General features: G+C 55.3%; 44 protein-coding genes, 1 tRNA gene and 5 pseudogenes (2 of these 50 cut by a window edge). 18 read left to right on the forward strand and 32 right to left on the reverse strand.

Annotated features, from left to right (window positions below; all coding sequences use genetic code 11):
• Positions 1-671, reverse strand: partial view of a glycoside hydrolase family 172 protein gene (locus tag BBCT_RS07935; RefSeq protein WP_047750775.1) — the 5' portion only. Its footprint begins 460 nt before the window's first position; the window shows 671 of its 1,131 coding nt (coding positions 1-671); its start codon is at positions 669-671; the stop codon falls past the left edge of the window.
• 470 nt (positions 672-1,141) lie between these two features.
• On the opposite strand from BBCT_RS07935, the gene BBCT_RS07940 reads away from it, so the two are divergent.
• Positions 1,142-1,360 carry a hypothetical protein gene (locus BBCT_RS07940; protein WP_003833906.1) on the forward strand — a complete coding sequence of 73 codons (219 nt, stop codon included), beginning with the start codon at positions 1,142-1,144 and terminating at the stop codon, positions 1,358-1,360.
• Positions 1,361-1,492: 132 nt separating this feature from the next.
• Positions 1,493-2,509 carry a LacI family DNA-binding transcriptional regulator gene (locus tag BBCT_RS07945; protein WP_033513192.1) on the forward strand — a complete coding sequence of 339 codons (1,017 nt, stop codon included), beginning with the start codon at positions 1,493-1,495 and terminating at the stop codon, positions 2,507-2,509.
• A 79-nt stretch (positions 2,510-2,588) separates the two neighbouring features.
• On the opposite strand, the gene BBCT_RS07950 is transcribed toward BBCT_RS07945, so the two are convergent.
• The 5 genes and pseudogenes from BBCT_RS07950 to BBCT_RS07970 all read right to left on the reverse strand — a co-directional run bounded on the left by BBCT_RS07950 (position 2,589) and on the right by BBCT_RS07970 (position 8,870).
• Positions 2,589-3,896, reverse strand: coding sequence for an N-acetylglucosamine-6-phosphate deacetylase (locus tag BBCT_RS07950; protein WP_033513200.1), 1,308 nt, complete (start codon positions 3,894-3,896; stop codon positions 2,589-2,591).
• A 158-nt stretch (positions 3,897-4,054) separates the two neighbouring features.
• Positions 4,055-4,375, reverse strand: a pseudogene (locus BBCT_RS07955) (carbohydrate ABC transporter permease); the annotation flags it as partial.
• A 277-nt stretch (positions 4,376-4,652) separates the two neighbouring features.
• Complete coding sequence (locus BBCT_RS07960; RefSeq protein WP_047750690.1) at positions 4,653-6,476, reverse strand: glycoside hydrolase family 13 protein; 1,824 nt, start codon at positions 6,474-6,476, stop codon at positions 4,653-4,655.
• Between the two features lie 31 nt (positions 6,477-6,507).
• Complete coding sequence (locus tag BBCT_RS07965; protein ID WP_003836651.1) at positions 6,508-7,521, reverse strand: LacI family DNA-binding transcriptional regulator; 1,014 nt, start codon at positions 7,519-7,521, stop codon at positions 6,508-6,510.
• An 8-nt stretch (positions 7,522-7,529) separates the two neighbouring features.
• On the reverse strand, positions 7,530-8,870 hold the full coding sequence (locus tag BBCT_RS07970) for an ABC transporter substrate-binding protein (protein WP_003836650.1): 1,341 nt from the start codon (positions 8,868-8,870) through the stop codon (positions 7,530-7,532).
• Positions 8,871-9,755: 885 nt separating this feature from the next.
• On the opposite strand from BBCT_RS07970, the gene BBCT_RS07975 reads away from it, so the two are divergent.
• From BBCT_RS07975 to BBCT_RS07985, 3 genes are all read left to right on the forward strand, one after another.
• Positions 9,756-10,685: a carbohydrate ABC transporter permease gene (locus tag BBCT_RS07975; protein WP_404841917.1), complete on the forward strand. Its 930-nt coding sequence runs from the start codon at positions 9,756-9,758 to the stop codon at positions 10,683-10,685.
• A gap of 58 nt (positions 10,686-10,743) precedes the next feature.
• Positions 10,744-11,748, forward strand: a complete 1,005-nt coding sequence (locus tag BBCT_RS07980) for a carbohydrate ABC transporter permease (RefSeq protein WP_047750692.1) — start codon at positions 10,744-10,746, stop codon at positions 11,746-11,748.
• A 461-nt stretch (positions 11,749-12,209) separates the two neighbouring features.
• The gene (locus tag BBCT_RS07985; RefSeq protein WP_003835853.1) at positions 12,210-13,334 is read left to right on the forward strand and encodes an ROK family protein; all 1,125 of its coding nucleotides are present in this window, start codon (positions 12,210-12,212) and stop codon (positions 13,332-13,334) included.
• 13 nt (positions 13,335-13,347) lie between these two features.
• On the opposite strand, the gene BBCT_RS09025 is transcribed toward BBCT_RS07985, so the two are convergent.
• The 3 genes from BBCT_RS09025 to metG all read right to left on the reverse strand — a co-directional run bounded on the left by BBCT_RS09025 (position 13,348) and on the right by metG (position 17,824).
• Complete coding sequence (locus tag BBCT_RS09025) at positions 13,348-13,500, reverse strand: hypothetical protein (protein WP_003835855.1); 153 nt, start codon at positions 13,498-13,500, stop codon at positions 13,348-13,350.
• A gap of 159 nt (positions 13,501-13,659) precedes the next feature.
• Positions 13,660-15,765: a glycoside hydrolase family 2 protein gene (locus BBCT_RS07990; RefSeq protein WP_003835858.1), complete on the reverse strand. Its 2,106-nt coding sequence runs from the start codon at positions 15,763-15,765 to the stop codon at positions 13,660-13,662.
• A gap of 196 nt (positions 15,766-15,961) precedes the next feature.
• Complete coding sequence (gene metG, locus BBCT_RS07995) at positions 15,962-17,824, reverse strand: methionine--tRNA ligase (RefSeq protein ID WP_003835859.1); 1,863 nt, start codon at positions 17,822-17,824, stop codon at positions 15,962-15,964.
• A gap of 215 nt (positions 17,825-18,039) precedes the next feature.
• On the opposite strand from metG, the gene BBCT_RS08000 reads away from it, so the two are divergent.
• Positions 18,040-18,666 (forward strand): hypothetical protein, encoded by a 627-nt coding sequence (locus BBCT_RS08000; protein ID WP_003835862.1) that lies wholly within the window; start codon positions 18,040-18,042, stop codon positions 18,664-18,666.
• Positions 18,650-18,988 carry a variant leucine-rich repeat-containing protein gene (locus BBCT_RS08005; RefSeq protein ID WP_003835864.1) on the forward strand — a complete coding sequence of 113 codons (339 nt, stop codon included), beginning with the start codon at positions 18,650-18,652 and terminating at the stop codon, positions 18,986-18,988. The genes BBCT_RS08000 and BBCT_RS08005 overlap by 17 nt, the downstream gene beginning before the upstream one ends.
• A gap of 89 nt (positions 18,989-19,077) precedes the next feature.
• Here the strand turns inward: BBCT_RS08005 and rsmI are convergent, their stop codons facing one another.
• Entirely contained in the window at positions 19,078-20,052 is a 975-nt protein-coding gene (gene rsmI, locus BBCT_RS08010) for a 16S rRNA (cytidine(1402)-2'-O)-methyltransferase (RefSeq protein WP_128805910.1), read from the reverse strand.
• Between the two features lie 379 nt (positions 20,053-20,431).
• On the opposite strand from rsmI, the gene BBCT_RS08015 reads away from it, so the two are divergent.
• Positions 20,432-21,118 carry a DedA family protein gene (locus BBCT_RS08015; protein ID WP_003835868.1) on the forward strand — a complete coding sequence of 229 codons (687 nt, stop codon included), beginning with the start codon at positions 20,432-20,434 and terminating at the stop codon, positions 21,116-21,118.
• A gap of 161 nt (positions 21,119-21,279) precedes the next feature.
• Positions 21,280-21,352: transfer RNA gene (locus BBCT_RS08020), tRNA-Ala, on the forward strand.
• A 133-nt stretch (positions 21,353-21,485) separates the two neighbouring features.
• Here BBCT_RS08020 and BBCT_RS08025 read toward each other — a convergent pair.
• The 10 genes and pseudogenes from BBCT_RS08025 to BBCT_RS08070 form a co-directional block, all read right to left on the reverse strand.
• Positions 21,486-22,178, reverse strand: coding sequence for an HAD family hydrolase (locus BBCT_RS08025; protein ID WP_003835870.1), 693 nt, complete (start codon positions 22,176-22,178; stop codon positions 21,486-21,488).
• A gap of 341 nt (positions 22,179-22,519) precedes the next feature.
• On the reverse strand, positions 22,520-22,807 hold the full coding sequence (locus BBCT_RS08030) for a hypothetical protein (RefSeq protein WP_033512934.1): 288 nt from the start codon (positions 22,805-22,807) through the stop codon (positions 22,520-22,522).
• 258 nt (positions 22,808-23,065) lie between these two features.
• Positions 23,066-23,731, reverse strand: a complete 666-nt coding sequence (locus BBCT_RS08035; RefSeq protein ID WP_003835878.1) for a heat shock protein transcriptional repressor HspR — start codon at positions 23,729-23,731, stop codon at positions 23,066-23,068.
• Between the two features lie 5 nt (positions 23,732-23,736).
• On the reverse strand, positions 23,737-24,753 hold the full coding sequence (locus BBCT_RS08040) for a DnaJ C-terminal domain-containing protein (protein ID WP_003835880.1): 1,017 nt from the start codon (positions 24,751-24,753) through the stop codon (positions 23,737-23,739).
• A gap of 40 nt (positions 24,754-24,793) precedes the next feature.
• A complete protein-coding gene (grpE, locus tag BBCT_RS08045; RefSeq protein WP_003835881.1) occupies positions 24,794-25,474 on the reverse strand; it encodes a nucleotide exchange factor GrpE in 681 nt (226 codons plus the stop codon).
• Positions 25,475-25,476: 2 nt separating this feature from the next.
• Positions 25,477-27,348: a molecular chaperone DnaK gene (gene dnaK / locus BBCT_RS08050; protein WP_003835884.1), complete on the reverse strand. Its 1,872-nt coding sequence runs from the start codon at positions 27,346-27,348 to the stop codon at positions 25,477-25,479.
• A 358-nt stretch (positions 27,349-27,706) separates the two neighbouring features.
• Complete coding sequence (gene phoA / locus BBCT_RS08055) at positions 27,707-29,779, reverse strand: alkaline phosphatase (protein ID WP_033512936.1); 2,073 nt, start codon at positions 29,777-29,779, stop codon at positions 27,707-27,709.
• A 275-nt stretch (positions 29,780-30,054) separates the two neighbouring features.
• Positions 30,055-31,480: pseudogene (locus tag BBCT_RS08060) on the reverse strand (hypothetical protein).
• 13 nt (positions 31,481-31,493) lie between these two features.
• Positions 31,494-32,314: pseudogene (locus BBCT_RS08065) on the reverse strand (carbohydrate ABC transporter permease).
• A pseudogene (locus BBCT_RS08070) lies at positions 32,311-32,577 on the reverse strand (carbohydrate ABC transporter permease); the annotation flags it as partial. The pseudogenes BBCT_RS08065 and BBCT_RS08070, both read right to left, overlap by 4 nt.
• 32 nt (positions 32,578-32,609) lie before the next feature.
• Between BBCT_RS08070 and BBCT_RS08075 the strand changes: the two are divergent.
• Positions 32,610-33,626, forward strand: coding sequence for a LacI family DNA-binding transcriptional regulator (locus BBCT_RS08075; RefSeq protein ID WP_003835897.1), 1,017 nt, complete (start codon positions 32,610-32,612; stop codon positions 33,624-33,626).
• Positions 33,627-33,704: 78 nt separating this feature from the next.
• Here the strand turns inward: BBCT_RS08075 and BBCT_RS08080 are convergent.
• Positions 33,705-34,474: pseudogene (locus BBCT_RS08080) on the reverse strand (sulfite exporter TauE/SafE family protein).
• 455 nt (positions 34,475-34,929) lie between these two features.
• On the opposite strand from BBCT_RS08080, the gene BBCT_RS08085 reads away from it, so the two are divergent.
• The 3 genes from BBCT_RS08085 (at position 34,930) to BBCT_RS08095 (ending at position 39,224) form a co-directional block, all read left to right on the forward strand.
• Positions 34,930-36,279: an ABC transporter substrate-binding protein gene (locus BBCT_RS08085; protein ID WP_033512938.1), complete on the forward strand. Its 1,350-nt coding sequence runs from the start codon at positions 34,930-34,932 to the stop codon at positions 36,277-36,279.
• Positions 36,280-36,484: 205 nt separating this feature from the next.
• On the forward strand, positions 36,485-37,579 hold the full coding sequence (locus BBCT_RS08090) for a glycoside hydrolase family 172 protein (RefSeq protein ID WP_033500148.1): 1,095 nt from the start codon (positions 36,485-36,487) through the stop codon (positions 37,577-37,579).
• A gap of 316 nt (positions 37,580-37,895) precedes the next feature.
• Positions 37,896-39,224 (forward strand): ABC transporter substrate-binding protein, encoded by a 1,329-nt coding sequence (locus BBCT_RS08095; protein ID WP_033512940.1) that lies wholly within the window; start codon positions 37,896-37,898, stop codon positions 39,222-39,224.
• A gap of 87 nt (positions 39,225-39,311) precedes the next feature.
• Here BBCT_RS08095 and BBCT_RS08100 read toward each other — a convergent pair whose 3' ends face one another.
• Positions 39,312-40,331, reverse strand: a complete 1,020-nt coding sequence (locus BBCT_RS08100) for a LacI family DNA-binding transcriptional regulator (protein WP_033512942.1) — start codon at positions 40,329-40,331, stop codon at positions 39,312-39,314.
• Positions 40,332-40,645: 314 nt separating this feature from the next.
• Between BBCT_RS08100 and BBCT_RS08105 the strand changes: the two genes are divergently transcribed.
• The 3 genes from BBCT_RS08105 (at position 40,646) to BBCT_RS08115 (ending at position 43,501) form a co-directional block, all read left to right on the forward strand.
• Positions 40,646-41,500, forward strand: coding sequence for a carbohydrate ABC transporter permease (locus tag BBCT_RS08105; protein WP_003835909.1), 855 nt, complete (start codon positions 40,646-40,648; stop codon positions 41,498-41,500).
• A complete protein-coding gene (locus BBCT_RS08110) occupies positions 41,497-42,333 on the forward strand; it encodes a carbohydrate ABC transporter permease (protein ID WP_003835910.1) in 837 nt (278 codons plus the stop codon). The genes BBCT_RS08105 and BBCT_RS08110 overlap by 4 nt, the downstream gene beginning before the upstream one ends.
• Before the next feature lie 157 nt (positions 42,334-42,490).
• Positions 42,491-43,501, forward strand: coding sequence for a LacI family DNA-binding transcriptional regulator (locus BBCT_RS08115; RefSeq protein ID WP_033512944.1), 1,011 nt, complete (start codon positions 42,491-42,493; stop codon positions 43,499-43,501).
• 500 nt (positions 43,502-44,001) lie between these two features.
• Here BBCT_RS08115 and BBCT_RS08120 read toward each other — a convergent pair whose 3' ends face one another.
• The 4 genes from BBCT_RS08120 to BBCT_RS08135 form a co-directional block, all read right to left on the reverse strand.
• Positions 44,002-45,315, reverse strand: coding sequence for an ABC transporter substrate-binding protein (locus BBCT_RS08120; RefSeq protein WP_033512946.1), 1,314 nt, complete (start codon positions 45,313-45,315; stop codon positions 44,002-44,004).
• 202 nt (positions 45,316-45,517) lie between these two features.
• The gene (locus tag BBCT_RS08125; protein WP_003835915.1) at positions 45,518-46,909 is read right to left on the reverse strand and encodes a GH32 C-terminal domain-containing protein; all 1,392 of its coding nucleotides are present in this window, start codon (positions 46,907-46,909) and stop codon (positions 45,518-45,520) included.
• Positions 46,910-47,150: 241 nt separating this feature from the next.
• Entirely contained in the window at positions 47,151-48,185 is a 1,035-nt protein-coding gene (locus BBCT_RS08130; RefSeq protein ID WP_003835916.1) for a LacI family DNA-binding transcriptional regulator, read from the reverse strand.
• The gene (locus BBCT_RS08135; protein ID WP_003835918.1) at positions 48,173-48,811 is read right to left on the reverse strand and encodes a YesL family protein; all 639 of its coding nucleotides are present in this window, start codon (positions 48,809-48,811) and stop codon (positions 48,173-48,175) included. Before BBCT_RS08135 ends, BBCT_RS08130 begins: the two co-directional genes overlap by 13 nt.
• Before the next feature lie 196 nt (positions 48,812-49,007).
• On the opposite strand from BBCT_RS08135, the gene BBCT_RS08140 reads away from it, so the two are divergent.
• The gene (locus tag BBCT_RS08140; protein ID WP_003835919.1) at positions 49,008-50,759 is read left to right on the forward strand and encodes a glycoside hydrolase family 13 protein; all 1,752 of its coding nucleotides are present in this window, start codon (positions 49,008-49,010) and stop codon (positions 50,757-50,759) included.
• Positions 50,760-51,525: 766 nt separating this feature from the next.
• Here the strand turns inward: BBCT_RS08140 and malQ are convergent.
• The 5 genes from malQ to BBCT_RS08160 form a co-directional block, all read right to left on the reverse strand.
• Positions 51,526-53,697: a 4-alpha-glucanotransferase gene (gene malQ / locus BBCT_RS08145; protein WP_033512949.1), complete on the reverse strand. Its 2,172-nt coding sequence runs from the start codon at positions 53,695-53,697 to the stop codon at positions 51,526-51,528.
• 493 nt (positions 53,698-54,190) lie between these two features.
• Positions 54,191-55,246, reverse strand: coding sequence for a LacI family DNA-binding transcriptional regulator (locus BBCT_RS08150; protein ID WP_003835928.1), 1,056 nt, complete (start codon positions 55,244-55,246; stop codon positions 54,191-54,193).
• 76 nt (positions 55,247-55,322) lie between these two features.
• Positions 55,323-55,739: a type 1 periplasmic-binding domain-containing protein gene (locus BBCT_RS08665; RefSeq protein WP_003835930.1), complete on the reverse strand. Its 417-nt coding sequence runs from the start codon at positions 55,737-55,739 to the stop codon at positions 55,323-55,325.
• Positions 55,740-55,772: 33 nt separating this feature from the next.
• The gene (locus BBCT_RS08670; RefSeq protein ID WP_050776548.1) at positions 55,773-55,994 is read right to left on the reverse strand and encodes a LacI family DNA-binding transcriptional regulator; all 222 of its coding nucleotides are present in this window, start codon (positions 55,992-55,994) and stop codon (positions 55,773-55,775) included.
• Between the two features lie 155 nt (positions 55,995-56,149).
• Positions 56,150-56,854: a histidine phosphatase family protein gene (locus tag BBCT_RS08160; RefSeq protein WP_003835933.1), complete on the reverse strand. Its 705-nt coding sequence runs from the start codon at positions 56,852-56,854 to the stop codon at positions 56,150-56,152.
• A gap of 140 nt (positions 56,855-56,994) precedes the next feature.
• Between BBCT_RS08160 and BBCT_RS08165 the strand changes: the two genes are divergently transcribed.
• A complete protein-coding gene (locus BBCT_RS08165; RefSeq protein WP_003835937.1) occupies positions 56,995-57,363 on the forward strand; it encodes a DUF4235 domain-containing protein in 369 nt (122 codons plus the stop codon).
• An 8-nt stretch (positions 57,364-57,371) separates the two neighbouring features.
• Here the strand turns inward: BBCT_RS08165 and BBCT_RS08170 are convergent, their stop codons facing one another.
• On the reverse strand, positions 57,372-57,671 hold the 3' portion of the coding sequence (locus BBCT_RS08170; RefSeq protein ID WP_003835939.1) for a hypothetical protein. It continues 291 nt past the right edge of the window; the window shows 300 of its 591 coding nt (coding positions 292-591); its start codon lies beyond the right edge, outside the window; it ends in the stop codon at positions 57,372-57,374.

Below are 57,671 nucleotides of genomic sequence, written 5' to 3' on the forward strand. Positions count from 1 at the left end.
GCCAGATACGTGCCAATATACGCGCCACGCCCCTGCACGCCATCAAGCACCACATAATCGCGAGCCAGTTCGGTGACACGTTCGCGACGCCACTGTGCATGGAAACGCATGGTGCCGGCCGGAAGCGAGTCATATTCGGTGTAGTCAATCTGGTAGAAGAACGCAGGAACGTCTTCATTGTGATCGTTGCGGAGCACGATGCGCGCATGTTCGAACGGCATGGAGAAATAGCAGTTGAAACCGCGATTGGGTACGACCACCACCGGCATCGAATTGACTCGGCAGGCCTGCGCATGGCCGCAGCAAAAGAAGTCGCCGATCGGGCATTGCACGGACGGGGTTTCCTCGCCATCCCAATAGAATTCTAGGATCAGGTTACGAAGCACGTTCGGGCCGGTAGGCGACGTGCGATCGGTGACGGTCATCCAAATATGGCGGATCACGCCCGGACCGTCCACATTCATCAAAGTGACGCTCTCCCCCGCTTTCACGGTTTGGATGCAGGGGCTGCCTTTGCGCGACGGGCCAAGTGCACTGGCCGCAGTGGCCGCAGTGCCTTTGCCGCCTGTGGGATTCTCGGCGTTCACACAACGCGTGCGTCCCGGCGCTGTAACCGCAAGCGAGTCCAGCGGATTGCGCGCGGAGAACGCACCCAATGAATCGACCTGCATATCATGATACGAACTTTGCTGCATAGCGCTCCAATCGTTATGTTGAGTCATCAGCGCCCCTTTTCCTGCTATTTTACGGCACCCACAACAGTGCCTCACAGAGATTCGATCCAAAGCGGTCAACGCCCAGAACGTCACGACCGCATTGAATCCGGCGAACACCGCGTTACCCCAATTATGCGAAAACGTATCGGCATAGAACACCATGCACGAATAAATAATGATCGCCCACGGCATCGTCACATACAATGCCGGAGAAGCGGTACGATTATTGACCTTCGGCGTACGCGCGAACGGAATCTTCGTGTTCGTCATGCCCTGCTGAATCGACTTGAGCGTACCGGAAAGATTCACCGTCAACGAACATTATGGACGCAAAATGGTTCAGACGATTACGTCAACGCGTCCGATGTTCTTCGCCATGTGATTGAAGACAATACGATTCCCGTACGCCTCGCGCGAAGCAGATCATGCAGCGCACGCTCGATATTTCGCGCGATAATGATGCGTTCCATGTGGTGTTCGATGGCGTGGAGACTTTGGATCAGGTTGAGTTCATCCGTTCCATTGGAGGCACGATTGCGGAGGGCACGCTGTTGAGCAACGCCATGAGTGCCAACGAGTTCCTCATGCGTCTCGAAACCATGGGCACTTCATTGCCCGAAGCCGCCCCGAGGCAAGCTGAGTAAAGAGGATTCTCGTTTGCCGCACAACTGCTTTATCTCGTGAAATGCTTGAAGGAAATATAGCAGGATGGAATCATATGTGCTAAATTAATTAGTAAACCTGTTTAGCCAATGATGGCTTTGAGGAGGATTCGAATGGCCACTATCAGAGAGATAGCAAAACGGGTAGGTTTCTCCCAAGCCACTGTTTCGAGGGTTTTGAAGGACGATCCCACCTTTTCGGTGAAGGATTCCACCCGCGAGAAAATCCTAAACGCCAGTCTGGAAATGGGGTACAAGAACGTACCGCAATACCAACGCATCACCATTCCGCAAGATGTTGCGATTCTCGACAATGTCGTTCCCGACGAGGGTTTGCAGGACGCGTATTTCGACGAGTTGCGCGAAGTGCTCGTCAAGCATGCCGAAGAGCAGCTCATGAACGTGACCATGCAGAAGGACGTGGATTCGCTGATCGCCAACGCCGACAAATACGCAGGCTTCATTTCGATTGGTCCGTCGCCGTTGGATCGTAAGACGTTGCACCGTCTGCATAAGAAACTTCCCCACGGCGTCTTCATCGACATCAATCCTGCGCCGGCATTGTTCGATTCGGTGCAACCCGATTTGGAACAGACGATCTTGGATGCGATTGACGCGCTTATGGCGTCCGGCTGTTCACGAATCGGCTTTATTGGCGGCTTGGGCAACATTATGGGCGAGCATGAATATCCGGAAGACGTTCGTACGTTCGCATTTCGCAATTGGGCGCTGCGTTTGGGTTTGGATGTGAAGGGATTGGTGTATGCGGATGGCCCGTTCACTGTGGAAAACGGCCGTTTGCAGGGGTGTCAGTTAGTACAGGATCATGCTGATGATTTGCCCGATGCAGTGATCGTCGCCGCCGATCCGTTGGCGGTCGGCGTGCTACAGGCGTTTGCCACCGAAAATGTGATGGTACCGCGAGATATCAAAGTAATCAGCATCAACAATCAGGAGATCGCGAAATACACGTCTCCCGCATTATCGTCGTACGACATCAGCCAGGACGAACTTGCGAAAGCCGCAGTACTCATGCTTGCCGAAGCACTGACCGCCAACCGCAAAATCAGCCAGCATATGCGAATCTCCACCAGTCTCGTCGCCCGCGACAGCTTCACCCCGCAAGACTAAAAACAAAAACTCGAGATACAGCAAGGACCGGCATCCTGTTACGAAGCCGGTCCTGCAATTACGTTTCAGCAATCGCGCCTTAACGAAGAAAGTGGGCGTCGCACCAGACGTGTTCGACGGCCCAGGTGGCGGGGTTGAGCAGAAGCACGTCGGCAGCATAGCCGGAGGCAAGCAGACCGAGCGGCTGCTTGGTGACCGGGTTCGCACGATCGAAACCGAATGCTTTAGCCGGAATCAACGTGGCGGCTTCCACCGCGTCGGTAGGCGTGAATCCTAATTCGAGCACCGCACGCTGAACAGCCTTTTCCAACGTCAACGTGGAACCGGCTATCGCACCATTCGATGCAAGACGAGCATGACCGTCAATCACATTCACATCCAACGCACCCAGCAAATAATGACCATCCGGGCAATCGGTGGCAGCCATAGCATCGGTCACAAACGCAATGCGATGCGGGGCGAAGCCGAATCCCAAACGCACCATCGGATCCTGCACATGAAAACCATCATTAATCAACTCAACAGTGACGCGCGGATCCTCAACAGCAGCCGGAATCGGACCAGGCTCACGATGATGCAAACCATTCATCGCATTGAACATGTGCGTCATAATGCCAGCACCCGCATCAAAACCTCTGCAGGCGGTTGCATAATCGGCATCGCAATGTCCCACCGCAGGAACCACTCCAGCCGCAGCAAAACGACGAATCGCATCAATGCCATGCGGTAGTTCGGGGGCGATGGTAATCTGTCGCAAACAGCCGTTCGCAGCATGCAAAAGCCGATCAACATATTCAGGAACCGGATCTTTCAAGCATTCCGGATCATGCGCACCTTTGCGAGACAACGCAAGGAACGGACCTTCCAAATGCGCTCCAAGAATGTCAGGGCGAGCACCCATCATGCCACGCACGGTTTGAAGATTGGCGCACATCACGTCAAGCGGGTTGGTAATCAAACTGAGCACCTGACGGGTGGTGCCGTGCATCATATGACCTGCGCGGGCCATGCGTATGCCTTGCACACCATCATCGAAGGAACTCCCCCACGAACCGTGCGCATGAATGTCGACGTAACCGGGCGTCATCATGCGGCCTGCAGCGTTGGTCACGAAACCGGCCGAACCGGTCATGGAATCGCCGGGACCAACCGAACTGACCGAATCGGAATCAGCATCGGCATCCAAACCGACGCTTGCGCATGCCGCAGCAAAATCATCGTCCCGATTCCCAGTCGCCATAATCGCACTACCATCGGAAACCAGCCAATAATGTTCCGCAACACCTCGCGCATCGACTTTGCGCGCATTGTGAATCGCAAACGGACGGGCCGACTGCGCTAACGCAACGTCCACCTCATTCGCAAACCGCTCCCGAGACTGTTCCATATTCAAACCTTCCGACTCACTCACAGCCATATTCCTCAATTAGCATCCAATTCTTCCAGTCAGTGGAGAAATTCTCCCGCTAACAGCCGCCTCAGAGTCCCAATTCCGCCAGTCAGTGGAGGAATCCTCCCGCTGACAGGCCAAAAACGTCCAGAATGTTCCAGTAGTTCGTTCGGCACGGAGGTTTGCGCGTATACGCGACCTAGGAAGAACCCGAATGGCGAAACGCAACACGGGATGATGATCGCCAGCATGGTGTTGGTCAGGTGCAGTGCATGGAAAATCGAGTACTGCGGAATGGTGAGTATGCATCCCATGACCACGCCGATGGCGATGGCGTCGGGAATCTGGTCAAGTCCGACGGCAAACCACAATCCGTTGCTGCTAGTCAGCTGCGATGGGGTTTTGGTGGATGCGATGATAGCCCAGTAGATCAGGAACAGGAAGTAAATCAACGCTACGACGAGCACGATTACGGTAAACAACAACATGACGCTTATCCGCAGCACGGAACAACGAAAAACCTCTCACCAGAATCATGCGAGGCTGCGCCTTTTAAGATTTGCCGTTAGGTTAGTAGCTAAGTAAATTAGATGGCCCTGCACCAGCCAGTGTTCTCCAATTCACATTTGACGGACATCGACTTCTCCATTAAGAGACGCCACTCTGGGAGATAGACACGCCCCTGACATTGACTTCATGTTCACACTCAACCAGGGTAAGGTCGAGCGTGAACATGAAGTCAGCTTGAGTCGATTAGAGCTGAATCACGACTCCCTCCCAACGAGCAAGCTCGCCACGAGCGATCGATTTCACGCCATGCGCAACATCATAAGTGCTGAGCAGTATCTGCGATTCCGCGACGCCATCGCCGAGCAGCTCCGCCACTTCCCCCGGCAGACCGGCGGATCTATCGGTGAGATTGACGACAACAAGAATCGTATCGTCGCCGCTGGTACGGGTGAAGGCATACACCTGCTCGCTGTCCGCCGCGACCAGATTCCACTCGCCCGTCGCGACGGTCGCATTGTCGTGGCGCATGGCGATGAGCTTCTTGTAGAAGCCGTACACGGAATCCGGATCGTCGAACTCCTCGGCCGCGTTGATCTCCACGTGATTCGGATTCACGCCGATCCACGGCTCCGTCGCCGCGTCCGCCGGGGTGAAGCCGGCATACCTGGAAGCGTCCCACTGCATGGGAGTGCGCGAATTGTCCCGCCCGATAAGCGCGAGGGCCGCCATCATCGATTCCGGCGACTGGCACCTGGCCTCCTCCACGCGCTGGCGGTAGGCGTTGATGGCCTCCAAGTCGCGGTACTGGCCGAGCTCGGTGAAATGGGCGTTGGTCATGCCCAGCTCCTCGCCCTCGTAAATGTACGGGGTGCCGCGGTGCATGTGCAGCAGCATGCCGAACGCCTTGGCGCTCAACTCGCGCGACTCGCGGTCAGAGTCGTTACCCCAACGGGACACGACGCGCGGCTGGTCGTGGTTGCAGAAGAACAGGCTGGCCCAGCCAGCGTTCCTCACGGCCTCCTGCTGTCTGCTCATTCTATCTTGAAGTTTTTTAGGAACAAAAGCGTGTGTATCCCATTTTGATTCGGGGGATTGATCGATACTGACGTGGTCGAACAGGAACAGCATGTCGAGTTCTTTGTGGGCTGGATTGGTAATAAACTCGTTGCGTTCCGGAGTGATGCCCGGCGCCTCGCCGACGTTCATGTAGCCCTCACGGCCCTCGAACACCTCACGGCGCATTTCGGCGAGGAACTCGTCGAGCCGCGGACCATCGGAACAGAACGGGCTCGCGTTCGTGTATCCCTCTTCGCCTATCTCTCCTTCGGACAGTTCCGAGTCGACCTCTCCAGGCAGCCGTCCGTGGCTATCGAGATGTTTCGAGATCAAGGTGATCACGTCCATGCGGAAGCCGTCGATGCCGCGGTCCATCCACCAGTTCATCATCCTGTACACGGCCTTGCGCACCTCCGGATTCTCCCAATTCAGATCCGGCTGCTTCCTGGAGAACTGGTGGAGGTAGTACTCGCCGCGCTTCGGATCGTACTGCCAAGCGGAACCGCCGAAATACGAACCCCACCGGTTCGGCTCGGCGCCCGGAGTGCCCGGCTCATGGCCCGGCCTGGCCGGACGCCACCAATACCAGTCGGCATGCGGGTCGTCCCTGTCTCGGGAGGCCTGGAACCAGGCATGCTCGTCGGACGTGTGGTTGACCACCAGATCCATCACGATCTTCAGACCGCGCCTGTGCGCCTCGGCGAGCAGCTCGTCCATGTCCTCCAACGTGCCGAACAGCGGGTCGATGTCCTGGTAGTCGGAGATGTCGTAGCCGTTGTCGTCCTGCGGCGACCTGTAGACCGGGGACAGCCACAGCACGTCCACGCCAAGATCAGCCAAATAATCGAGACGGCTGGTGATGCCCTTCAGGTCGCCGATGCCGTCGCCGTTCGTGTCCTGGAAGGAACGCGGGTAGATCTGGTAGACCACCGCGTTGGCCCACCACGGGTTCGGGGTCGCGCCGTTGGAACGCACGGCGTCGGGAAGGACGGAACGATTGAAATCAGTCATATCTTGTTTCCTTATTAAATCAAGTTCTTCATCAACGCGATGCTATGGATCCACGTTGCCTATATACGGGATGAATCAATGTTGCTTTTTCTTTTCCTTTTAGAGTTCCATCCATGAGTCGAACAAGCATGCTCATGCCCAGTTGACACAACTCTGCTGGCATTAAGGGAAATTCATCTATCCTCAGACGCTTGCCTATGGAATCTGTATATGTTCCCGCTGAAATCAGCGAAAGATCTTGAGGAATCTTCATTCCACGCTGCCGCGTCGCAGCAACAAGATTATTAAGGAACAATGGGCCGCCTTGAGTCACAATTGCTGTGTTCTCACTCGAGATGAACCTCTCAAGTAGGTTTTCGGCAGCATCGAAATCATCCTCGTCGGTAAACTCTTCATCTATATGAATCTTGTATCGCGCAGCAGCATCATGCATTGATGTCCTGAGTCGAATGAGGTAATTTGCACCTCCATTTCGTTCGTAATCAATCTCCTTCCCCCCTGCAAACAGAATTCTGCTGTGCCCATTACGACAAAGCGTTTGCATGATCATTTCACCCATTTCAATAAAATCGGTATCAATGCATGGCACATTTATTTCATTCATAGGATGTCCAATAGAAATGAGCGGAATACTTGAAAGCTGAGCTAATTCAATTCGGGGATCATTCATAGTCACATCCATAAGAGCGACACCATCCACCATCCCAGTATCGATGATAGAGCGAAGCTGCTCATCTCCTGTTTCCTCAGTCAACAGCAACGTTTCATAGCCAAGTTGCCTGGCCGCTTTGAGAAAATTTAGAAAATAAGCACAATAGTTGGTGTAGCTGGTGGAATCATGGACGGGCGAACTCAGCGCGACGAAATGAGTCTCACCACTCAACGGAGCTGGACCACCGTTTTTCGCCAAGTAACCAAGTTCCCGCGCAGCTTGCAATACTCTCCGACGGGTATTTGCCCCTATGGGACGTTTCCCTGTCATCACATAGGAAACCGTGCTTATGGAAACTCCTGCGAGAGCCGCCACGTCCTTGATTCCAGCCATTGTTATCCTTATTCGTTCACAGTAAAGCCTTGGCTCTTTCCTTGCTCAACGAGCTTGTCCTGCCAAGCCTTCACACCTTCCTTCATTGTGGTCTGTCCCGTGTAAGCCGCCCCGACAGTGTCGGTGAAAACGCTTCGCGCATAAACGTCATAGGGCAGAAATTCGAACTTAGATGTGACACGCTTCGCAGCCTCGGCGAATTCAGCATTGAACTTCTCACCGCCAAAATAATCCACCGTGTCTCCATCGGAGTTCACCATAGTAGTCTGGCTAAGGAATTTATCGTTAGACATGGTCTTCAAATCAGCAGGAAAACCACCTTGGTCCACACGGGACATGATGGCATCAGAATTAGTGCTGGCAAATTCCATAAACTTGTACGCAGCATCCGCATTCTTGGATGACGACATCAGGGCAAGGGAGGAGCCGCCGTACTCAGAACTTACCTTCTCGCCGGCGTTCCACGTTGGCATTTGAGCAATTCGCCACTTTCCAGCACCCTCCGAAGCATTGTTTAAAAACATGCCGGGAGCCCATGCAGCAGATATCACGCTCGCAAATTCTCCGGAACCAACTGAACGATACCAATCATCAGAACTATCTTTTGTCTTCGTTTCGATTAGTCCTTCATCAATCATCTTTTGCCAGAAGTCACAGAATTTCTGCACTCCTTTATCAGTAGTGAGTTTGACGGTAACCTTGGTGCCGTCTTTAGATGTGGAATATGGGTGTCCACCTGCTTGCCAGACCATTGCATTGAAGAATCCGGCGTTCCCTGGATCATTAGTAATATATGAACCAATCTGCTTAATCTTCTTTGCATCTTGATAGAACTCATCCCAAGTACTTGGCGGCTCAGAAATGCCAGCTTTGTCAAATACCTCTTTGTCATAGTAAAAAGCCATTGGTCCAGAGTCGACTGGCATACCATACATACCGCCATTGAAATTCACTGCATTCCAAGTACCTGGGGTGTAGAAATCCTTATATTTGGCAGTCCCATAGTCATTCAGATTTTTAAGAGAGCCCTTAATTACATACTCAGGAATCGCATAATATTCAATCATGGCTATATCCGGAATTCCACTGCCAGCTTCCAAAGCATTATTCAGAGCTTTGTATTCATCTTTACCACTACCGGCATTGGTAAATTTGATGACAATGTTAGGGTTTTTCTTCATGAAAACCTTAGCATTAGCTTTAAGATTGTTATCCCAAGCCCAAACATTAACAACCGTCTTACCGCTCCCATCGGAAGTTTCCGACTGAGTTGTTCCACACGCTGCCAATGGAACAACCATCGCCGCAGCACCGCAGAGAGCAATTATTTTTCCTAACGAGAACCTCATTGTTTCCCTTTCTTTCTATTGAGCAGCAGTGGCATGATCCTTGCTTTTGGCGCCCTTGCTTGTAGTCTGCATCTTAAAACCGAAGGATTATGACTGACAAATAATTTCGATGATTTCGACGATTTCAATAATCAAGGCACTCACCATAACAGACATGCGCGGCTGCATCACGCAACGGCCAACACAATTGATGATCCATTGTCTAAAGAACGAGAAAGTCACATTAGCGAATACTCCACTGAGACCAACGGTAGCAGCCGCACCGCCACCGACAATGGCCCCTCAAGCGGCGCATACAAAACCCATGGAGGGGCACAGGTTACGGAGATATGCAATGACTCCCGGCCCATTAAACCTATAACGTAAATCAACAGCGATGTCGCCAATAACAGCTCTGCTATATATTTCCATCAACAAATTGCCTGGAATATGTGCCAAATTGCAACCCCGGCGGTTCAGCTATCATGCGCTGAACCATCAACTTCGTAGGCCCTCACACGATACAGTCGCGCGTACCTGTTCTGGTGAGTGCCTTGATTATTGAAATCGTCGAAATCATCGAAATTATTTGTCAGTCATAATCCTTCGGTTTTAAGATGCAGACTACAAGCAAGGGCGCCAAAAGCAAGGATCATGCCACTGCCGTTCAATAGAAAGAAAGGAAAAAGAATACCATCGGGTGTCCTCGAAGGCATGAACCGTACCGCCCGATCATCGAAATCTGAATTTCTTCAGTCCAACGATCGGGGTGCGGTTCATCAAGGCTCCACCGTGGAGTGAAAGTACAGGCGCGAAAGGGATGCTTTCCCATCCACACCTGTTTCACACTCGGAAATCTTTGCGCGGCAATCAAAAACAATCAAAAATGTCTCGAAGGAGAGAATGATGTCAGCAACGGAAGTTGTTGCCAATATGCCACTGCATTCGGCAACCGTGCGTGTCAATAAACACAAGGCGGATTGGCGTGGTTGGAAGTTTATGTGGCCGTTCGCGTTGGTGTTCGTGTTCGTGTTCGTGATCCCGATCCTGTACGCGGTCTACATCAGCTTCTTCCAGAAGCAGATGATCGGCGGCACGAGGTTCGTGGGGATCAGCAATTACATTCGTCTGTTCCATGATCCGCAGTTCTGGGGTTCGGTATGGCGCGTGGCCCTGTTCACCATGGTGCAGGTTCCCATCATGCTGTTCCTGTCGGCGGCGATGGCTTTGGCCTTGGATTCCATGAAGCTGCACGGCGCGAAGTTCTTCCGCATCACCACGTTCCTGCCGTACGCGGTGCCGGCCGTGGTGTCGACCTTGGTGTGGGGCTTCATGTACGGCGCGAAATACGGTCTGGTCGGCTCCCTGAACGACTGGCTGGGCACGAACCTCGACGTGCTGAGCCCGAACGTGCTGCTCGCCGCGATCGGCAACATCGTGACCTGGGAGTTCACCGGCTACAACATGTTGATCTTCTACAGCTCGCTGTCCACGATCCCGCACTCGCTGTACGAGGCCGCCAGCATTGACGGCGCGAGCGAATGGCAGATCATCAAGTCCATCAAGCTGCCCGAATTGAAGGGATCGCTCGCGATCACGGTGATCTTCTCGATCATCGGCTCGTTCCAGCTGTTCAACGAGCCGAGCATCCTGCAGAACATGGTGCCGGGCAACTCGATCACCACGTATTACACGCCGAACATGTACGCGTACAACCTGTCCTTCGCGGGCAGCCAGTCGAACTACGCCGCTGCCTTGGCGATCACGATGGCCGTGATCACGATGGCGATCGCGTACGCGGTGCAGCTCAACAGCATGAAGGAGCAGATGAAGTAACGCCTTGGGGCGTACGTCATCCGCATGGGACATGGATTTTTCAAGGAGCATAACAATCATGAGCGATGCTGCGATGTCGACGGGGTATATGACTCCCCAAGGGCTTAAAGAGCAGGAACGGGCCGCGAAGAAGGCCGAGAGGGCGCGCTTGAAGCGCGTGGAAATGGATGAGAAGGCGGAACGCAAACGCGCGGCGAAGTCCGGTTTCGCGAACGTGTCGAACCCGAGGCGCAGCAAGCTGCTGACCTTGGTATGCGCGATCTTCGCGGTGTACTGCCTGTTCCCGTTCGTGTACCTGCTGGTCAACGCCACGAAGACGCAGGCCGACTTCACTTCGACGTTCGGGCTGGGTTTCGGCCACACGTTCGCCCTGTGGGACAACATCGTGACCGTGTTCACCTACCAGGACGGCATCTTCGGGCGCTGGCTGCTCAACACGCTCCTGTACGTGGTCGTGGGCGCCGGCGGCGCGACGCTGCTGGCCATCATGGGCGGCTACGCGCTGGCGAAGTTTCGTTTCCCGGGCCGCAAGGCCGTGTTCGCGGTCATCATCGGCGCGATCAGCGTGCCGGGCATCGCGTTGGCGGTCCCGCAGTTCCTGCTGTTCGCCAAGCTCAGCCTGACGAACACGCCGTGGGCCATGATCATTCCATCGTTGATCAGCCCGTTCGGTTTGTATCTGATGTGGATCTTCTCCGAGCAGGCGGTTCCGACGGAATTGCTCGAGGCCGCACGAGTCGATGGGGCTTCGGAGTTCCGCACGTTCTTCCAGGTGTCCCTGCCGCTGTTGGCTCCGGGCATCGTTACGACGGCCCTGTTCACGATCGTGGCGACGTGGAACAACTATTTCCTGCCGTTGATCATGCTGAAGGATTCGAACTGGTATCCGTTGACGATCGGTCTGAACCAGTGGAAGGACCAGGCGAGCACCGCTGGCGGCCAGGCGATCCAGAACCTGGTGATCACGGGCTCGTTGATCACGATCATCCCGCTGGTCATCGCGTTCCTGTGCCTGCAGAAGTACTGGCAGTCCGGCCTCTCCGCGGGCGCGGTCAAGGAATAATCAATTTCTACACCACAGCCGTGGAACGAAAAATATGGCCCATACAACAAGTATGGGCCATACGCATATACATGATCTGGCGGACCTTCCTCACAAATCACGATAGTTGTTCCCCATTGTGAGACACACTTCGGCTGCAAAGCTGAAGTAATTCAGATCCATATGGCCGAAGGTGCGGTCTCGATATGCGTAAAAACAGGAAGCTTTATGGCGGCACAGTTTAAAGTGCTGGCACGGGCACTCAGACAGAAACGGCGGTGAGACTGTATATGTTCGACGACATCCCAAGAAGGTGAACTAATCTTTCACTGAGAACTGTCGAAATCCAGAGCGCGCAAGATTTCGAAAACTACCACGCACTCCTGTTTAGTAATCTTTATTAACAATAAAAATTACATGACACGCTTGCATCGCGGCAAACTACAATATGTACCAGCCCCACACAGGAAAGCGAGGACACCGTGAGCGGCACTCAGACAAAGGCATCACCTTCCGATATTCGAATCAGCAATATCACCGCCGCATTCAAGCAACTATTCCCCGCAACGCAAATATCACGAGCCAACATCGGCAAACTCATCGGACTTTCACGCTTCACCACCAGCGAAGTGACCGGCGAAATGGTCGATAATCGCATTCTGCGCGAACTCGGACCAGACAATCGCGAGGGGCGTGGCAAACGTTCGCAAGTACTCGCCATCGACACTGATTTCTGGCGAATCGTTTCCATCGACCTGTCGAATCCGAAACTCGCCAAAGGAGCGCTGGCGGATCTTTCCGGCAGAATCGTGGACCGCACCGAACTTCCTGCAGACAACGGTTGCAGCGTCGATGATGTAATCAGCCTGTGCAAACAGCTCATCGCCTCAACGCCACTGCCGATTCTCGGCATCGGCATCGCCGTGACTGGCATTGTGGAACCCGACGGCGTAGTGCGCAAATCCGTGCACTTAGAGTGGAACGAACTGCCGCTGAAAGCCGAGGTGGAAAACGCCACCGGAGTGCCCACACTGGTAGGCAACGACACCAACGCCGCGCTTGTGGCGGAACGATTCTTCGGCGACTGCTCCCCCAATTCCATGCTCATCTCCATCGGCCGAGGCGTCGGTGCCGCACTATGCCTCAACGACGTCATCATCGAAGGAAGCTCCTCCACGGCCGGCGAAATCGCGCATGTGGTGGTCGACCCAAATGGACCGACCTGCGAATGCGGCAAACGAGGCTGCCTTGAATCGTTGGTTTCCGACGACAGATTGCAAGAACGCATCGCGCAGGATCCCGCCTCACGTACGCGTATTCTCGCCGAAGCGGGCGCTCTGCTCGGTCGCGTCATGGCCATACCGGCCGGACTGCTGGATCTGCGTGACATTTCGATATACGGGGCGCCGGAAATCGTCAATGCTCAATTCATCGACGCAATGGAAGATGAAATCAGGCGCACCATGACCACGGATTATCAGAAAGCGCCGCAAATTCACCGTTGCAGGCAAGGCGAGGATCTCACATTGCGAGGCCAGGCCACCATCGTAATCCGCACACTAGTTCCGACAATCCACGAACGCGGCTCCCTCATCGGCGATGCCTAGCCCCGGCCACCGCTCACTGCTGCGGGTAGGAATCCTCAAAGAAGCGACGCTCGAGATGCACGATGGTGCGGAACACGTCGGCTTCTGAGCCATCCACCGACGCATACTCGTTGACGAGCGCGATCAGGCGGCCCGTCCAAGCGCGGAAATGATCACCTTCATGCAAATCAACCCAGCCTTACCACGCCCCGCTCTGGATCGCTTTGCATAGCGCAGTCATAACGACCGCCGTTCCCAACGTACCGAACGCGCCGCCGAAACGCAAGAAGCAGAACACTTCCATGACCGCCATGGCCTCCATGACCGCACGCTCAATCTTGGCGAATCATTGCACGAATTTGTTGAGACGGCGATCGTAGGTCAGGAGGCCGTTGAGCTCTTCTTCGACGTCGGAAACCTGCGTGTACACATAGCCCGCCAATCCGCGTGATTCCAGCGATTCCGCCGAAGCAAGCACGGAACGGACGGCAGCGCGCCAATCCTCAATCGAATCGTATTCGCCATAACCGTAGGCTCGCGAGACCGCGGCATGATCAGCAACCAACTGCGCCAATCCCCCGAATTCCGAAATCATGAACGCACGAACGCCATGCTGCATCACCGGCAACACCGCATAATGCGCGGCACGACAACGCCTCTTGTGCTTCTTCTCATATTCGGCCACATACCCGCGCAACGGCCCCTTATCAGGGTAGATTTCCAGCGGACGGAAGTAGTTGTGCACACTATGGAAGTCGCCGCAACGCTGGTCGTACCAACCGCTTGTAGCGTCAATCGGGCGCGTCGGGTCAAGCGCGTGAATGCGTTCCGCCGCATCACATGCGTTAAACTGTCCCCAACCCTCGTTGAAAAGCACCCACGCAACAATCGACGGGTGGCCGGCAAGCATGTGCACCATGGCATCGCAGGTGCGTGACCAATCACGGCGGTACGTCGAATCGTCTGCACCAAGCGCCGCGAAATGCTTCGCCGTGTCGTCGCGGTACTTGTTCCACGTGGCGCGCACGAGTGTCGGCTTGCGATTCGTGGTCCACGCGTTATATTCGCCGCCGCCCGACACCGCGTCCTGCCATACAAGCATGCCGAGGCGGTCGCAATGGTAGTACCAGCGTGCAGTCTCAATTTTGATATGCTTGCGCAGCATATTGAAACCGGATTCCTTCATGGCGATTATGTCGTGAATCAGTGCTTTGTCGCTCGGCGCAGTCATCAAGCCGTCCGGCCAATACCCCTGGTCGAGCACACCCTTGAGGAACAACGGTTTGCCATTGAGATGGAATCGCGCAACACCCTTCAAATCAGGCTTGATTTCAACCGTGCGGAATGCGCAATACGAGCGCACAATATCCTGCTTTTCTTGCGATTTCGCAGCGCCAAATTCCAGCGTCGCCGTCACGTCATACAAATACGGATCTTCAGGCGACCATAAGTGCTCGGCCCGCGTTGCGATTTCCGTACGCACCTTGCGCATGCCGGCCGCAAACCGCTCGTCCGCAACAATCGCGCCATCCGCAGGATCCGTTACAACGATACGCAGTTTGGCGTTCGGCTTGTCTCCGCCGATTTCCGCGCGAATGAACAGTCTGCCGTCCGCAGCGCCCTTCAGCGTGAGCGTCTGCATGTACGCCTCCGGCACGATCTCCATCCACACGCTCTGCCAAATGCCGCTTTGTGCGGTGTACCAAATACCCTCGCGCTCGATCTTCTGCTTGCCGCGCATCTGCGTGCCCGAATCGTTCGGATCATACACGCACAACGCAATCTCGAAATCATCATCGGGATCGACGAATGCCGAAATATCAACATCGAACGGCAGATAGCCCCCGACATGCACCCCTGCAAACTGCCCGTTGATAAAGCAGGCACACACGTAATCAACCGCTTCGAAATGCAGAATCAAACGATTTGCATCCCCGATCTGCCGAACCGCTTCCTCTCCCCCAAGCGTGACAGGGTGCACAATCGTGCGATACCAGATCATATTGTCGGGATAAATCGTTTGATGCACGCCGGAAAGCGCGGATTCCGGTGAAAAGGGCACGAGGATTTTTCCATCGAAGGTTTCAGGAATGGCCGCTTCCTTTACTGCCTGCACCGCTTCGTCACGGGTGAGTACAGTCGTGGATTTGCGCCATTTCGAGCCGTTGTCGCTTTCAGGAATGGATACGATCGCGTAATCCCAGAATCCGTTGAGCATAGTGTGATTGCTGCGCATCATGGTTGGGCGCGGATGTTCGTCCAGGATTGGCGTGCGGCCGTTTTCCAGTTTGCGTTCGCCATCTTTCGTAGGACAGAACGCTTTGTGTGCCGCGTTGGAAGACAGCCATTCGCTGGCGATCTGCTCACCCCACGGCGTCCACAACTGCTGCAGCGGCTCCTGAGAACGCATTTTCGTAGGCGCGGCTTTCAGCACTCGCTTGACGTCCAACATAAGAGTCCTCCCTGCAGCATCGCATTTCCCTCAACTTCCTCATTGTAACGAGAGGAATGGCAAAGAGAAATAACGATTCACGGATTCAAAATCGATGCAATCTGGATTGCACCGTCAGATATAAAAAGCCGGTGCAAGAACTTCGTAAGTTCCCGCACCGGCAATCAAGCAAATCATCTGAAATATATCAGCTGAATCAGCCTTCCAGCTTGGCCTTTTCAGCGGCAAGACGAGCCGCTTCAGCCTCACGACGAGCCTTCAGTTCGGAATCGAAGCGGGCAAGCTCCTCTTCAACGGCCTCCGGTGGGATCTTCGCGAAAATCGGATGCGGCTTCGGCACCGGAGCGCCAGCCACGATCGGCTCGGAAGCCCACGGATGCACGGTTTCGCCCAGCTTGTAGTCGCCGGTGATGATCGGGTACATGAAGCCCGGCTTGTCGAGATCCTCAACCTCTTCCAAACGCGGCAGCGGTGAGAACGTGCCCGTGCCACCAAGAGCCTCCCACACCTTCTGTGCGGAATGTGGCAGGAACGGGGCCAGCAGGTGGTTCGCATCAGACACGGCCTGAGCGGCAACGTGCAGCACGGTGCCGAGGCGAGCCGGATTGTCCTTGATCTTCCACGGTTCAGTGGCGGAAATGTACTTGTTGATGTCGCCGACCACGCGCATGGCTTCGCTCAACGCGTTCTTCTGACGATGGTTCTCGATCAGCGAACCGACCGTGTTGAACGCGGCCTTGGTTTCGCTCAGCAGAGCGCGATCCTCATCGGTCATTTCATTCTCGTCGAGCGCCGGAATCTCACCGAAGTTCTTGTTCATCAGGTTGGCCACACGGTTGACGAGGTTGCCCCAGGAAGCGGCAAGCTCCTCGTTGTTGTGGCGCACGAACTCAGCCCATGTGAAGTCGGAATCGGAGCTTTCCGGACCGGCCACGGAAATGTAGTAGCGCACGGCGTCCACAGGGTAACGGGCGAGAATATCCTTCACATAAATGACAATGCCGCGGGAAGACGAGAACTTCTTGCCTTCCATGGTCATGAACTCAGAAGCCACAACCTGCTCCGGCATGTTCAACGGGCCAAGCTTACCTGTTTCGCCGCCCTTGGATCCCTGACCGTTATAGCCGAGCATTTCGGACGGCCAGATCTGGGAGTGGAACGTGATGTTGTCTTTGCCCATGAAGTAGTAGCCCGGAGTTTCCGGATCGTTCCACCATGCGCGCCACGCTTCCGGATCGCCCTTGCGGCGAGCCCATTCGATGGATGCCGACAGGTAGCCGATCACAGCGTCGAACCACACGTACAGCTTCTTGTTCGGATTGTCGATCCAGCCGGCAACCGGAACGGGAATGCCCCAGTCGATGTCACGCGTGATGGCACGCGGCTTGACTTCCTTGAACAAACCGATAGAGAAGTTAATGACGTTGGTACGCCAACCTTCGCGAGTCTTCAGCCATGCGAGATTGGCTTCGGCGAGCGCCGGCAGGTCGAGGAAGAAGTGTTCGGTTTCCTCAAAACGCGGGGTTTCGCCGTTGATCTTGGAAACGGGGTTGAGAAGCTCGTCTGGGTCGAGTTCGTTGCCGCAGGCGTCGCACTGGTCGCCGCGGGCGCCGTCTGCACCGCAGATCGGGCAGGTGCCTTCGATGTAACGATCAGGCAGGGTGCGGCCAGTGGACGGCGAGATGGCGACCTTCTGGGTGCCCTTGTAGATGTAGCCGTTGGCAAGACACTGCTTGAACAGTTCCTGCACCACCTGCTCGTGGTTGCCGGTGGTAGTGCGCGTGAACAGGTCATAGCTCAAGCCAAGATCGCACAGATCCTTGGCGATCACACGGTTGTAACGGTTGGCGAGCTCCTGTGCGCTGACACCTTCCTTGTCGGCTTCCACCAGAATCGGGGTGCCGTGCTCGTCGGTGCCAGACACCATCAGCACGTCATTGCCCTTCATGCGCTCGTAGCGCGCGTACACGTCGGAGGGCACGCCGAAGCCGGCGACGTGACCGATATGACGGGGGCCGTTAGCATACGGCCAAGCAACATTCACCAAAATATGACTCATGGTGCCTGATTATACAAACCGCCATATCCCGCATTTTCAATGTATTTCGGTAGTCGGATTTTTGTTGGAGGACTGACGTGCGATCGTTGATTTCGATTGTTTGAATATCTGCCGATTTATTCACATTGTTGCATTGCGCGACAATCATTTTCCACATATCCACAGATTTTCGGGGAAAGTGGCAAGGAAGGAATCGAATCCGCTACTGTACCGCCATGGACACTTCACCACCCCTTCTGGGCAACGACGACCTTCCGGGACCGATGTGCCTGAACCTGTTGGCCTCATCCGGCGCGCTATGCAAGCTCGACAGCGCGAACGCCTACTCAAGCCATGATTCGGCCACGTTATACGGGCGGGCATGCATCATCGCGACACTATTGCCAAGCCGTTCCGTGGCATGTGCGCGCACCGCCGCATGGGTCTGGCTGGGAGGCACGTTCCCCGACTCCATAGACATCATCGCGAAAGCCCACTATAGAACACTGCGATACGGTCGAAAAATCAACGTTTTCAACCGCGTCGCACCATCCGAGCACACCATTAAGGTCGGCCCAATCACCGTGACCACACCCGTTCGCACCGCATGTGATCTGGCGCTGAACTGCGTCCCCGAAACGGAATCGAAGGTTTCTGAAATCATCTGCATGCTTATGCAGGAATTTCATTTTCGTTCCAACGATTGCATGCAAATCATGGAAGATGCGAAGCATATTCGCAACGCTCCGCAGGCACGGAATTACATTCTTGCGATTGACGGCAGAGGTTACGAACACGGGAACCGTAAGGATTGCGAAGACCGTAAGAACCGTAAGGATGCCGAATATGTGCGCGGCGCATAGCAGGCATAAGGCGCACGGCAGGCGCAAAGCACCGCCATACCAGCCCAAGCCACGACCGAAACCGCTGATCGAGCCGCCATCTCCCCCGATTCTGTTGACGCCGCTGGTGGCATGCAGTCCCGGCACTGCGCAGGACGTGCTCTGGCATATCGCGGAATACGCGCCTCGACTGCGCAAATGGCTGATTGCTAATCCTTCCGCAACACCTGCGATGCTGGAATATCTTGCGCAAGTCGGCGGACCGGATGTGGCACGTTCCCTGCAAATACTGCTGGAATCGTTGGAATCGCGCGCATTAGATGCGATTGCGCATGATGGCTAAAGTAGCACAATCGCAAGTATGCAGCGGGCAATCGCGCGGTAAGCGATCGTATGGCAAGCGATCGCCAAACGGCAGACAATGCGAAAAGCTTACTCTTTCATGGCAAGAACCGTATTGTAGACCTGCTTGCGATTGGCGAGCGAGCCGTCCGCAAGGGGGTGCTCGGCAATGACTTGCGAAATCGCGTCTTTGATGCGCAGATCGTCTTCCCGCGCACGGTCGATCGACAGTACCGCCAAGTCTTCTATGCTCAGCGACGCGGGGACCGCGGCATCAGCCTCTTCTTCGGAAGCGCCGGCGACGACCAACACCATTTCACCGCGCGGAGGCTCGTCGATCACGCTTTGGCGAATCTGCGCGATGGTTCCGCGGCGAATCTGCTCGAAATCCTTGGTAAGTTCGCGGCAAAGCGCCATCTTGCGATTCGGACCGAACACGTCAAGCAGGTCGGCCATGGCATCGTCGATGCGATGCAAAGTCTCGTAAAACACAATAGTGCGGCGCTCCGAACGCAACGTGCGCAAGTATTGCACGCGTTCGGAATGCTTGCGCGGCAGGAATCCTTCATAACAGAAACGGTCGGTCGGCAGGCCTGACAGGCACAGCGCGTCCAGTACGGCGGACGGGCCGGGGGCGCAGGTGACGGGCAGGCCGCGTTCGATGGCGCGACGCACGATCGCCAAGCCCGGATCGTTGATGGTCGGCATACCCGCGTCGGACACGACCAGCACGGTTGCACCGGTTTCCACCTGGTCAAGCAGGCCATCGGACTTGTCTCGCTCGTTATGATCGTGGTAAGCCACCACGCGGCCGTTCACATGCACACCGAGACGGTTGGCGAGCGCATAGAGACGGCGGGTGTCTTCGGCTGCGACGATGTCAGCGCGCTCCAGCAGCGCAATGAGGCGTGCGGAAGCGTCGGCAGTATTGCCGATCGGCGTGGCCGCCAGCACGACCGTGCCTTGCGGAACGTTGGTTCCGCTCACGAGAGCGTCAAGTCCCGCATCGCCGTTTGCGTTTTCATCTTCACGTTCGCGCTTGTCTTCGCATTCGCGCTCATTCATGCGTTCCATGCCTTCAGCCTATCCAACGCAAAGGAAAATGAACGGCCTCCCACTTTCTGTTGCCCCAAAAATGGGAGGCAGTCATTTGAAAATCTGCTCTTTTTCAATCGCGCGGCCATCAGGGCAAAATCTCCCAGTCGCGCAACACAGCCACCCAAAACCAGCCGTCAAAAGAAACAAACGCCGACCGCAGTTGACACTTTGCGCCTGTTTGTGCAGATTTGCCACCCGTCGGACGTTACTAGGCGCTGCATTAGAGGGGCGCTGGTAGGCTGACATTGGTTCCGCAGGAGTGCGGAAGTTCAGGCCAACCGCCAAAGGCAGCCTGAACCATGTAATTTTAAACGTTTAGATGTAAGGTACTCACAGAGAGCATTCCATGGGAATTATCAACTTCTTCATTAACCTGCTCAAGGATCCACGCACCGCAATCGCCGGCTGGATTTCCATGGGCGTCGCCCCGACACTTGGTTTCATCTTCCTGATCGTGTTCGTCGAAACTGGCGTCGTGTTCTTCCCGTTCCTACCGGGCGACTCCCTACTGTTCGCCGCCGGCTTCTTCGCCGCGCCCGACGCCCAGACCGGCGTTTCCGCGCTGCCGCTGTTCGCGCTGCTGCCCGTGGTGTGGTGCGCTCCGATCATCGGCGACCAGTGCAACTACTGGATCGGCCACTTCTTCGGCCGTCGCATCATCGAATCCGGCAAAGTCAAGGCCATGACCCCCGAACGCCTCGCCAAAACCGAAAGCATGATCGAAAAATGGGGCCCGCTCGCCGTGTTTCTCGGCCGTTTCTTCCCGTTCATCCGCACGTTCATGCCATTCATTTCCGGCATTTCCGGCATGCGTTGGAGCCGTTTCACCCCGTTCTCCGTACTCGGCGGCCTGTGCTGGTCCACCCTGTTCACGCTGCTCGGCTACTTCTTCGGCGGCATCCCGGCCGTACAAAAGCATTTCGAGCTGGTCATCATTGCGATTCTCGTGCTGTCGCTGATTCCTACGATCGTCGGCCTGCTCAAGGCTAAGTTCGGTAAGAAGAAAGCTTCTACCGAAACCGTAGAAGCCTGATCTTTCGTTTCTCTCCTTTTCTTGGTGAAAATGGCGTCTTTCGATCATTCGGAAGACGCCATTTTCGTATGCTTTTCATAGAAATCATGGCAACACGCGACCATCGGAAATTGCATTAGTACAGACCTCGTACTAGAATCACGAGAGTTGTCTTAAGACATGGGGCCGTAGCTCAGTTGGTAGAGCGCTTCGTTCGCATCGAAGAGGTCGCGGTTTCGACTACCGTCGGCTCCACTAAGCCCGCTGCATTCATTCCACCGCAGCGGGCTTTTTCTTTACCTATACATGCCGGTCACCAACCACCAATCCTCGCCAAACACCCCCGAACTCATATATCTGCCATATATAAGCGAGATAGGGCGCAAATTTAGGCTTGAGACGTGCGCTGACGTACAAATGCGTCAAGCGAGGCCGCGTCGATGCCCTCATACCCCTTAATCGAGGCGAACTGCGGGCCGTTGGAATTGTCGATCCGCATGAATCCGGTCTGACCAATCGTCGTCGCACCGGAAGCGACAGCCGAACGCAAACCAGACATGGAATCTTCGACCGCAATGCAGTACTTCATATCTTCCGGAGCGATGCCCAAGCGGCGACCAGCCTCCAAATACGGGGCCGGAGACGGCTTCTTCTCAACATCGTCATCGCCGCACACGTAGCCCGCGAACGCACCGGCCGGCGCCTGCGCAACCAGATTCTCCGCAAGATGACGCGGCGACGTGGTGACCAGCATCGAAGGGACACCCGCATCTCGCAACGCAACAAGCACGTCTTCCACGCCTTCAATCCATGGAATGCACTCGAATTCCTTCTGGGCTACATAATCGATCATGCCTTGGCCAATCTCCTCGATCGACAGCTGGCAACCATGCTCCACCATACGGCGAGCCACATCCGGAACCGGCGTACCCGAACCCTGCCAGGCAAGCTCCTCATCCCAATACCCGCCATGCGCGGCTGCGATTTTCATCTCCCCCTCATGCCAGTACGGTTCGGAATCGATCAGAGTACCGTCCATATCCCAAAACACAGCCTTGACCATCAGGTTAGATTCGGTCATGATGTTCCTTCCTTACGACCGTCGGACTCGGAGCACCGGATTTGCGTGCGGCGCCGTCCATCGCGATTTCCTCTGCCATTTCAGCAGAGCGGCAAGACGGCAAATTTGCAAACAGATGCAACGTTTGCAAATGTTGCAACAAAACAACAAGCGAAACAACAAACAAGGCAGCAGCACAACGGCAAACAAAAAGCGCCCGGACGTTCTTTCATCCGAGCGCTTTCCACATCAACGCAATAACTCACGTCTGCGAAATCATCCGTTTCACACACTACAGGCAACCCCCATTGCCGCAACCCATGACATTCGAAAAATTTCGCTTCTATCGGAAGATTCGAAATCTACTCTCCCTGATTCTCCTTGTTTTCCCCAGCGGATTCCGCGGACTTTTCCGCATCTTCTGCCTTCCAGCGGGCGATGCAACGTTCCACACGCTTGTAGCCGATGATCTTCGGATCAAGCCCTGCCTCGCGGAAGATCGCGGCAGGCGAGCCACCTTCGGCATACCTGCGCATGCAGTCGTCACGAAACTCCTTGGAGTAGCAAATACGATATTGGGTGACCGATTCCACGGCATCCAGAGACCCGAGATACTTACGGGTCTTAGCGGTGAACGCAACTCTTGGCACTGTACGCTCCTAACCTTTCCTGTTCTCGCCGCATATCTTACTCCTCCCATGATTTCTCATAGAAAAGGGGACCCATCTTTCACCGAAGCACCTTAATGAACGGAAGAATGACAGTTAAAACGCGGATACTCAACATTATTTCCTGCAACGACGACATCGTCGCAGAAAGCAACGCATTTGGCAAAACTATATAACAAAACAGGCACATCTGTTGCAAGATGTGCCTGTTTTTAAATATTTTCAGTATTTTTCTGAAAATCAGTCAATTCCCCAAAGCACGATTGACCTGGAAACGGGATCCAAAGCGGGTTTACCCCTCTGAACACCCTTGTTTTCGCGTGCGACACCTCCATTGGGCGTGTCGTACGCGTCGGCCGTGACACGCGCGGATTCCAAGGACTCACGCGACGGCAGCTGCCGGGCATTGACCTGAATCTGCCTACGCCACATGCGCGCACGGCGGGAACGTTCAATCTCCACAATGTCGCCGTCTGTATCGGCTGCGAACACGCTGGAACCGGCCGGCTTGCGCAGACGCTCGACCTGGCGGCGCAGCTCGCGGTTCTCCTCCTCCAAGGAAAGAATCCGCGCGATGCCGGCCAGATTGATGCCCTCTTCCTGACTCAGCTGCTGCGATTTCGCAAGGCGGGCGATATCTCGCAGCGAGTAGCGGCGGGCACCGCCATCCGTGCGCTGCGGCACCACAAGCCCAAGCCGATCGTATTGGCGAAGGGTTTGGGGGTGTACGTTGGCGAGTTCGCCGGCACGGCCGACCGTGAACATCGGCAGTTCGATGTCGAAACCGACTTCGTCTGCTCCATCAAGATCGGCCCTGCCTGCCACAATCGCCATCGCACACATGTCGTACAGCATTTTGGCCTGCCGCGCCGCGCGGGCTTGGGAGGTCCGAGATGCGCGAGCCATGACGATCAGCGCTCCTTGGCAAGTTTGTCGGCAAAGTCGCCGCACTCCTTGTCGAATTCCTTCGCCGCATGCTTGACTTTCAGGCTTGGCTTGTCAGGGATGCGAATCTGCACACGCCCGACCAAATCGCCGTCGCCCTGCCTGTTGGCCACGCCTTTGCCGGAAATACGCACTTCCGTGCCGCTGGATGAGCCCGCCGGCACTTTAAAGGTAATTTCGTTGCCATCGACGTCTTTCGCGGTCACTTTCGCGCCCGCTACGGCCTGGCCGACGGTGATTGGCAAATCCATGATGATGTCACGCTTGCGCAGGCTGAATTTAGGATCTTCGGCAACGCTGATCTGCAAGTACAAGTCACCGTTTTTGCCGCCGTTACGACCCGGCTTGCCCTTGCCTGGAATGCGAATCTTCTGCCCGTCATGCACGCCTGCTGGAACATGCGTTTTGAACTTCTTGCCATCGGCAGACAGCGAAACCGTTGCCCCTTTGACCGACTGGCGGAAGGTCAGGTTGATCTTGGAGTTACGGTCCTCGCCGTCTTCCGGTTGCGCAGCCTGCTCGTAGCCGCCCCCGTAAGGGCTTCCGGCGCCAGCGCCGCCACCGAACATCGAGAAAATATCGTTGATATTCGGGTTGCCGCCGCTCTGGAAGCGAATGCGCGAACCATTGCCGCCCGCGCCATACGCTCCAGCCCCAGCGCCACCGCCGAACATCGATCCGAAGATGTCGGAGAACGCCCCCGCATCGAATCCGCCCGCACCGGAACCGCCGGCGAAGCGCGCGCCGCCCATGCCGAACTGGCGGATAGCGTCGTACTTCTGACGGTTGTCTTTATTGCTGAGCACGTCGTACGCTTCGGAAATGTCTTTGAACTTCTCCTCGGCCTCCTTGGTCTTGTTCAGATCAGGATGGTATTTACGTGCCAGCTTGCGGTACGCCTTGGTGATCTCATCGTCCGTGGCGTCTTTGGAGACACCGAGGACCTTGTAGAAATCCTTGCTCAGCCATTCATTCTCAGCCATGATGTGCCTCCTTTCACGAGGTTGCTGATTGTCACTGCGTTCAGTTCTGTGGGGATGCTACGACCACGCGAGCCGCGCGAATCACGCGGTCTCCAATGCGATAGCCGGCTTCCACCACGGTGTCAACGGTTTCCTTCTCGGCCTGCGGATCCGGCTTGTGCAGGATCGCATCATGCTTGGTCGGGTCGAAATCCTCACCTTTTTCGCCGAACTTCTCGACACCGAACTTCTCGAACGCCTTGTCAATTTTGGTGGAAACGGCCTTGAAGGACTCGTCCATTTCGCTGTGTTCGCGAATGCGATCGATGTCATCAAGTGCCGGCAGCAGCGCGGTCAACACATCGATAATGCCGTGCTGGCGGAAGCGTTCCTGTTCCTTCTGCGAACGATTGCGGAAGTTGATGAATTCTGCACGTTCACGCTGGAGCGCTTCAAGATATTCCGCCGCTTCCTTCTTGGCCTGACCAAGCGGAGTCAGCGTATCTTCACCATCTTGCGTTGCACTATCCGCAGCATCGCCGTTTTCTTGAGATTCGGAAGATGCTGCATTCGCGGCCGTTGATGCAGTTTCAGAAGCTACGGAATCAGCAGATGCAGTTGCTGCAGAATCGCCATTACTCTGCGACTCCTGCGATGCACCGGCTGCAGGGCCGGCCTGCCCGGACAGGTTGTCCATGTCGGGCAGGTCGTTCAGATAGTCGTCCTTGTTGAAGTCGGACATGATTACTTGTTGTCCTTGTCGTCATCGTCCACGACTTCGGCGTCAACCACGTCGTCGTCAGCGGGAGCGGAACCGGCAGCACCTGCGGCACCAGCGGCGCCCGCAGCGTCGGTGGCACCCTGCTGTGCGTAGAGGGCCTGGCCGATCTTCTGTGCGGAGGTCATCAGCTCGCTCTGGGCGGACTTGATCTTCTCAATGTCCTCACCCTTCAGGGCTTCCTTGAGCTCGTTGACCTTGTCGGTGACTTCCTTGGCCACATCGTCGGAGAGCTTGTCTTTATTGTCATTGACGAGCTTCTCGGTCTGATAGGCGAAGGATTCAGCCTGATTGCGGGTTTCGGCGTCTTCCTTGCGCTTCTTGTCTTCGGCTTCGTGGGCTTCGGCTTCCTTGACCATGCGGTCGATCTCGTCCTTGCCCAGACCGGAACCGCCGGTGATGGTCATGGACTGTTCTTTGCCAGTGCCCTTGTCCTTGGCAGACACGTGCACGATACCGTTGGCGTCGATATCGAAGGTGACTTCAATCTGCGGAACGCCACGCGGAGCCGGAGCGATGCCGGTCAGTTCGAAGGTGCCCAGCGGCTTGTTGTCGCGAGCGAACTCACGCTCACCCTGGTAAACCTGAATAAGCACGGACGGCTGGTTGTCTTCAGCGGTGGAGAAGACTTCGGAACGCTTGGTCGGAATGGCGGTGTTACGGTCGATGAGCTTGGTCATGATGCCACCCTTGGTTTCGATGCCGAGGGACAGCGGGGTCACGTCGATGAGCAGCACGTCCTTGCGGTCGCCCTTGATGACGCCGGACTGCACGGCTGCGCCGACTGCCACGACTTCATCCGGGTTCACGGACTGGTTGGCTTCCTTACCGCCGGTGAGCTCCTTAACGAGCTCCTTGACGGCCGGCATACGGGTGGAACCGCCGACGAGCACCACGTGGTCGATGTCGGAAACACCGATGCCAGCGTCGTGCAGCACGTTGTTGAACGGGGTGCGGCAACGGCCCAGCAGGTCGGAGGTCATGCTCTCGAAGTGGGCGCGGGTCAGGGTTTCGTCCAGGTGCACCGGAGTGCCGTCAGGGGTCATGGCCAGGTACTGCATGGAGATGGAGGTGCTCGAAGAGGAGCTCAGCTCCTTCTTGGCCTGTTCTGCAGCTTCCTTCAGGCGCTGCAGGGCAATCTTGTCCTTGCTCAGGTCGATGCCGTACTTATTCTTGACTTCGCCGACGAGCCAGTCGATGATCTTCTGATCCCAATCGTCGCCACCCAGGTGGTTGTCGCCGTTGGTGGCCTGCACCTGAATGGTGGAGAAGCCGTCGTCATCCTTGCCGATCTCCAGCAGGGACACATCGAAAGTACCGCCGCCGAGGTCGAAGACCAGAATGGTTTCGTCTTCCTTGCCCTTTTCGAGGCCATAAGCCAGTGCGGCCGCGGTCGGCTCGTTGATGATACGCAGAACGTTCAGGCCTGCGATGGTGCCGGCGTCCTTGGTGGCCTGACGCTGAGCGTCGTTGAAGTATGCCGGGCAGGTGATCACGGCGTCGGTGACCGGCTCGCCGAGGTAGGCTTCGGCATCGCGCTTCAGCTTCATCAGCACCTGTGCGGAAATCTCCTGCGGAGTCCACTTCTTGCCGTCGATTTCAACGGTCCAGTCGGTGCCCATGTGGCGCTTGACGGAGCTGATGGTGCGGTCGACGTTAGTCACGGCCTGACGCTTGGCAACTTCGCCGACAAGGATTTCACCGGACTTGCTGAACGCCACGACGGACGGCGTGGTGCGAGCGCCTTCAGCGTTTACGATAACGGTGGGCTGGCCACCTTCAAGAGTTGCGATGCAGGAATTGGTAGTACCCAGATCGATGCCAACTGCGCGTCCCATAACTTGTCTCCTTTGTAGATAGGTTCGCTATGCGTTTTCTGTTCTGTTCGTTCTTTCGCCCGAGTTTCGGTTTGCCGTCTCTCGGACTTTCCAAAACTTGAGCCTACACCACTCAACTTTTGAACGCAACTTTTTATTCCCGAATCCACAAAAATTCTTGAGCCATCTTCGCTCAACTTTGTCGATCCCCTCAATCTACCGACGCCCACACCCGCCTCACCGTCGGCAGACTAAGAAACAACCCAAACTACCGACCCTGACGACCACCTCACCGTCGGCAGATTGAGAACGCCTCAAACTACCGACGCCTAGAGGACACTAAGCGTCGGCAGTTTGGGAAAAGGATGGACGACCCGGATCAGCGGGTGATCTTCACGGTCTTGATGATCATCGCAATGGCGGCCAACATGGCCACGGCAATCGCGACGACGGCCACCGCGGTACCGGTCTCACCGAGCGGCGAGCCGTCGACCTTCGGATTGTTGTTGACCTTGCCGGAAGCGATCACACCGTTCTTGTCGGCATTCTTGTCGGCGCTCTTGTCGGAAGAACCGGCGGCCGGAGCCTGGAAGTCAACGGTCACGCTCTTGCCGGACTGGCGTCCGGTGACGGTAAGCGTATATTCGTTGCCTTCGGCCACCTTGTCGGGTGCGATCGCGGTGGTCTGCGCGGTCTTGACTCGCACACCGGAGAGCGGAGTGGTGGAGTCGGAAGCGGCAATCACATTGCCCGATTTGTCCTTCAGCTCATAGCTGAGTACAGCATCACCGTTGAAGCCCATCGCATCGGCGGCATACGAGCCGTTTTCGGTGGCGACCTTGACTTCGGCGTTGTCGGACAATGCCTTCTGCTGGTCGGTGGTGGTGGCCAAGCCGAGCGCGCCGGCGATGGTGTAGAAGTTGTCGGTCTGATCGGTCAAGCCGATCACACGCTGGGCGCCCGGACCAGATGCCGCTATGCGCAGCTGAGTGCCGGTGTGTTCCATGTCACCACCGTTGTAGCCGCCTTCCTCATCGCGGGAGTCCTCCTGAGCGGTGCCGTAGGAGACGACCATGTTGTTGCCGTCGGCGGTCTTGAGCACGGTGGAGAGCGCATAGGCCGGCTGAGCGGTGAGAATCTGCGAGGTGTGGGCGTGGTCGGCGGTGACGATCACGAGCGTGTCGGAAAGATCAACGTTCTGCAGCACGTAGGAGATGGCCTGATCGAAGTCATCGGTCTCACCGATCTGTCCACAGGCGTTGCCGGCATGATCCTGCTTGTCGATCGAAGCGCCCTCGATCTGCAGGAAGAAACCGTTGGATTGGCTGGCCGGATTGGCATTGAGCAGTTCGAGTGCCTTCTTGGACATGTCCTTGAGTGAGGAGCCCTGGTTGCCGAGCCACTGATCGTTCACGGTGCACACGGTCGGATTGGCGTCCTTGGACGGATCCTTGGCGGTCGCCTTCGACGCGTTGAACTTGGTCGGCATATTGCCATCGCTCATCAGCGCGAGTACCGGCTGGCCTTCCTTGTATTCAAGCGCGTTCATGGCCGCCGGATCGTTTTCGACGGTCTGGTAGCCCATCTCCTTGGCCTGTTCCCACACGGTCTTGCCCGCATATTCGCCGCCCTGTACGGTCTGGCGGAAGTACTTGGAACCACCGCCGATGGTCACGTCGGCGCGGGTGTCGAGCAGCTGCTCGGAGATGGAGCCGATGCCGCCGTTCTCCTTAAGCTGGTTCACGAGGCAACGCTTCGCAGCATCATTAGAGGAACCATCGGTCTTGCCCTGCGGACCGTAGCAGCCACGCTCGGAGGAATGTGATTCCAGTACGGCCGGAGTGGCGTCCTGGATTTCCGCGGTGGTCACGTTGCCGGTCGCCTTGCCTGCAGCCTTGGCGAGTTCGAACAGATTGAGCTGTGGATTGCCATACACGTCGACATCCACCGCGTTGTTGTAGGTCTTGGTACCGGTTGCCCAAGCAGAACCGGATGCGGAGGAGTCGGTGACTGCGGTAATCTTGCCGGGATTCGAATTGGCGTTCAGATTGCCCTTACCGTCCTTACCGACGGCACTGTCGGAGCTGTTGGAACCGAGCGAGAAGGTCGTGTACTGTCCGGTGCCGGCTTCCACGTCGTCGAGCGCACCGGGCTGACCTACCGCGTCAAGACCGTCGAAATGGCCGTTGACACCCTTGAGATAGTTACGTGCCACGGTGATTTCGGAGTCGCCCATGCCGTCGCCGATGAACAGGACGACATTCTTGGCGGACTTGTTGCCGATTGCTGCGATGCGTTGTGCGCCGCCATGCTGGGCCAGTTCGGCCACGGATTTGCCGTTCGGACTGTAGGTGGATGCGCTGTCAGCGAGCGCCGGTACGGCGAGCGCGCCAAGCGTGGCGACGGAGGCGAACGCCGCGATGGCGCCCTGAAGAGCCTTGTGCTTGCCCATGTGTTCTTCTTTCTTCTGCACGCGGAACCTTTCCGCGCCTTAATGTTGCGGAATCTTACGTTTCCATCACCCACGCTAAGTATGCAAAACCAACGCAGTTCAATTCGCACCCTAACGGCAGATGAATTCTGAGCCTGCCAAAGTGAATAACTTCCCTACCATCACAAAACGGGTCTGTGACCCCCTGTTATGAGGAAGTCGCAGACCCGTTGACTCGCTTATATGATATCGACCGCTGATTCATCGCATATGGCGGATGCCCCCTAGCATGCTTATCAGCTACGCAACAGAATCTCCTCCAAGACGCCGTTTACCGCGTCGGGCATGCCGTATGCGACGAACGGTTCCTTGCTGAAGCGTGGTTTGCCGTCAAGCGTGCGCAAGGCGCCAACCGCTCGGACGCCTTGTTCTCGGATTGCCTGTAACGCATGCTCTTTGGTGACATACGGCATCTGTGCATGTAGCAGCGCATCAAGTACATCCTTGTCAATCGGATTATCCGCGACGGACAAACCTTTTGGAACGGCGACACTCAGCCGAGCAGTTGAAGGCACGTCATGTACGGCGACGGACAGGCTCAGCGTCTGTTCATCGTACACAATCTCAGCCGTCTCGCAGGCGATGCCGTTGATGGTAACCTGCAGTTCGTCGGACCCAACCGGCGAGACGCCACGGAACACAATCGTCCAATCGCGTCGTTCCGGCACGGATTCGACGACTCCGTCAACCGGTGAAATCTCGAACCGACTGCCGCCGGATCCGGTAGCGTCACCATCCTTGGCACTATCAGCAATGTCGGCACGCCAATCGAACGTCATCATCGTAGCCGCGATGTGCGCACGTCTCGCGCAGGATACGATTCCGTCATCCTCACGCAACGTGAAAGTTCCGTCCGTACCGGGAAAACCAGCACGTGCAGGACCGAGGGATTGCGAAGGTCGTTGACATCGTCACCGGTTGCAAGTTCCTGCAACGGAATGATGCCACCCGCTTTAGCGAACACAGGTATGCGGTCAAGCGCGCGCCACACTTCAAGTCGCCGCCCGGACGCGTTATCGGAGACATAGCGCCGTCCATCGAAGAAGTCGTACCATTCGCCTTGCGGCAACCATGCTTCAGTCCTGCCACGCTGTGCCGTCGGATCGTCATCGGTCACGATGGGTGCCACCAGCAGTTCGGTACCGAATCGGAATTCGTCTTGCCGTCGACTTCATCGGCCTCGACGATGACGTTCGATCCGGAATCATCGATCACAGCCCAACCGTCACGTGAGAGTACACCGTCATCCAACGCGATTTCGCCATCAGCCTCGTCGAGTGTACGCGCGGTACCTTTGAGATTGTGCAGAGGCGCATCGCCGTAATGCCAAGTATTGAACTGAGTATCGGAGACGCCTTTGACGACGATGCTCAGCCCTTCCTTGCTGAACGGTTTGCCGTCGTAGGTCAGGTAGAGTGCAGGGGTATCGACGATGAGCAGCCCGTTACGATGCGTTACGGTGAATTCCGGATCGGCTCCAAAGTCGCGATTGACGGCCATCTGCGTCAACCGATCCTCAAACTCGCCTGAATCGGACCATTCGAGCCGAATGAGGGATTCGGTGAGGATGCCGATCCTCCAATGCTTGCCCTGTAGGACTGTCGCGTCGCGCATGCACGGTCGTGCATTGCGTACATAGTCGATGAATACGTTGCTTGTCATGGTGTTTCCCACTTTACTTGCCACTGCCAGTCGCGATGCCGGCGATGAACTGCTTCTGGAAGATCATGTAGACGATGATTACCGGCACGATGGCCAGCGAGGTGGCCGCGAACAGTCCGCCGTAATCAGTGCCGTACTGGCCGTTAAAGGCCTTCAATCCGACGGCGAGCAGCTGCTTTTTCTCATCAGTGATCATAAGGAACGGCCACAGGTAGTCTTCCCAGTTCCACAGGAACGTGATATCGCCAATGCTGCGATGGTATTGTGGCTCATCGGCAGGATGATGCTGTGGAAGATTCTGGTTTCGGAAGCACCGTCGAGTTTGGCGGCTTCGATCAGCTCATCGGAGATGCCGGCGATGGATTGGCGGAACAGGAAGATGCCGAACGCGCTTATCATGCCGGGCAACACGAGGGACGTGTAGGTGTCTTGCAAACCCCAGTTGGTGAACATCTCGTACTGCGGGATGATGGTTACGGCCCATGGGATCATCATGGTGCTCATGACGACGCCGAAGAGCAGGTTACGGCCACGGAAGCGCATTTTGGAAAACACGTAGCCGAGCACGGCACTGGTATAAACCGCAATGCCGGTTTTCAGACCCGCTACGACCAGAGAGTTGATGAACAAGCGCAGGAAATTGAATTTTTCCTGGATACTCACATAATTGGCAAGTGCGGATGGCTTGGGGAACAGCCCTCCGGTCACCTTGACGATCTCGCTGTTCGGTGCAAATGACGAGATAAACATCCAGATGAAAGGAACGATGGTGATCAGGGCGACGGCGAACAATAACGCCGTGAGGATGATGCCGCCGATTCTGCGATTTTTCATGCCAGGTCCTCCGAATCTCCCGAAATCTTGAACATGATGAGGGTCAGCACGCCGGTAAAGAGGAAGAGGATGACCGCCTGCGCCGACGCGACTCCGAAGTTATATTTCTGGAATGCCTGATTGAAGATGAGATAGCTGATGGTGTAGGTCGATGTTCCCGGCCCGCCTTCGGTCATGACGAGAATTTGCACATATGCCTGCAGATAGCTGATAAGCGACGTGATGACGATGAATAAGGTGGTCGATTTAAGCAGTGGCAGAGTGAAACAAGCATCACGAATCATTCGGAGGCACCATGAAGGCGAGTATCGGCGACGTAGCACTCAAAGCCGGCGTATCCAACGCGACGGTGTCGCGCACCTTCGCGCACCCTGAGCAGGTATCCGAAGCAACTCGCATCAAAGTGCAGGCCGCAGCCGATGCGTTGAATTTCAGCATCTCCCGATCGGCGAGAATCCTCAAATCAGGACGCACCTACCGTGTCGCATTGCTAATCGGCAGTCATGCCATCGAATGGTTCACGGCAGAGATTATCGCCGGACTCAACGACGTCCTACGCGACGCCGGCTACGATCTCGTCATCTACCCCATCGAAGGGGCCGAGGCACGCGATGCATTCTTCGAAGAGCTGCCCGTCCGCAACAACGCAGATGCCGTGTTCGTATCCTCTTTCGGCATCAGCCCAGACGAAGTGAAGCATCTCGGCACCGCCAAAATACCGATTGTCGGAGTCAACACCACCAGCGAGGGCTTCGATGCGACTGTTGGCATCGACGACAAGGAAGGCATTAAGCTCATCGTGCGGCATCTTGCCAAACTAGGGCATCGCAATCTTCTGTACCTCTATGAGAGCTTCTCATCTACGCTCGGTTTCAGTTCATACAACCGCATCACTGGATTTCAAGAAGCCTGCGGCACCATCGATGGCATGAATGCGCGCACACTGGCCGTGCAGAAGAACGACAACATCATCGATGCCGCGATCTCCGAAATGATGGCGCAGGACAATCCGCCCACTGCCCTATGCTTCCACCAGGATTCGCAGGCTATCCCGCTGTTCTTCCGTCTTCAACGAAGCGGGCTATCCATCCCATTGGATATTTCCGTGACAGGTTTCGATGACAGCGCGTTCGCCGAAGAAGCCCAATTAACCACCGTCCGGCAACGGCCGCATGATATGGCCGTCGCAGCTGCAAGGAAAGCGCTGGATCTGATTGAAGGACGACCCGTCCCCAAACCGTTCGAGACGTTCCCGGTTCAACTACAGGTACGCGGCTCGACCGCAAAGCCACGAACTACGCCTTTACTGTAGATACGGTTGTTTCACAGACGGATGCCCGACCTCGCCAATCGATCTTGGCGCAGGTCTTCTGACCGGCATTGACCGAAACTATGCGCGGGAACCACGAGCCGCACGAGTGGCTTTGACGGCCACGAAGAAGCTGCGGACCAATAACACGCACAGGTAGGCCGCGAACATGATGGCTCCGGCACGCGGCGAGACCGCCCCGGCGACCCATGTGCCGAAAGGTGTGGTCAGCGCAGCTATGACGCCGATGATCAGCCCGGCCTTGATGTGCACCAACTTACGTTTCATATTCGCCACACTGGTGGTGATCGAGTTCGGGAACATGGCAAGCAACGAAGTACCGCGCGCGATCAGATCGGATGCCCCGAACAGTATCGACAATGCCGGCACGGCCAGTGCGCCGCCGCCAATACCCAGCAACCCGGCCAAAGTGCCGATGACCACGCCCAACAGCACCAGCCCGATGCCCGTCACCACACTCATGAAGATCCGTTGGTCCCGCGACGGCGTAAAAATCACCTGATTGGCGGTTACGAATATCAGAAACACCACGAACACCCACCGCAGTACGAGTTCTGGCAACCGCGACAACAGCCAGCTACCAAACTGTCCGCCGGCGAACATGCCAACGAACAGCAGCGGGCCGCGACCCAGTCGACGTTGCCATTGTGCGCATAGGAAATCACACCGGAAATCGACGTCGGTACGATCGCCAGCATGGAGGTCGCCGCCGCATGGCGTTGCGACAGTCCGAGCCACACCAGTGCGGGCACGATCACCGTACCGCCGCCGATGCCGAACATGCCGGACAACAGGCCGACGATCATGCCGACAATCACCAGCACCATCATGCCGTGAGGCGATTCATCCAGCCCACTCGGATTCGGCCCGAATAGGCGATCCTGCCCATCATTTTCAGTCATATCGTCCCCATGACGCAACCCTCCTTCCATCTTCCGCTATCACGCCCGATGTTGCTGCAGTCGCACGCAGAGGATAATGGCCATCTACTATTGGGCATGTCCGAAGCCACTATTGCTCCCAAAAAGAGCGTCTACTTGTATCGGCAAAGTCTCGACACATGTCGCAATACGGCAACAAAAAATACGCCAACACGCATAAACCCTCCGACTTTGACAGTAGCGAACCGGTTCGATACAATCAATCTCGGACCGGTTCGACACAGACGATGACCGTCTGCAAGAATCAGGCCACGGTCAGATTGTATCAGGCAAGAGAGGGCCCGCATATGACCTTGACAAGTGATTTCCGACGAAGGAAGGTCGCAAGGAGGAAAGGAAACCCCATGAAGAATCTCACGAAAGGCATCGCCGCTGTCGGCGCGTTGGCCATGTTGACGGGCGTCGGCGCCTGCGGTTCCAACACCGCGGACGACAAAGGACATGTCTATTTCCTGAACAACAAGCCGGAAGTTGTCAATCAGTGGAACGAACTCGCCGAAATGTACACCAAGCAAACCGGCGTGAAAGTGGATATTCAGAGCGCCACCTCCGGCAGCTACGAGTCCACTCTGTCGTCCGAACTCGCTAAGAACAACGCCCCGACCATGTTCGGTATCGGCGGCTTCGATCAGTATGCCAAATATAAGGACTACCTCGAACCTTTGCAGGATACTGAGGCTTACAAGCTTCTCAACGATCAGGGCAAGCAGATGGCCCACAAGGACGGCGACAACGTGTACGGCCTGCCATATGCCGCCGAATGGTTCGGTATCATCGTCAACAAGAAGCTCATCAACGAGTATGCCAAAAAGGACTACGCCGTCATCAAGTCCTTCGACGACATCAAGGACTACAACACTTTGAAGAAGGTCGCCGACAGCATGCAACAGCATAAGGATGATTTGGGCATCGACGGCGCGTTCTCCACGCCGGGTCTGGACTCATCCAACTACTACCGATATGCTTCGCATATGACTCAGGTGCCAGTCGCCTACGAGTACATTGACGAGGGCGTGGACTTCGAGAAGGAACTCAAGGGCACCTATCTCGATAACTACAAGAATCTGTGGGATCTCGAGATGAAGGACAACCCGACCGAAAACACCATGCTTGGCTCGGTGAATTATGAGGACTCCACCGCCGAGTTCTCCGCCGGCAAGGTCGCTTTCTACCCGAATGGTGTATGGGCCTATAGCCAGATCAAAGGCAACGAAGTTGCCGATGAAGACTTGGCCATGCTGCCGTACTACATGGGTTTCCCGAATGAGAGCAAGTACGCCGCGAACTCCATCTATGACATCTCCTGGTCTGTGAACAAGAACGCTTCCGACAAGGACAAGAAGGCCACTGAGGATTTCATCAAGTGGATGGTCTCCGACGAGGATGCCAAGAAGATTCTCTCCAAGGATATGGGCTTCGCCGTTCCGTTCACCACCTTTGACTCCGAGGATTTCCAGCCTGACAACCCGCTGACCAAGTCCGCGCTCAAGCTTGAGTCCGATGGCCTCACTCCAATTCATGGCGCCTATATTCCGGGACAGGCATGGGCTGACGGCGTGGCCAATGCACTGCTCGAGTACGCTCAGGGCACCGGTGACTGGAATGGCGTGAAGAAGGCATATCTGGACGATTGGACCAGCGCCTGGAATGATTATGAAAACAACTTCGGCATGCTTCCGCCGGCCCACAAGTGATTCGCCTATGGGCCGCGGTGAATCGCATAACGCCATTTTCACCTGGTCCATAACGGCATGACCACAGTCTCCATCGGCTTTCTCGCTCGCCGATGGAGACTTTCTCATATTCAAAAAACAAACAACGTCTGTGACCGAAGCTGATACGCACAGATATGAATGTATCGCGCAAACAGACGCAGCATACGCCATGAAAGGAACGAACATGACACTAGAATCCTTGACCAAGATACGGCACGAATCAAGCCGCGCAGTCAACGCGGAAAACCCGACCGGCGAACCGGGCAAAGGCGGCATAGCGGCCAGTGAGCTTGGCCCAAGTCGCAAAGGCAGCCCTTGCCTACGTAACATACCCGTCGGCGCAACGGCGACTCTTGCTGATATCACCGGCCCCGGCTGCATTCGACACATCTGGATAACCGTTGACGAGAAGACCACCGATGCCGATTGTTTTGTACTGCGGGACCTTGTGCTGCGCTTCTATTGGGATGACGAGGAGGAACCAAGTGTGGAGTGTCCGCTTGGTGACTTCTTTTGCTGCGGATTCGGCCGTGCGTGCCTAGTAAATTCCATGCCTGTCGCCGTAGTGCCGAACCGCGGTTTCAACATGTACTTTTCGATGCCGTTCGGCGCACGCGCACGCATCACGCTCGAAAACCAACACAAGAACGCCATCAGCGCATTTTTCTACCAGATTGACTACACCGTGAATGACGAGCCGTTCGACGATGACATTGCCTATTTCCACGCACAATGGCGGCGCCAGCGCCTTACTGAAAAGGGGAGAGACTATGTGGTGCTTGATGGCGTGAAAGGTGAAGGGCATTATGTAGGTACCTACCTGGCACTGACCACGCTTGAGCGCTACTGGTGGGGTGAAGGCGAATTCAAATTCTACATCGATGACGATGAAGAGTACCCCACGATCTGCGGCACCGGCACCGAGGACTATTTCGGAGGCTCTTGGAGCTTCGCCAAGCAGGTCAATGGCAAGACCGTGGAGCAAAACTACTGCACACCGTATCTCGGATACCCGTATTACTCTTCACACGACGAGCTGATTCACAACGATTATCACAATGATGATTGCCCCCCGATGCGTGGCTTCTACCGTTGGCACATCCCCGATCCGATTCGTTTCCGTTCCAACCTGAAGGTGACCGTTCAGCAAATCGGTGTTGGTCACCGCGGATTCTTCGAACGTCAGGATGATGTGGCATCAGTTGCCTACTGGTACCAGAAGGGGCCACACGCTCCATTTCCGCAACTACCTAGCGCCGAGGAACGTTGGCCGCGCTGACGTCATCCATAAGTAGCTCACCTCAAGCCGCATCCCTTGTCTCTCAGGGGATGCGGCTTTTTGCTACAGTCAATCGTTTGATGTACAACTTTTTTAGCAAACGCTTGCATAGCGTGTCGCCTAATTTTATGCCTAAAAATGGCAGCAAATAGCGGATTGCCCGGTATTGCAACGTGATAAATCAACAAAATACTGCCATCGTTTGCAAAAAAGATGAAAGTGATGCATAATAGGGGCATCGGCAGAAAGCAGCACTATCTCAGTGCACATATCCAACGGGGACGTTGGACCCGATGCAGAAAAGGAAGGTTCGAAGATGAATCGTAAATTGAAGTCCGCACTAGCCCTCATTGCGGTCACCGCCATGTCTGTCACGACATTTGCCGCTTGTGGCAGCTCATCGAGCTCTGATTCAAGCAAGGGCAAGGTATACTACCTCAATTTCAAACCAGAAGCCGCCGACGAGTGGGCCGATTTGGCTGCGGAGTACACTAAGGAAACCGGTGTCGAGGTCAACGTTCAGACCGCGGCCTCCAATACCTATGAGCAGCAGCTCAAGAGCGAGATGGCTAAGTCCGAGGCACCGACCCTGTTCCAAGTCAACGGTCCGGTCGGTTACGCCAACTGGAAGAACTACACTGCTGACATGTCCGGCACAGAGGTATACAAGCAACTGCAGAACCAAGATGTTGCCCTCAAGGATGGCGACAAGGTCGTTGGCGTACCGTACGTCATGGAGACTTATGGCCTAATCTACAACAAAGACATCCTTAACAAATACTTCAGCACTTCCGGTGCCAAGGCCAAGTCCATCAAAGACATCAACTCCTTTAGTAAGCTGAAGGCCGTTGCTGACGACATGCAGTCCAAGAAGGATGAACTCGGCATTAAGGGCGCCTTCACCTCTGCTGGTTTCGACTCCAGCTCCGATTGGCGTTTCAAGACCCATCTAGCCAACCTGCCTCTTTACTATGAGTTCAAAGATGACAACATCACTGAACAGCCGGCCACTATCAAGGGAACCTATCTGCCGGAGTACAAGAACATCTTTGACCTGTACATCACCGATTCCACCACCGAGCCGTCCCAACTAAGCTCCAAGACTGGTGACGACGCCAATTCCGAATTCGCACTCGGCGAGGCCGCTTTCTATCAAAACGGCACTTGGGCATGGTCCGATTTGCAGAAAGCCGGCATGGAGGCCGATTCCGTTGGTATGATGCCAATCTACATCGGCGCCAAGGGCGAGGAGAACCAAGGTCTGGCAACCGGCTCCGAGAATTACTGGTGCATTAATTCGAAAGCATCCAAGGCCAATCAGAAAGCGACCGCCGACTTCCTGAAGTGGGTCATCACCTCCGATAAGGGCAAAGAAGCGCTGTCTCAGAAGATGGGCTTCACCACCCCGTTCAAGACCTTCTCCAGCGTCAAATCCGACAACCCGCTGGTCACTGACGCCATGGACGACCAAAAGTCCGGTACCACCGCAGTGTCTTGGAACTTCACCATGATGCCGTCCGAACAATGGAAGAACGACCTCGGCTCCGCTTTGCTCGAGTATGCCCAAGGCACCGGCAATTGGGATGGCGTCAAGTCCGCGTTCGTGGATGGCTGGGCCAAGGAATATGCCAACGCCCACAAGTGACCGCAATTGACTTCACTGTCTGATTCTCTCCTTATAGAAAACCGCTCCGGAACCAACCGGAGCGGTTTTCTATGTATCGGTAAGCGATTAGCCCTTATCCAAGGACACTCGCGAAGTGCTGGAGCGAACGATCAGTTGCGCCGGAAACGTCTGAAACGGCATACCCGTGGTCTTGCGATTGATCAAGTCAAGAGTCTTACAAGCCGCCTCGTGTGCCATGCCAATCGGATCCTGGCGAATCGTGGTCAAGCCGATATCGTGCGCATAGAAGCTGTCGTCATAGCCGATGACGGAAATATCAGACGGAATACGGTAGCCACAACGCACAAGCTGATAAATCAGTGGAATCGCGATGCCGTCCTCCTGACAAGCGATGGCGGTTGGCATTTGCGGCAAGCTCAGCAACTCGGAGACAATCGTGCTAATGCGGTCCTCACTTTCCTGCGCAACCAACGTAGTTGGCGTGACACCCTGTTCCAGACAGGCCTTGACGAAGGAGTCATAACGTTGCTGCACACTGAAGTGCAAGGAAACCTCACGCGACGTACGTACGTAGACAATGTTGCGATGCCCCAGCCCGATAAGATGGCGCGCAACCAGACGCGAACCTTGATCATCGTCTATCCCCACGGCCGCAGTGAAACCGTATTCTCTTGGATTCACACAGTTGATGCCGATAATTGGTACGCCGGTGCTGGCCAGCTGTGCGCTTTCCTGCGCATCGACATCGATGGAAGCAACGATCACCGCGTCGGCATTGCGACGAACCGGCAGCATATCAAAGAACTCACGGCGTTCCTCGATACTGGAGATCTGGAAGATCGATAAATCATAGCCGTCTGCGTGCAAAACCTGGTTCAACCCTTCGATGACGGAAGCGCTGAACCATAGTCGGATATGGTCGCTCATCAGCAAGGCGACACGCAATGCTTTGCCGGACTTGAGCGCAGTGGCCGAACGGGAGATGGAGAAACTCATCTCGTCGGCGATGCGCAACACCCTGGACCGTGTCGCCTCAGATACGAGCTCAGGTCGGGTGAATGATCTGGACACCGTGGAAACCGACACCTTTGCCGCTTTGGCAACGTCTTGAATATTGACTGACATGCACAACTCCTTTATGGCAGTAGATACTACAAGACACAACGTGTTTTGCAAAAAATATCCAAACGTTTGCAACGACACGACAATACGTATTTCTTGCTTATTTCCAAGGGTATCCGTATACTGATGACTGTTCACATTTGATAAATGAATTGACGTTGCATGAAAATCATGACAACGTTTGACTTTTATTTATCTGTGAAGTAGGGTATTCTCGAACCGGTTCGAACCCGACGTTGCGGTCACGGTCGAACTGTCGTTGAATCACTCGAGGGGTGTTCCCCGGGTGTACCCAAGGAGGAGAAAGTGGGCATGAAATGATTACGATGTCCGGCAAGGCAATTCGCAGGTGGTGGGCGCTGTTTGCGCTACCCACGTTCGCGGCTTTCGTCATTGGTTTCCTGGTGCCGTTCGCCATGGGCGTGTACCTGTCGTTCTGCAAGTTCAGCACGGTCACTGACGCCACGTTCGTGGGCGTGTCGAACTACCAAAACATAATCACGGATCCGGAGTTCCTGCACGCGCTGGTGTACACGGTCCTGTTCACGATTGTGACAACCGTGGTGATCAACGTAGTCGCGTTCGCCATTGCGTACATGCTGACCAAGGCCATCAAGGGCTCCACGCTGTTCCGTTCGGTGTTCTTCATGCCGAACCTAATCGGCGGCATCATCTTGGGCTATATCTGGCTACTGCTGCTCAACGGCGTACTGGCGCACTGGGGTCGTTCGATCACATTCTCGGGCGTGTACGGCTTCTGGGGCATGGTTCTGCTGACCTGCTGGCAGCAAATCGGTTACATGATGATCATCTACATCGCGGGTCTGCAGGGCCTGCCCGGCGATGTGATCGAGGCTGCCGCGGTTGACGGCGCGAACTCCCGCCAGACGCTGTTCAACGTGACGATTCCATTGATGATGCCGTCAATCACAGTGTGCACATTCTTGACGGTGACCAACGGCTTCAAGATGTTCGACCAGAACCTCGCCCTGACCAATGGCGCCCCGTCAAATAGCTCCGAGCTCTTGGCTCTGAACATCTACCGCACGTTCTACGGACGCGCCGGCTTCGAGGGCGTGGGCCAGGCCAAGGCCGTGGTGTTCTTCATCATCGTGGCCGTGATTGCCCTCATCCAGAACAAGCTCACCACCAGCAAGGAGGTCCAAGCATGAGCGACAAGGTCAAGCATCCTGTATTCTGGACGGTTTTCCTTTCCATCGTCTCGCTGGCATGGGTCTATCCAATCGTGCTGGTGCTGATCAATAGCTTCAAGCAGAAGGCTTACATCTCGCGCAACGCATTCTCCCTGCCCACCGGCAAGGCCTTCGTGGGACTGGAGAACTACATCAGAGGCATCGAGCGCACGAACCTAATCAGCAGTTTTGGCTGGACCGTAGTCGTCACGGTCGGCGCGGTCCTGCTGATCATCGTGTGCACGTCGATGTGCGCTTGGTGGATTGTACGTACGAACAACTGGGCTGCGCGCCTGCTGTACACACTGTTCCTGTTTAACATGATTGTTCCGTTCCAGATGGTCATGTTCACGCTTTCCAAGCTCGCCGACATGATGGGCCTGAACACCCCATGGGGCCTGTGGATTGTGTATCTAGGCTTCGGTGCGGGCTTAGCCGTGTTCATCTTCACTGGCGTGGTCAAGGGCATCCCGTCCGAACTCGAGGAGTCTGCGATGATCGACGGCGCGTCGGTACCGAGAATCTTCTTCCAAATCGTACTGCCTATCATGCGCCCGAGCCTGATTTCAGTGGCGATCCTGCAGACGATGTGGATCTGGAATGACTTCCTGCTGCCGTACCTGACGTTGGACATGCGCCGTTTCAAGACGATGTCGATTGCGATTCAGTACCTCAAGGGTGGTTATGGATCAGTGGACATGGGCGCCATGATGGCCTGCTTGGTGGTGGCGATTGTGCCGATCATCATATTCTACCTGTGCTGCCAGAAGTACATCATCAAGGGCGTGATGGCCGGCGCTGTCAAAGGCTGATTAACTTCATCGCATGAGGGGTGCTGTCGGAATTTTCGTCGGCACCCCTTTTCTTCATATCCGCAGAACACGCACGTCAACCGTTGCAAACACTTATGTTAACGTGTCTCTAGCAGTTGTCATGACAGCAATGTCGTTCGTCAGTGGAGGATTCTCTATGAAAGCGAGCATCCAAGCCGTGGCCGCCGAAGCGGGAGTATCGATTTCGACCGTCTCTCGCACATTCGCCAAACCGAATCTGGTGCTGCCGGAGACTCGCAGCAAAGTGATGGCGGCCGCGGAAAAACTTGACTACCGCATCTCCCGCTCAGCGGCCGCACTGAAAACCGGTCAATCGTTCCGCGTCGCGCTGTTGATGAGCGATTCGATTTCGACTTGGTTCAATTCCAATACCTATGCCGGATTGGATTCCGTGCTGCACCCGGCCGGATATGACATTTCCATCTTCGAGATGGCCGACGCGCACGACCGCCATGAGTTCTTCGCAACGTTGCCGGTACGCCGCAACGTCGACGCGGTCATCGTAAACTCCTTCAACATCGTGCCCGAAGAGGTCGAAAAACTTTCGAACATGAAGGTACCGATCGTCGGCATCAACATTCCATCAATCAACGGATTCAATGCCACGGTGAGTATCGACGACCGTCAGGCCATGCATGTTGCTGTGAAGCACTTGTTCTCCATGGGCCACCGACGTATCGCTTATGCGTACGAGACATCAAATGACAATAACCAGAACATGGTCTTCAGCGCAGAAGCGCGTCTGCATGGGCTGATGGAAACTGCCGAAGAGCGAAAGATGACGGTGGAACGCATCGCAATCCGCAACTATGAAGACGCCACCAACACTATTCTCAATTCATTGCTGACCATGGACCCCGCCCCCACCGCACTGTATTGCGAAAGTGACGAGCTGGCATTGCCTGTCATCTATAAGTTGTGCCAGTACGGGCACGCCGTCCCTCAAGAGCTCTCGGTCATCGGATTCGACGACGTACCACTTGCCGCAAAGATCGGCCTGACCACGTTGCATCAGGATCCGTTCAACATGGGCGAAAACGCCGCACGTAAGATGCTGAGTGTCATGTCCGGAAAAACACCGAAACCGCTGCATGAAACACTACAGGCACAACTCATGATGCGTGAAACCACCGCATTCATCGACTGACCAAGCCACTACTACCTCGCCAAAGGGTTCTCTATGGCACATATGCTGTAACTGACTGCCCAACCGGCTATGAATCCGAAATCACCATTCAGAGTGACCTTGGCGCATCGGCATCATCATCGAATCTCTAATTCTGTCCGGAATGGCAGGAAGATGGCATTTTCGAAAACCACGACACGCAGATAGTCATGACATCACGACCGGAATCCGACCAGCAATTCACCAAGACCCTGCAGGATGACCTACTCATCATCGACACTCCGGCCCTTCAGCCTGCCTATGGTATGCGCCCCCTTCAGCAAAGAGGGTTTGAGTGTAGTGGTTAAAGGCCCTGCAACAAGCCAGATGAACACATACGCATTACAGTGAGGTTCAGCATGGCAAATCTTCGCGGTCCCGGTGAAGCTCAACCTGACTAGTCCTATATCGTAATGCGCAAACGGGGCTTGGAGGTTTATCCGCCAAGTCCCGTTTGCGCATTCGATGAGACTCTATTGCGCTCAATGAGTGGTCTTATATTCAGACGCCCAACCATCCACAAATGCATCATGCACGGTGTCCCATGTACCGGTCTCCTGCGCATATTCCAACATCGCGTTGCCCAGCGTCAACACCCACTGAGTGCTTGGCAACGGATAGATCACAATATCGTACTTATCTGCCTTGGCATAGGCATCGTTGGCGCGATGAATCGGGTTCTTGGTCTGGTAGCCGGCCTTCGCATACGACTTAAACGGTGTTTCGAAACCCGCCTCATTCGTGATGATGTCACGTGCCTCATCATCGTTCAGGATGTAGTCAAGGAACTGCTTGGTGGCCTTCTGATCTTTTTCAGAGGCGTTCTTGTTCATCGCAAAGTACAGGAAGCTCACGGTCAGGCCTGCATTCTCCTCACCCTTCACACCCATATAGATCGGCAATACGCCCATATCTTCATCGGCGACCTCTTGATCGCGAATCTGCGAATAGCCCCAAGAGCCATTCTGCAAGAACACGGCCTCACCCAGTGCGAACTCGGAGTTGGCGTCGTCCATGGTGGCACTGGCGAGCTGCGTCTTCGGAATCGTGGCGTCGTTGATGTACAGGTCGAAAATGTTCTTGAAGTTCGATACGTACTTGTCGGAAATGGTGGCCGGCATTTGCGTGACACCCTGATCGCGATACTCATAGTAGACGGAGATATGCGCCAGTTGATCACCGAAACGTTTGATGGAGCTGGTGTCGAAGCCGGCGGAGGTGAACGCACCTTTCACGCCCATCTCATCCTTATGTGCTTGTATTTCATCGGCAACTGTCTTCAGTGTCTTGAAATTGTTGATGCTGTCAACCGACTTAATGCTTGCCCAGGAAGAATCGAAGTACTTCTGCAGCAGCTTCTTGTTGTAGATGATGCCATATCGTTCCATGACGTAGGGCACAGCACCAACCGTATCGCCATCCTTCAGCGCATAGTCGGGGTTCTCCTGATCCTTGTAGATGTTGGTTCCCGACATGTCGGCATAATAATCAGTCCAATTCAGAAAGTCGTTGTTGTCGACATCGAACAACGTAGGCGCCTCGGATTTGGCCAGCTCACTCTTAAGCGACTGTTCGTAGGTGTCGGATGATGCAGTGGCGATATCGACCTGGATACCGGTCTTCTTGGTGAACTTTTCGGCCAGTTCCTTGAACTGGTCCTGTTGTTCCACCTTCATGCTGAGAAAATATACATGCCCTTTGTCAGCGTTGACATTTGAGCCGCCGCATGCGGAGAGCGCACCAACGGACATGGCGAGCGCCGACACTGCGGCAATGGTACGAGTGAGTTTCTTCATGATCTCCTCCAAAAAATAATGATTCTGACAGCGTCGTCAGATGATGACAAACGTCGTGCATCGTGCGATATGTGGTACCGAAGTATAGTTTAATCGCTTAAGCAAAAATGAGAGGAAAAGCCGCAAGGAGAGCCGCCGAGGCGAAAAGAAGGTACGAAACGACCTCGACGACCCGTAATCAGTCAAAAAGAAATCAGATTGGTCAGACCTCCTTCAATCCGCGAGCGATGGAGACATTGCGTACCTCAACGACGCCGTCGGTGGCGAAAATGCTCAGCGACTCGCCGGGGCGCTCATACATGCGCACGTTCAGTGCCACTCCATCCACATACAACGTGCCGATAGTGTCATCGACGATGAGTTGCAGATGATAGTTACGGCCTGCCTCGAGCTTGATAGGTCGCTCAAGCCCGATGTTCATGACATTAAACCATGGGAAGTTCGGACTGCCTTCGAACACATAGCGATTTTCAGCTACGGGGAAGATGAACTGGTATCCCAGCGCGGTATCTTCGTTCTCGTTGACACGCAGGCCGAAGGAGCGAGTTCCTTCTGAGAAGGTGATGTCGGCTTCGAACGAGAACAAATCACCGCAGCCAAGGGCGAGTACCGCCTCCTGTCGCGCACCAGTACCATCGATGGTCACATTGCCGACATTCTCGCGCTCATTGAATGCATTCCACACGGTATCGGGAATGCGCACACCGAGCGTGCCGTCTTCGCGCTGATACACCTCGTGCGCCACGAAAGTTCCGGCCCATTCGAAGTTGCTCCTGTCATCGCACTTCTCTTTGGTGCCGACCCAGCCAAACAGGATGCGTTGGCCATTCAGTTCGAAGGTACGGCCGGCATAGTAGGCACTGCCGTCGAATGCATCGTCCGACGGTGCAATCCATGGGCCGTCAAGGCTCTTGGCCATACGATAGACCATCTTGTGCTTGTCGCTGTATTCGGTGACGATGTGGTACCACCAGTCGCCCATCTTGAACAGGTCGGGCATTTCATGCATGGTGTACAGGTTTGGAGCCCAGAAATCACCCTCAAATTTCCAGTCCTTGAGATCCTTAGAGGTGAACTTCACGGTACGGCCGGTCTGGCAGGTTTTCGGACCGATTTTACGGGCACCAAGAATCAGCAGATACTGGTCATGTTCTTCGTCCCGAATGACCCACGGGTCACGCCAGTCATCAGGGTCATAGCCCTCTTGCGGCGTAAAGGTGATAGCATCCTGTGTTTTGGTCCAGTGGTACAGGTCGTCACTGACCGCATGCATGAGCACCTGCGCAGGCCTGCCCTGTGCGGGATAATCGCGGTTATAGCCGGTGTAGAAGATGTGGTACTGGCCCTCGCCCTCAAACACCGAGCCCGCGAAGATGAATTGATCCTGTGCGTCATATGCACCACGGGGGATTGCCACTCCATGATTCTCGTAGTTTACGAAATCTTTGGTTGTGGCAAGATCCCAGCCGAACGGCTCTCCGAACGGCTCCGGGTTGCGATTGTCCCGCTGGTGGAACAGGAAGAATTCGTCGCCCTTGCCAAATGGCATGCAGTCACCGAACCAAGTGCCAGGGAACTGGTAATAAAGCTTCATATCTTTACCTTTCTTCAGCTGCTTTGCCTTTCGCCCGGCAATCGTCTGCGATTACCTTTTGAAGGAACCAGTATTACTTCGCATTATTCAGTTTAAGCGCTTAAACTGTTTAAGCGATTAAGCACAAATATAGCACTTAAAATCAAAATGTCAAACGATTGACGCAGTCACCTTGCACAATGCCGTTTTTCCACCGTTTCGTGAGTGTTTCCACGAGTGTCGCAGCACTACGACGACCATGCTACAACCTCTTCACCGAATCCCTAGATACCGCCGGACATTGCACAAAAATCGGCTCGAACGTCCTCGTCACTACATGTTCATCACCATCATCCTCATTGCGGCCGCACTGCCGCAACAACGTTCGCACGCCCATCACACCGAGCTCATATTGTGGCAGACCCACGGTGGTCAGCGCGGGATGCATGTGCGCGGAAATCATTTCCTGATTATCGAACCCAACCACGGAGATATCATCCGGCACACGTTTACCTAACTCACGCAACGCATCGTACAAACCAAGCGCAGTGCGGTCATTATGGCAAAACACTGCGGTCGCATCCGTCGCCATCACCTTTTCCGCTGCCCCGTATCCACCTTCTTGGTCAGCGTTCGCAGGTACCACCAGTGACGAATCAAAATCGATGCCGAATGCCGCAAGCGCCGCTTTGTATCCTTCAAGTCGGCCAAGCGACGCAGGCGAGGGCGTAATGGCGTTAACGAACGCGATACGCCGATGTCCGGCCTCAAGCAATAGTCGCGTGGCTGTGGCCCCACCCTGAACTTCGTTCGGCACCACAGCAGGAAATCGGCCACGTTCGTCATAGCAGTTCACCAACACCGCCGGCACCTTATCGAGTTCGCTCGGTGGCGTAATTGATTCATGAACCCACTTCGAGTAGATGACGCCTTCGACCTGATGCTCAAGCATGAACGCGAAAGTCTTACGTTCCACATCTTTTTTACCGTTGGTGTTAACCACCAGCAGAATCTTCCCGTTACGCCAAGCCTCATCCTGCGCACCTTGGATTACCTGCCCCGCGAACGGAGAGGTAGCCACACCGTCGCTGATGAAGCCTATGATGTCGGAACAGCCACGGGCCAACCCCCGAGCCAATGCATTGTGATGGTAACCGAGCGAATCGGCGGCCTTACGGACTTTGCGGCGCGTGGATTCCGGGATACGCACATTACGATTGTCATTCACCGCCCATGAAGCAGTCGCGATAGAGACGCCGGCCGCTTTGGCAACGTCTTGCAACGTTACTTTCGCCATACCGTCCCCCGACCATCAGACTCCGGCTTGTTGACGTATTTGGCGAACGCATGTTCGAGAATCGGGACGTGAAGCATAAGCACGCTGCCATACCCAAGCACCACCAGCAAAAACAGACCCTGCGGCATGTAGAACCAAGAGCCGACAATCAGCCCTAGGAACGCAACATCGATTATCGCCAGCGCGATGGTCGACGCGACATTAGTCACGCCGAAGATGAATGCATTGGCGAGGGTGCCACCAAGGCTATTTTCGAAACGAGCCTGTAACGCCCAGACCCATTCGAAGCCCATGATCCATACGATGGTGAAACCGAATTTTGGAATTAGCAACGGTACAATCTGCAGAACGACCCACGCGTAGGACAGCACTGCCAGCGCCACACCGAAGATTAGCCACTGCACCGTGGACTTCACAAAATTACTTTTGAATGATCTGAAATAATTGGTGGTGACGTGTCCCTCTCCCGCAAGCGTCTTGCGAGCAGCGTCGTGGCCGGCGGTCAGCGCGGCACCGACAGTCACAAGCGGAATGCTGGTGACAAGCATGAGAATATTGATCCACACACCGTCGGTCAGATTGTTCCAACCGCGCATGAGACCTGAATCAGGTGACAGGAATTTCATATCGCTCCTTTGTGCAAGGCCATGACCGCCAACGTTGTGTTCAATCTTACCAAGACTCCGCCATGTCCGTGACAACGTAATCACAACACACCCGTGATGCATTGGCACCATTGGTGATATCGTTGTCATTAGCTGTTCATAGGCGAACAATCACTAGAACAGGGACATATCGGGACAAAGACGTAAGGACAACATCATGACCGCGAATAATGAACGTGCGGATTGGTGGAAGCAGGCCGTTGTATATCAGGTCTATCCACGATCGTTCAAGGATTCCGACGGGGATGGCTTGGGCGACATCGCCGGCGTCTCCGAGAAGATGGACTATCTGCGGGCCCTCGGCGTGGACGCCGTCTGGCTGAGCCCGTTCTATCCCTCCGAACTCGCCGACGGCGGCTACGACGTGATCGACTACCGTGACGTAGACCCACGCCTAGGCACCATGGACGACTTCGACGAGATGACGCTCAGGGCTCACGAGGCCGGCATCAAAGTAATCGTCGACATCGTACCCAACCACACCGCCAACAAGCATCGGATGTTCCTAGAGGCTCTTGCCGCGGGGCGCGGCTCCAAGGAACGCGACCGCTACATCTTCCGCGAGGGACGCGGTGAGAACGGTGAACTTCCACCGAATGACTGGATCTCCCTGTTCGGCGGCCCAGCCTGGGAGCGTGTGGAAGATGGCCAATGGTACCTACATATCTTCACCAAGGAACAACCAGACCTCAACTGGAAGAACCCGGAGGTACACGAGGAATTCAAGAAAACGCTACGCTTCTGGTCCGACCATGGCACTGATGGCTTCCGTATCGATGTGGCGCACGGCCTAGCCAAGGATCTTGAATGCATGCCACTTGAAGAGATGGGCAAACGCTATCCGATTCACGAATCGCTATGCCATGACGGCACTAACCCGATTTGGGATCGTTTTGAAGTGCACGACATCTACCGCGAGTGGCGCGAAGTGTTCAACGAGTACGATCCGCCACGCTTCGCCGTCGGTGAGGCCTGGTGCGTACCGGAGCATCAGCATCTGTACGCCTCCCCCGAAGAGCTGGGACAGGTGTTCAATTTCGAGTTCGCCGAAGCCAACTGGAACGCCGCCGAGATGCGTACCGCCATCGAGGAGGGCTTGGATTCAGCCACACATTCCGGCGGCTCCACCACCACGTGGGTCATGAGCAACCACGATGTACCGCGTCATGCCAGCCGTTACGCCCTGCCTCAGATCAAGACCCCCAGTCATCATCAGGTAGCCAAGGACTGGTTGCTGCGCGACGGCACCTCTTATATTGAAGACCGTGAACTCGGCACCAAGCGCTCCCGCGCCGCCATCATGATGGAAACCGGGCTACCAGGTTCTGTATATGTGTATCAAGGAGAGGAACTGGGCCTGTTCGAGGTAGCAGATATTCCTTGGGATCGTCTTGAGGACCCAACTCCGTACTTCACCACCCAGCGTTATTATGAAAAGGGCCGCGATGGCTGTCGCGTGCCGATGCCGTGGATCGCCGCGGACAAGCCGACGCCGGCTTCCTGGAATGAGAGTTTTGGCGACGGAGCCTCCTTTGGCTTCTCCCCCGTCACCAAGGTGGATGGTACCCAATCCGAACGCCCCCATTTGCCGCAGCCTCTCTGGTACGGCAATTTCACCGCCGACAGCGAAGCACAGGATCCGGATTCAATGTTGTCGCTGTATCGCGCAGCACTCGCCGCACGTCAGGACATACTCACCGCCACGGCGGATACCTCCTGCACTCTAATCGACGTAGGCGATGAGATAATCGCCTACACGCGCCCTGCCGCCGATGGTCGCACATTCGCCTCCTATACGAACTTCGGTAAGACTCCAGCTTCACTGCCAAACGGAGAGATCATACTGGCGTCTGGCGATGTATCCAACGGGCAATTGCCCCAAGACACAACCATCTGGATGCTGCTCTAATCCACACATTGAATGCTCCCGTGTTACCCCCCCCAATGAAGCATCAGCAACACGGGAGCATTACTGTCACAAGAATCTCCCTCGGCCCTCCGTCTCGCAGCGTCTGGCCACGGCTGCGCATGCGGCCACCGAACTAAGCGATGGGTTGCTGGGACAGGTTGCGTAGGTTACATGGCATGAACGGAGTGACGATTCAAGATTATGGCCAGAGCAGCCGGAGTGTCAGTGGCCACCGTTCCCTGGGTGGCGAACAACAAAGGTCAACATTCCAGAATCCATAAGAAGCCGAGCACGCAAGGTTGCACAACAATTTGGATATCGCCCCAACGCATTGGCGAAGGGTTGGGTCAGTGGGCTCTCTAAACTTATTGGCTTCATCAGCGATGGCGCGCCCCATGCCGGACAAGTCATTCGAGGCTCGCAGGATGGGGCATGGCATCAAGGTATGATTCTGCTGATCGTGGACACCAATGGTGAAAAACGTTGAACCGCAGGCCTTTGAATCCAAGATGGACCACCAGATAGATAGCATCATTCATTCATCTTGGGCGCACCGGCAGGTAACTCCTCCCGAAATCTTACGCAAAACCAGAGCGGTTCTGGTGAACTGCTCTGCTAGGCACGCTGAATTTCCATCGGTGGTTTCCGATGAAATCGGCGGCGGTCGCTCGGCAACCAAATTGCTATTAAAATCATGTCAAGAGCCGTCGTGACACATATTGCCGCGACGGCTCTTGACTCAGCTATGCTAAGGAAACGGTCTGTCTCAAGCATCCATGATGGCAGCTAACGATTTGACTCGTGGCAAATCGAACACTTCGTCGGTGTGCACGACACGTCCATGCTCATCAGCCAGCGGAATACGCCAATTCGGATACTGATCGGACGTTCCAGGCTGGTTCTGGGTACGACGCTCGCCGACGCCATCAACCAGTGCGGCCTGTATTAGCAACGATGGTGATTTACGCAGCATGGCGTGCATGGCTTCAACAATCTGCGGGATGTGGCTGTCCGCATCGTCAGCTTCCTCATCGGAGATCAGACCAAGTGTCCGCAGACGATTGAGCATGGCCTGACGTTCCGCGGTGGCCGATGCTTGGAAGGATTCCACCGATTCGGTAAGCAGATGGAGCCGCTCACGCAACTGTACATGCTCGAACTGCAGGTACCCTGCGGTCGGTGGCAGATCGTGCGTAGTGACGGACGCTAACGCATACTTGCGATAGTTGGTCGGATCATCGTATGGATCGCCTGCGTTGGGAGAGTCATCCACTCGTGCGAACCACTCCACCACGGTACCAAGCACACCATGTGAAGCAAGCACCTTGCGTACATAGTTCGGCACTGTACCCAAGTCCTCACCGATCACCAGGCCGTCCGCACGGGAGGCTTCGATGGTAAGGATGGCTATCATCGCATCAACGTTGTATGTCACGTAGGCACCGTTCTTGGCGCCTTCGCCCTGAGGAATCCACCATAGGCGGAACAGGCCGAGTACATGGTCGATACGCACCGCACCGGCGTGAGCGAACATGGTATGCACCATGTCACGGTACACACCGTAACCGGTGGCGTTCAGATAATTCGGATTGAACGGCGGCTGACCCCAATCCTGCCCCTGTTGGTTGTAGAAGTCAGGCGGGCAGCCCACAGTCACGCTACCGACAGCGAATCGTTCCGGATTCCACCACACATCCGCACCTAACGAATGCACACCCACGGCCATGTCCTGCATCAAGCCTAATGCCATACCGGAGTTCTTGGCAATCTGCTGAGCCGCCGACACTTGTTCGTCGGCAATCCACTGCAACCAGCACTGAAATTCAACCAAATCGGCATGCTCACGTATAAGTTCGGCCACTTCCGGCGAGTCACGATTGGTGTCGTTAAACCAGGAAGTTTCCCACGGCGCACCCCACACCTCGAACGCCACAGACCAAGCAGCGAACGCTTTCAAATCCGGACCGGCCTGCTCCTTGAACCGTTCGAAGGCAGACTGACGCTCAACGGAACGCGGTTGCCTGAAGATGATTTTCAGCGCCTGTCGTTTATGACACCATGCGGAATTGATGTCCATCGGATTCACATCATCATTGGCAGCCGACACCTGCGCATGCAGACGCGCCACCTCCGCCTTATCGGATTCACTTAGATCAGCGTATTCGGCGATATCCTGCGGACGAATATACGTGACATTCAGGAAGCGACGGGATTCCGGCAGGTACGGCGAAGGTTCCAACGGCGGGATCGGCGCACATGCGTGAATCGGATTGATCAGCATAAAGTCGGCATGCGTTTTTTCTGCAGCGTCCTTGAGGAGGTGTCGCAAATCACCGTAATCGCCCACACCCCACGATTCGGAGGAACGTACGGAATACATCTGCGCCATCCATCCCCAACGTTGCCTATCGGCCACCGCTTTCGGGACCGGAATACTGGCAGGTGCACAAATCAGCGTCGCCTCGCCATATGCGTCGCCAGCATTGATACGCAACGTGTGATAGCCAGAGGGAATATCATCTGGCAGGTTCAATCTCAATGTACCGTCATTCTCTGCTAATAGGCACATCGCCAGATTGCCTGCGTAGGCGGTACCGTCTTCCAGCAGCAGGCGCAATGTAACGTTCCGGCCTGCCGGACGAATCGGAATGGCGGTAGGCGTACCGAGGAATTTAACAATGGTCGACGGCACCAGCGTAGTCTGGGTCTTACGCACAGTTGCCTCATATGATTTCGTAACCGCCTCATCGGTGGAGGCATCCACGCCAAGCGCCCGCAGTACGGAGACGAGTACTTCGTCGCGAATCTCCACATAAGCGCCCAACTGATCGATGTATGATGTCGAAATACCGTTGGCTTTGGCTAGCTGAATCAACGGACGTGCAAGACGTTCGGCGCTTTCTTCGTTTCTGGGTGCAGCGACTGGTGAATTCGGCATCTTCGCTCTCCTTTGCTGGCTGATCATTGCCAGACTGCGTAATCATATGAATCCCTGAGCCTGTTATCACTATCATGAACAGATAGTGCAACAGGAATGTTTCTCATCTTTAGAATATCGCAGATTGACATCGTTTGCAATACCAACAAACGGCATGTTGCGGCGCTTATGGCGACACCACGTCAACAATCCGCATCCTTGGATATTGTTTTATGACATACGTTTGCACTACGACGTTTTGCACACTGCCCGCATTCATCGTCACATGAGCGGACTAGAACAGTGCAAACAGCGACAACATCACCGGATGTAAGATCAGAATATGACGAACAGCACGGCAATGAAAATCGCGCCGATGCCGTAAGCCATGATGAGCATGGAGTTGTCGCTGACGTCACAGCATACAACACTATCGATATGCAGTACCGCTTACATCGAACTGACGTATTTCCTGCAGAGTGAGCGACAGCCAATGCATGGCCCTTTAGGTTCGCTACTCGTTGATTGCCCGGTCATTGTCACGCAACACCAACTGCACCGGCGCGTCGGTCTCACGTAAGGTCAGGCGAGCATGCATGATTTCATGCGGCTGACCGAGAGTCTCCCCATTAATGAGTGTGAGCGCTTTATGTGCGGCTTTACGGCCCATCAGAAACGGATCTTGTTTCATGGTGGTCAGGTTCATGATATCCGCATACTGACTGTCATCAAATCCGATAATCGAATAATCCCGCGGCGTGAGCTTGTCATACCGTTCCAGTCGCACAATCAGCGGAATCGCAATGGTGTCGGTTTGACAACAGATTGCATCCGGGAATTGATCAAGCGCCAACAACGAGGCCAAGGCACTGTCGGCGTAGCCACCATCGCGCGGCACTTCAAGCACCTTCCAGTGCAGGTCGTGGCTTGTCTCAGCGGTCTGACAAGCATGGATGAAACCCTGACGACGAGCATCGATAGAGGCATTAAGCGAATCGGCGGCGCGCGAGCAGATGTACACGATGTATTTGTGACCGAGATTGATGAGATGCTGCGTAGCAATCATCATGCCCTCGTCGTCGTCAATGCATACGGTGGCATCGAAATCTTCACGTCCCGGCGTATTGATACCAACGATCGGCACACGAATGCGCTTGAGCTGCTCAACTTCACGCGAATCGACGGCGAAGGAAGCGACGAATACTGCATCCACATTGCGACGTACCGGCAAAGTGGTGAAGAACCGTTCGCGGTTCTCAGCGGTATCGATATGCTGGAACAGTGAAATGTCATAGCCAGCACCATGCATGACATCATCCAACCCAGCAAGCACCCTGTTATTGAACCAACTGGTGATGTCTTCATTCATCAGCATCGCCGCACGATAGGTCAGGCCAGACTTGAGTGCCGTGGCGGAACGGGAAATGTTGAAATCAAGTCTGTCGGCGGTTTCCAACACCTTCCGACGTGTTTTATCGGATACCAAGTCAGGACGCGTGAAAGCTCGCGACACCGTGGAAACGGAGACGCCTGACGCTTTGGCCACCTCACGAATGCCTACTTTGGTCATGATGCCCCTTTGCTACTTCTCGTCTTGCACGGCACGCGACACATTCGTTGTGCGCGCGCGAACATATCTACGTATATCATACTGCCAACGTTGTCAAAAATGAAACGGTTAAAGAAGACACCGTACTTCTTATCCACAATTGCAAACGAATGTAAACCAGCAGGAATGGATACGCCGCACATGATTCTAATAATGTATAAATCACTGTGATTCCAGTGTGTAAAAGTTTAAGGTACCGCGTAGCGAGTCGCATCGCCTGCTCATCGTCGATGGAAACAGACAACGTAAAGGCGCTTTCAGGCAATGCATTAATGCCGACAAGCGGTAGGTTCGCACTTTGCAAACGACTCGCCTCATCAGGGTCTATGTCGAAGGAGGGAATGATTACGGCATCAGCGTTGCGGCGAATCGGTAGGTTCTCGAAAAAAGTGCGCCTGTCTTCCTTGGTGGAGATGGGGTAGACGGAGATGTCGTAACCGGCCGGATTGAACACTGCATCAAGGCCCTCGTAAATTCGTGCGTTGAACTATGACGCAAAGCGATCGTTCAGCAATAGGGCAATACGGTACGTCCGCCCGGCCTGAAACACAGTGGCGGAGTGAGAGATCGAAAAATTCAGTTCATTTGCGGCAGCCAGAACCTTGTCACGTGTCTTCTTCGCTACCACGTCAGGATGCTTGAAAGTACGCGAAACCGTAGCGATGGAGACACCAGCCAGCTGCGCCACGTCTTCGATATTGGCTTGCATGCGCACTCCTTGCATATGATTAGCGCCGTCTTACGGCGATTGTCTCATTATATGCTGAATGCGTTTACATCATTGTCATACCGCCGTTATGACGGCTGATTGTGCCAGACTGCTGCAAATGCCGGTAGGCAACCGACCTTCCATCCGATATGTCTTCAGCAGTTCCAACGCTCTATGACATTGTCACCCTTGTACTGGCTCAGGATGCAGTAATGCGCGGTATCGAGCCGCAGCAGACGGGCGAAATGCGGGTCGACGCCCAACCATTGCGAAGTAAGGATGCGCAGAATATGCGCATGAGCCACCAGCAGCACATCGTGGCCGACGTTCAGCAACGGCAATACTCGTTCGATGGCGTCCCGGGTACGCGCGGCGGCCTCCTCCACGTCCTCGCCCGGACCGTTATGCACCGGAACCTGCTCGCCGGACGGCAATGTCTCAATCCAATCGCCTTCAAGTCCGGGGTTCAGCGAACGCGGACCATCCCGCCATACGTCCCAGGCGAAACCGCTGGCCTCGCTGACCTGCTGGCGTGTGCGCCCCTCGGCGCGACCGTAATCCCATTCGGCGATCTCGGGCAGGATCCTGTAATCGCCGTAACCGGCGAGCGCCGCGGTCTGGCGGGCACGGCGAAGCGGACTTGCGAACATGCAGCCTGGATCGAAACCGTTCGGGAAGGCCGAACGCAAACGCTCTCCCGCGGATTCGGCCTGTAGCCGACCGGCGTCGGTCAATGGAATATCAGTGCGTCCGGTATGCTGACCGGATTCGCTCCACACCGTCTGTCCGTGGCGCAACAGCACCAAGCGTCCGGGCGCAACAACGGAAGCGTCCTTGCTTCCAACATGATTTTCAGTCATATCCCTACTCTAACCGACCCCGCCCATGAACCCCTGCACTTGCTCCCTCGTGTCTTCGGAAATCGCAACATCATTCCGCTACGCGCTTCGCCCATCCGGATTGGCAGGAAAGCACGTCGATCACGCATTACTATGGAACCATGAGTGAAACGCCAGATCTGGAATCTACAGCGGACCGTGTGGTAGCGGCCCTGCGCAACATCGACGGGAAAGTGAACGCCAAGCGCGATCAGAGACTGAACGATCCCGATTCCTTCGGTGACAAAATCTTCAAATTCGCCATGCCTACGCTAGTCGGACTGGCGTTCGGCAAGATGTTCGAGATGGCGTGGAAGCAGAGCGTTGGCCGCAAGGCGACCCTTCCCGACGGCACCACCGACGCACGCAAGGACGCCATCCTCGGCATCGCCTTCGCCGTCATTTCCGCAGCCTTGGGCGCACTGGTCTCGCAACTGTCCGACCGCGGTTCCAAGGCCATCGTCAACCATCGCCACGCCAAGCGCAGGTAGCACGATCATCACCGATCGTCCGACTTGCCCTCCGGGAAGATGATCTTGTATACGAAGAAGTAGATCACCATGGACACGCCTCCGGTGATGAACGTGACCAGCAGATTGTATACGGCTGGATCGAACCGTGCCTGCGCCAACGGCAGCCACAGGCCGTTGATGGCGTTGCAGAACAATGAGATCAGCACCCATGCGATGAAGTACCACAGTATCTGATATGCCACGTTGCCATGTGATTTGAACGTCACGTTGCGTTGCAGCGGGAAGTTGACGCACTGCGCCACGAATGATCTGATCTCATAGCTCAG

This window comes from Bifidobacterium catenulatum DSM 16992 = JCM 1194 = LMG 11043 (assembly GCF_001025195.1).
In the GTDB taxonomy this organism is placed as follows: Bacteria; Actinomycetota; Actinomycetes; order Actinomycetales; family Bifidobacteriaceae; genus Bifidobacterium; species Bifidobacterium catenulatum.

Coding starts and splice junctions, on each gene's coding strand:
- grpE (WP_003835881.1), bottom strand. CDS start 25,474: ATGTCCGACTTCAACAAGGACGACTATCTGAACGACCTGCCCGACATG.
- BBCT_RS08135 (WP_003835918.1), bottom strand. CDS start 48,811: ATGAAATTCCTGTCACCTGATTCAGGTCTCATGCGCGGTTGGAACAAT.
- BBCT_RS08115 (WP_033512944.1), top strand. CDS start 42,491: ATGAAAGCGAGCATCCAAGCCGTGGCCGCCGAAGCGGGAGTATCGATT.
- BBCT_RS08040 (WP_003835880.1), bottom strand. CDS start 24,753: ATGGCTGAGAATGAATGGCTGAGCAAGGATTTCTACAAGGTCCTCGGT.
- BBCT_RS08130 (WP_003835916.1), bottom strand. CDS start 48,185: ATGGCGAAAGTAACGTTGCAAGACGTTGCCAAAGCGGCCGGCGTCTCT.
- BBCT_RS07990 (WP_003835858.1), bottom strand. CDS start 15,765: ATGTTGGACGTCAAGCGAGTGCTGAAAGCCGCGCCTACGAAAATGCGT.
- BBCT_RS08105 (WP_003835909.1), top strand. CDS start 40,646: ATGATTACGATGTCCGGCAAGGCAATTCGCAGGTGGTGGGCGCTGTTT.
- phoA (WP_033512936.1), bottom strand. CDS start 29,779: ATGGGCAAGCACAAGGCTCTTCAGGGCGCCATCGCGGCGTTCGCCTCC.
- BBCT_RS08125 (WP_003835915.1), bottom strand. CDS start 46,909: ATGAAGCTTTATTACCAGTTCCCTGGCACTTGGTTCGGTGACTGCATG.
- BBCT_RS08100 (WP_033512942.1), bottom strand. CDS start 40,331: ATGTCAGTCAATATTCAAGACGTTGCCAAAGCGGCAAAGGTGTCGGTT.
- BBCT_RS07950 (WP_033513200.1), bottom strand. CDS start 3,896: ATGGAACAGTCTCGGGAGCGGTTTGCGAATGAGGTGGACGTTGCGTTA.
- BBCT_RS08150 (WP_003835928.1), bottom strand. CDS start 55,246: ATGACCAAAGTAGGCATTCGTGAGGTGGCCAAAGCGTCAGGCGTCTCC.
- BBCT_RS08085 (WP_033512938.1), top strand. CDS start 34,930: ATGAAGAATCTCACGAAAGGCATCGCCGCTGTCGGCGCGTTGGCCATG.
- BBCT_RS08110 (WP_003835910.1), top strand. CDS start 41,497: ATGAGCGACAAGGTCAAGCATCCTGTATTCTGGACGGTTTTCCTTTCC.
- BBCT_RS07975 (WP_404841917.1), top strand. CDS start 9,756: ATGTCAGCAACGGAAGTTGTTGCCAATATGCCACTGCATTCGGCAACC.
- rsmI (WP_128805910.1), bottom strand. CDS start 20,052: ATGAATGAGCGCGAATGCGAAGACAAGCGCGAACGTGAAGATGAAAAC.
- BBCT_RS08015 (WP_003835868.1), top strand. CDS start 20,432: ATGGGAATTATCAACTTCTTCATTAACCTGCTCAAGGATCCACGCACC.
- BBCT_RS08075 (WP_003835897.1), top strand. CDS start 32,610: ATGAAGGCGAGTATCGGCGACGTAGCACTCAAAGCCGGCGTATCCAAC.
- BBCT_RS07945 (WP_033513192.1), top strand. CDS start 1,493: ATGGCCACTATCAGAGAGATAGCAAAACGGGTAGGTTTCTCCCAAGCC.
- BBCT_RS07940 (WP_003833906.1), top strand. CDS start 1,142: ATGCAGCGCACGCTCGATATTTCGCGCGATAATGATGCGTTCCATGTG.
- BBCT_RS08165 (WP_003835937.1), top strand. CDS start 56,995: ATGAGTGAAACGCCAGATCTGGAATCTACAGCGGACCGTGTGGTAGCG.
- BBCT_RS08140 (WP_003835919.1), top strand. CDS start 49,008: ATGACCGCGAATAATGAACGTGCGGATTGGTGGAAGCAGGCCGTTGTA.
- BBCT_RS07970 (WP_003836650.1), bottom strand. CDS start 8,870: ATGAGGTTCTCGTTAGGAAAAATAATTGCTCTCTGCGGTGCTGCGGCG.
- BBCT_RS08025 (WP_003835870.1), bottom strand. CDS start 22,178: ATGACCGAATCTAACCTGATGGTCAAGGCTGTGTTTTGGGATATGGAC.
- dnaK (WP_003835884.1), bottom strand. CDS start 27,348: ATGGGACGCGCAGTTGGCATCGATCTGGGTACTACCAATTCCTGCATC.
- BBCT_RS08160 (WP_003835933.1), bottom strand. CDS start 56,854: ATGACTGAAAATCATGTTGGAAGCAAGGACGCTTCCGTTGTTGCGCCC.
- BBCT_RS08095 (WP_033512940.1), top strand. CDS start 37,896: ATGAATCGTAAATTGAAGTCCGCACTAGCCCTCATTGCGGTCACCGCC.
- metG (WP_003835859.1), bottom strand. CDS start 17,824: ATGAGTCATATTTTGGTGAATGTTGCTTGGCCGTATGCTAACGGCCCC.
- BBCT_RS07980 (WP_047750692.1), top strand. CDS start 10,744: ATGAGCGATGCTGCGATGTCGACGGGGTATATGACTCCCCAAGGGCTT.
- BBCT_RS08035 (WP_003835878.1), bottom strand. CDS start 23,731: ATGGCTCGCGCATCTCGGACCTCCCAAGCCCGCGCGGCGCGGCAGGCC.
- BBCT_RS08090 (WP_033500148.1), top strand. CDS start 36,485: ATGACACTAGAATCCTTGACCAAGATACGGCACGAATCAAGCCGCGCA.
- malQ (WP_033512949.1), bottom strand. CDS start 53,697: ATGCCGAATTCACCAGTCGCTGCACCCAGAAACGAAGAAAGCGCCGAA.
- BBCT_RS08000 (WP_003835862.1), top strand. CDS start 18,040: ATGGACACTTCACCACCCCTTCTGGGCAACGACGACCTTCCGGGACCG.
- BBCT_RS08670 (WP_050776548.1), bottom strand. CDS start 55,994: ATGCAAGCCAATATCGAAGACGTGGCGCAGCTGGCTGGTGTCTCCATC.
- BBCT_RS07960 (WP_047750690.1), bottom strand. CDS start 6,476: ATGACTGATTTCAATCGTTCCGTCCTTCCCGACGCCGTGCGTTCCAAC.
- BBCT_RS08005 (WP_003835864.1), top strand. CDS start 18,650: ATGTGCGCGGCGCATAGCAGGCATAAGGCGCACGGCAGGCGCAAAGCA.
- BBCT_RS08120 (WP_033512946.1), bottom strand. CDS start 45,315: ATGAAGAAACTCACTCGTACCATTGCCGCAGTGTCGGCGCTCGCCATG.
- BBCT_RS07965 (WP_003836651.1), bottom strand. CDS start 7,521: ATGGCTGGAATCAAGGACGTGGCGGCTCTCGCAGGAGTTTCCATAAGC.